Raw genomic sequence first — 57,671 nt, forward strand, 5'->3', positions numbered from 1 at the left:
CGCGGCGACGATGAAGAGGAAGCACAGATACGCGAGGACGATGCCGACGATCGGTGTCTGCGACTGCCACGTCACGCGGCGTCCTCACCCCGGGATCGATGGGAGGCCCACACCAGCACGCCGACGATGGCTGCCCACACAGCGAAGAGGTAGAGCACCAGCGCGGGGGCGCCGGCGATCAGCACCAGTCGGTTCGGGATACTCAGGAGCGGCCAGACGAGGAGCGCGCCGAAGAGGACGAAGCAGGTGGCGAGCAGCTCCTTGGCCGTCACGGTCTAGCGCGAAGCCCCTCCACCGGTCGCGCCGCGCGACTTGCGCCGGGCGACGCCGGTCCGGATGGCCGCTTCCGAGACGGCGGCGGCCACGGCGGGCACGACCCGGCTGTCGAACATCGAGGGCGTGATGTATTCCACGCCGAGCTCCTCGCGCGTCACGATCGCCGCCAGCGCCTGCGCGGCCGCGAGCTTCATCTCGTCGTTCACCCGCCGCGCGCGTACGTCGAGCAACCCGCGGAAGAGTCCGGGGAAGCAGCACGAGTTGTTGATCTGGTTCGGATAGTCCGACCGCCCGGTGGCCATGACCCGTACGTACGGGCCGGCCTCCTCGGGCTGGATCTCCGGAACCGGGTTGGCCATGGCGAAGACGATCGGGTCACGGTTCATGGCCTTGATGTCCTTGAGGGCGACGACGCCCGGGCCCGAGAGGCCGACGAAGACATCGGCGTCCTGGAGCGCGTCGCCCGCGGTTCCGCGGACCTTCTTCTCGTTGGTGTGCTTCGCGAACCACTCTTTCATCGGGTTCATGTTGTCCACGCGACCCCGGTAGAGCGCGCCCGCGCGGTCGCAGGCGATGATGTGCTTGGCACCCGCGCGCATGAGGAGCTTCGCGGTCGCGATGCCGGACGCGCCGGCGCCGGTGAACACGATGCGCGCATCGGTCAGGCGCTTCTTCACGATCTTGAGCGCGTTCAGGAGCGCGGCGAGGACCACGACCGCGGTGCCGTGCTGGTCGTCGTGGAACACGGGGATGTCGAGGTCGCGCTGGAGCTTTTCCTCGATGTCGAAGCACCGCGGCGCGGAGATATCCTCCAGGTTGATCCCACCAAAGACCGGCGAGATGGCCTTCACGATCGCGACGATCTCGTCCACGTCCTTGGTCGCCAGACAGATCGGGAAGGCGTCCACGCCGGCGAACTCCTTGAAGATGAGCGCCTTTCCCTCCATCACCGGCTGGGCGGCGCTCGGGCCGATGTCGCCGAGGCCGAGCACGGCGGTGCCGTCGGTGACGACGGCCACGGTGTTCTGCTTGATCGTCAGCGCGTACGCCTTCTCCGGGTCGTGGTGGATGGCCATGCAGACCCGCGCCACGCCCGGCGTGTAGGCCATGGAGAGGTCGTCGCGGGTCTTGACGCTCATCTTGCCCCGCACCTCGATCTTCCCGCCCAGGTGCATGAGGAACGTGCGGTCCGAGACGTTGACGACCTTCGCCCCCTCGACCGCCCGGATCCCGTCGACGACCTGCTGGCCGTGCGACTCGTCGCTCGCCTTGAAGGTGATGTCGCGCGTGATCGTCGACTTGCCGACGACGACCAGGTCGATGGCGCCGATGTCGCCGCCCGCCTTGCCGATCGCCGAGGTGACCCGGCCGAGCATCCCGGGCTTGTTCACGATCTCGAGCCGGACCGTGATGCTGTAGCTGGCGCTTGGAGCCTGCATGCGGAGCCTCCCCGACCGGGTGCCCTCATCCCTTCCCGGTCTTGACGCGGCGGGCAACACCCGCCACGAGTGCGCGGTATTCTACAACAGTCGGGTCCGCGAGGCCGGTCGGAGCCGTGGGCGGCGGGCAGCGAGGTGCATTGCGGCTCTGTACAGGCGGTAGTAGGCTCGGACGCGGAGGCTACCCATGATCGACGTCAAGACCGCCGACCGGGAGCTGCAGTTCTACATCCGGCCCCAGACGTTCCCCGTAGCGATCCGGATGCTCAAGCCCGGTGAGGAGATCCCCGAGAAAGCGAAGCGGCCCGCGCGCGACTTCAAGAAGCTCAGCATGAACTGCCAGGTCATCGACATGGCCCGGCGGTACGGCTGGATGATCGCGCTCACCCGCGAGGATCACATCTGCTCCCTCGGCATCGCGGCCCTCGGCTTCGAGAAGCCGACGCATCTCCACAGCTCCGGGACGCTCTGCGAAGGCATGTACACGGCGACGAAGACGGCCGGGGAGCGCTCCGAAGCCGCCGTCGACCGGTTCGCACCCGGCGAATACGCCTGCCTCCTGGTCGCGCCGCTCGACCGCACGCCGTTCGAGCCGCACCTCGTCTGCATCTACGCCAACCCGGCTCAAGTCATGCGCCTCACCCAGGCGGCACTCTGGAAGCGCGGCGGGAAGCTCACCTCCTCCTTCGGCGGTCGCATCGATTGCTCGGAGATCATCGTGACGACGCTGCGCACCGACGCGCCGCAGCTCATCCTCCCGTGCTCGGGCGACCGGATCTTCGGCCAGACTCAGGATCACGAGATGGCGTTCACCATTCCCTGGGGCCAGATGGAGGAGATCATCGAGGGCCTGAAAGGCACGCACGCGGGCGGGATCCGGTACCCGATCACGCAGTTCATGGAGTACGAGGCCAAGCTCCCGTCCCGGTACATGGAGGCCAACCGCGTCTGGGACGTGGAGCACGGCCGCGCCCACTACACGCCCCGCGAGCGCGTCGTCGCCGCGTACAAGCGCTCGTTCGCCGACCGCGTGCCGGTCTACCCGATCGTCGCCTCGTTCGCCGGCACCCTCGACGGCCTCTCGATCGAGGAGTACTGCACGAACGTCCCGAAGGCGATCACGGCGATGCTGAACTACTACGAGCGCTATGAACCCGATGTCGTGCTGGCCTACAACGATCTGGCCAAAGAAGCCGAAGCCTTCGGATGCCACGTGAAGTACTCGGACTATGTCGTGCCGTCCATCGACCGGCACGTCCTCCAGGACGACAAGGCCCTGCTCGCGAAGCTCGCGATGCCCGATCCGTCCAAGACGGCGCGCCTCCCCGGATTCCTCGAGCAGTGCGAGGCGCTCGTGAAGGCGAAGCCCCCGACGGCGATCGGCGCGGTGGCCGTGGGACCGTGGACGATCGCGATGCTGCTCCGGAACCCCGAGACAATGCTCCTCGACACGTTCGAGGACCCGAAGTTCATCCATGACCTGATGCGGGTCACGACCGACTTCTGCAAGCTCTGGGGTGACGCGATCGCGAAGACGGGCATCGGGCTCAGCTTCTCGGAGCCCACCGCCTCGATCAGCCTGATCTCGCCCGACAATTACCGGGACTTCGTCGCGCCCTACCACAAAGAGCTGGTCGAGTACTTCAAGGCCAAGAAGGTCGGCGTGACGACGCACATCTGTGGGACGACGTATCCGATTTACGAGGATCTGATCGCCTGCGGCTTCACGACGGTCTCGTTCGACCTCGACCAGCAGGCCGACCCGAAGCTCTACGTGGACCAGCTCCGGCGGTTCACGGAGGTGTCACGCGGGCGTGCCGTCGCGATCGGCAACGTGGACGCGACGAAGTTCGAGAAGACGACCAAGGAGGCGATGGAGGCCGACGTCCGGCGCTGTATCGATACGGCGGCGAGGTCCTCGGCGTTCATCCTGTCCACATCGTGCGAGATCCCACCGCGCTCGGATCCCGACGCCGTGCGATGGTTCATGGACACGGCGCGCGAGCACGGACGTTACGACCGGATCTTCTAAGTCGGAGGGGGCGGACGTTACGGCCCCCTCCGAAACCTCCCCCAGGATCGGTTGCGGCGGCAAAGCCGCCGCTCGAACCGGGATCAATCAGGCGATCGGCACTACCACTTGACGGGTTTCGACGGCCGGTGGGCGTAGCCGCTGTCGCGCCCGCCGCCCGGGCCCCGACCCCCGCCCGGACCACGTCCGCCGCCCGGGCCCTTGCCGCCAGGCCGTGGCCCGCCGCCGCTGCGCTGGCCCTGTGGGTTGGAGATCTCGACCGTGATCTTCCGGCCGTCGAACTCCCGCCCGTTGAGCTGACTGATCGCGTTCTGCGCCTCTTCCGCCGTCGCCATCTCGACGAAGCCGAAGCCACGCGATTGCCCCGAGAAGCGGTCGGTGATCACGGTGGCTGACAGAACGTTCCCAGACTGGCTGAAGAACTCACGAAGTCCGTCGCTCGTCGTCGAGTACGCAAGACCGCCGATATACAGTTTGGACGCCATGTGAACCCCCTCGAACTTCTTCCGCTGGTCGTACACGCCCCGCGAACCGGAAGATACGTTGCGTCGGAGGCGAGATTCGGCCGATCCGGCCGACAGGTCCCAGTGTACACGCGCAGCCGGAGCGCGCAAGAGACGAAGCACGGGAGCGGTCGCGCGCGACGTCCCTGTCCCGCCCGGACCAAATGTCCGCGAGCGCCACGATCAGGCCGAGGGCCCGGGCGGGCTCGAGGTTCGATGACGGCGTGGGGCGTGTTCCCTCGCGATTCCCCGAGCCCATGCTCGTCCGAATCGGCCGAGCCAGTCGTCGAGCTCGGGCGGCTCCGAATTCACGCCGATCCACTTTCGGGCGGTCACCGTCGTGCCCCGGCCCAGCACGGAGCTGATCTCGAACTCGTCCATGATCCGTCGGACGCCCGGCAGGCCCAGCCCGAGGCCGCCGGAGGTGGAGAATCCCTCCCGCATGGCCAGCGCGACGTCGGGGATCCCGGGCCCGGCGTCGGCGGCCAGGACCTCGACGCCCCGCTTGCCGCTGTCGTCGACCAGCCTGAGCACGATCTCGCCGCGCGTCGCGTAGCGGACGATATTCCGCGCCAGCTCCGAGATCGCCGTCGCGACGACGGCGACGTCGGTGGAGCGGAAGCCACACTGGGAAGCCACGTCGCGCCCGTTCTGACGGACCGCGACGATATCCGTGTCGGAGCCGATGGGCACCCGCACCTCACCGGCGATGAGCGCGTCCTTCATGTCCCGGTAACCTCCCGTCTCGCACGGCAGCCGCATGAGCTTAGCTCGAACCGACGGATTTTCCTAACGAAATTCCTCCGGCTTGATCCCGTACGCGATCAGCTTTCGGTAGAGCGTCTTCGGGTCGATGGCGAGCAGCGCCGCAGCCTTGCCCCGGTGACCGCCGACCTCGCGCAGCGTCGCGACGATGTGCTGGCGCTCCATCGCCTGGAGGCTCGCCGCTGACGACACGGCCGGGGTCGACGGCGTGCCAAGGAGCTCCGGCGGCAGGTCCTCGGGCTGGATCTCCTCGGCCTTCGAGAGGATCGCGGCCCGCTCGATCGCGTGGAGCAGCTCGCGGACGTTCCCGGGCCACGCGTACTCCTCGAGCACGGCGAGGGTGCGAGGACCGAGCTGCCTGGCACCGTAGGTCGCGTGGGCCGCGACGAAGTGACCGGCCAGGAGCGCGATATCCTCGCGGCGCTCCCGGAGGGGCGGCAGCCTGATCGTGATCGTGTTGATCCGGTAGTACAGATCCTGGCGGAACTCACCCGCCTTCATCGCCTCGGCGAGGTCGCGGTTGGTCGCCGCCACGAGCCGGACGTCCACCCGCCGCGGTCGGATCGCGCCCACGCGGAAGAAGGTGCCGGCCTCGAGGGCGCGCAGAAGCTTCACCTGGCTGTCCGGTTCCAGCTCGCCGATCTCGTCGAGCAGGAGCGTGCCGCCGTCGGCCAGCTCGACGAGTCCGGGCTTGGCACCGACCGCGCCGGTGAACGCCCCCTTCTCGTGGCCGAAGAGCTCCGACTCGAGGAGCGTCTCCGGCAGCGCCGCGCAATTGAGCCCCACGAAGGGACCGCCGGATCGCGGCGAGCCCCGGTGGATGAACCGGGCCACGACCTCCTTACCGGTCCCGGACTCGCCGGTGAGCAGGACGGTCGTCTCGGTCGGCGCCACCTTGGCCGCCTGGGTCAGGGCGCTCTTCCAGGGCTTGGAGTCGCCGATGACGCGGTGATAGCCGAGAGTCGTGTCCAGCTGCGCCTTCAGCGCCTGCACCCGCTCTTCGAGGTGGGTGGCGCGCTCCCGCGCCTCCGTCGCACGCTTCTCCTCTTCGGCGAGGCGCTGGTGGGAGAGCGCCAGGCTCACGTGGTCGGCCACCCGGCGCGCCACGACCACGTCCTCCTCCGAATACCGGCCCGGGGAGCGCGACAGGAAGAGCAGCCATCCGCGGCCGCCGTCGACCCGCAGAGGAATCTTGAGGAGGGATCGAATGCCGAGCTGCCGGCAGCCGGGACGGGGGCCGGCGCACTTCTCCGACTGCGCCTCGACGTCCGGGATGAGGACGTATTCCGCTCCCTGGGGGCAGTCCGGCGCGTCCGACGCCGGCATCCGGGTCGGCAGGCCCGGGATCGGCTCGCCGGAGATCGCATCGACGGTGATCTCGCTCTGGTCGGCGCTGAGGGAAGTCAGCACGAGGCGGTCGTGTGGCAGGACCGGCTGCACGGTCTCCGAGACCCGGTTGAAGATGCCGCGCACGTCCAGCGTCCCGGCCAGCATCGGCAAAAGCGAATCGATCGCGTCCAGGCGGCGCCGGCGATCCGCCTCCAGGCTCCAGAGGCGCTCGTGCTCCAGGGCCAGGCCGAGCAGGTCGGCGATCGGCTGGATCGCCGTCTCGTGATCGGCGGTGAACGCCCCCGGGCGCTCCGAGGTGAACCAGACGCTGCCGATGAATTCCCCGCCCCGGGTCAGGGGCGCCCTGAGGATCGATCGGACCCCGCGCTCCAGGATGCTGCGGTCCATGGGGAAGGTGGGGTCGAGCAGCAGGGCCGCGTCGTCGATCCGGCCCGCGGACCCCGGACCCGACCGCATCAGCGGGGAAAAATCCTGGAGCCGCACGACCGGCGCGTGCCCCTCGTGGTTCATGGTCCCCGCCTTGGCATAGAGCCGCATGGTCTCCGGCGTCTCGAGCCGCGACACTCCCATGTTGTCGAAGGGGAGGACCGTGGCGGCGGCCTCGGCCACGCGCTCGAAGACCTCCTTCAGCTCCAGCGTCTCCGAGACGATCCGCGCGATGCGGCTCAACGCCCCGGCCAGGGGACCGGGCTCCACCGGAGCGGCGCCGGCAGGCTGCAGGACCTGGGTGTGGCTCCGCAAGTCGTTATCGATGCCGGGAGGGCCGTTCCCCACGATCGCAACTCCTTCCACTTCGTGGCGGGATGGACGGTGCATTTTACCACGCCGGCGGAAGAAGGGCCCGGGCGCGTTCCGGCCCCTGAGCCTGCCCGCGTCCTGGGCCGCACTCCTAGGGCGTCCGGGACGTGGCTGCGGGCCGCAGCTCGGACTGCGCGCGCACCTTGCCGTTCCTGACGACGCTGCGGATCTGGCGGACGTTCTTGATGTCCCGGGTCGGATCGGCCCCCAGGACCAGAAGATCCGCCCGCTTTCCCTTCTCGACCGTGCCGATCTGATCCTGCCGGTGCATCGCCATCGCCCCCGAGCGCGTCGAGGCGACCAGCACCTCCATCGGAGTCATCCCGGCCGCCTGCATCGCCTCCATCTCGGCATAGATCGACGCGCCGTGCAGGGTCAACGGGTTGCCGGCGTCGGTCCCCATGGCGATCGTGATGCCGGCGTCGCGCACCGCCTTGAGGTTGGCCGGACCGACCCTGGCGAAGGTCTCGATGTTCTTCCGGCGCCTCTCGGCAGCCTGCGGGTCGTCCCCCTCCATCATGATCCGGGCGCTCTCGGCGACCCGGGCCAGGGTGTCGGGGTCGACGCAGCCGTTCGGATCGTCGACCGCGGGCGCCTTCCTGCCGACGGCCGCCTCGCGCAGCCGCCGGTAGCCGTCCACGACGGTCAGGGTCGGGCAGTAGATCGTCTGCTTCTCCTTCGCGAGGCGCAGGAACTCCGGGTCGACCGGGACGTCCCCGACGCTGTGCACCAGGAGCGACGCCCCGGCGCGCAGCGCCACCGTCGCCTCCTTGAGCCCCGTGGCGTGGACGATGAGCGGGATCTTCCGGGCGCGGGCCTCCTCCCCCGCCGCCAGGACCGCCTTCGCCATGTCGTCGAAGTTCCGCGCGGCGACCGGGATGAACCAAACCTTGACCGCGTCGGCCCCGTGGGCCGCGAGGTAGCGCACGCCGGCCCGCGCGTCCTCCTCGGTGCCGAGGTAGATGAACTGCCTCTCGGCCGGCAGGTTCAGCCAGAAATCGAGCGTGGACAGGAGCGGCCCCGCTGCGGCCACGCGCGGCGCCAGAGGGTCGGCGGCGGCCCGCGTCCTCAGCTCCCACGTCCAGGGGTAGCCGCCGACGTCGAAGACCGACGTCACTCCCGAGCAGAGATACGACCGCAGGAAGCGCTCCGGGTGGGCGTGCAGCCCCGCCTGGACCTCTTCGTAGGGATAGCGATCGCGGACGTCGATGAAATCGGGCCGCCCGTCGGCCCAGCCAGTCTGCGAGAAATGCACGTGCGCGTCGACGATTCCCGGCGTGATCCAGGTCCCCTTCAAGTCCAGGACGTCGACCCCCTTCGGCGGAGGGCACTGGGCCCGCGTGCCGGCGCAATCGATCTTCCCCCCGCGCAGGATCACGACCGCGTCGGGAACCGGCGGGGCGCCGGTCCCGTCGACCAGGGTCGCTCCGACCAGCGCCCGCGGTGGAGGAGGGACGCCCGGGGGGGCCGAGAAGGCGGTGCTGACTGCGATCTTCCAGCCGGCTCCGGGGTCCTTGACGAACAAGCGCTCGGAGATGCCCGAATCCTCCTGCGCCCCATAGCGCACCCGGTAGCGGTACGTCCCGTACACCATCCCGGGACGGATCGGCACGAGCTGCAGGTCGAGCCCCTCGAAGAGGTCGGGCCACTCCTCCCCCGCCTCCTTGGCCAGCGCGTCGTACCCCAGCTGGGCCCCCTCGAACCCGGTCCGGGCCAGCGTGTCGGCGTTGAGGTAGCACGCCAGGTAGGCCTCCCGGTCGCGCTTCCGGATCGCGTCCAGGTTGTTCTGGAACAGTGCCCGCGCCGCCTCGATGTCGCCCGTCGCCGCGCGGTCGCTGATTGCCACTTTCTCGCCGGTCGCCGCCTGCTCGCCGACCGGTGCGGCCGCCCGGGCGATGGGTGTCAGAAGCGCGAGGAGACCGAGGGCCGGAAGCGCTGGACGAAGCAGGTTGAAGTGGCGCATGATCCCCCCATCCTGATTGAGGCGCGCTATCGTAGCATCACCCCGGAGCGGGGGAGCTGGCGAGCCGGAGGCTGGCGCATGAAATCGAGCCATGCGGTCCTATCGCGGCTGCGGAAGATCTGCCTGGCCCTGCCCGACACCAGGGAGACTCTCACCTGGGGCGAGCCCCATTTCCGCGTCGGCGAGAAGATCTTCTGCGGCTACGGCAGGGAGAAGGGAACCCCCACGATCGGGTTCAAGCTCGAGCGGGACCATGCCGAGATGATCGTGACCGACGAGCGCTTCTGGCCGGCCCCCTACGTCGGCCGGCATGGCTGGGTCTCGATGGACGCGTCCCGTATCGACGATTGGAAGCGGGTGCGGGGGTTGATTCACGAGAGCTACGGCCTCATCGCAAAGAACCGCCCCAAGCCCCGAGCCAGGGCCCGGAGAAAAGCCCGATGACCCCACGAAACGACGACGAGAAGATGCTGACCGGCTCCTGCCTGTGTGGCGGGGTCCGCTTCGAAATCCGCGGCCCGTTCCTGCGCGCCAGCCACTGCCATTGCTCGCGCTGCCGCAAGCATTCGGGGGCCGGCGCCTCGACCCAGGGGCGGGTCCTTCGGGAAAACCTCCGCGTCGTGGCCGGCGAGGATCTGGTGCGCACCTTCAAGGCGGCCCCGGACGCCGCCGTCAAGGCGTTCTGCTCGGTCTGCGGATCGAGCCTGTTCGGCGGGGCCTATCCGGGAGGCCCCGAGGTCGCCATCCGGTTCGGCGCGCTCGACGGCGACCCGGGCATGCGCCCCCAGTTCCGCATGTGGGTCGACTCGATGGCGTCCTGGGACGCGATCACCGACGACCTGCCGCAGTATGCCGAGGGCTGGTCCCCCGCGGCGACACCCAAGCCGCGCCGGTAGCCCGGCGCGCCGGATGAGGACGGACTCGTGTCGATCCTGAAGTTCCTCGGGTTCGGAGAGGCGGGGGCTGGCGGCCCGGCCGTGCCGCCGTCGGCCGAGACCGAGAGCGTGCGCGCGATCATCCGGGCCCTGGATCTCCTGGAACCGGACCGGGCGCGGTTTCTGGCCGCGTTTGCCTACATCCTCGGGCGCGTGGCCCGCGCCGACCTGGTGATCAGCGAGACGGAGGGGGCCGAGATGGAGCGGCTCCTGGTGGATCAGGGGAGCCTGACGCCGGAGCAGGCGATCCTCGTGGTGCAGATGGCCAAGACGCAGCACGCGCTGTTCGGCGGCACCGAGAACTACCTGGTGACCCGGGAGTTCAACCGGATCGCCAGCCACGACCAGAAGCTGGCGCTCCTGCAATGCCTGTTCAGCGTCTCCGCCTCGGACGAATCGATCAGCGTCGTCGAGGACAACGAAATCCGCCGCATCGCCAGCGAGCTGCGCCTCACGCACGAGGACTTCATCAAGTCCCGCTCCGCCTGGCGGGACTACCTCGCCGTCCTCAAGAAGCGGAGCTGAGCGGCGCCTAGGGGGGCGTCGGGCAGCGGGAAAGATTCGGCAGCTCGGCCGACGACGAGTCGAACCCCAGCGTCCCCTCGCCGCAGATCCCCTCCCCGCTCGCCAGGTAGTAGAACGCCGTCCCGTAATACGGGTCGGCCAGGTCGATCGAGCGCGTCGGGCCGTTGGCCATGAAGTCGGCGTTCTCGAAGCAGACATGGTCGTAGCGCAGAGCGGCGGGACGGCTGCCGAGTCCGCCCAGGCGCGGGATGGTGCCGCGGTAGCTGTTCCAGTGGGTCGCCGCCGGCGTGGCGATCCACTCGAGGGTTACCGGCTGGGTGAACCCGAGGTCGGGCACCTCGGCCAGGGCCACCGGGACGTGCAGGCAGCCACCGGTCGCCGGCTCGCAGTGGTCGGCCGTGCAGGGGTCGCCGTCGTCGCAGCCGACCGGATCGTTGCGGCAGAGCCCGGTGGCCGGGTCGCAGGTGTCGCTCGTGCAGGGATTCCGATCGTCGCAGTCGGCCGGGCCGGCGGGGATGCAGGTCCCCGCGAAGCAGGTGTCCTCCTCGGTGCAATAGTTGCCGTCGTCGCACGCCATGCCGTTGGGCTCGTTGGCGTGGACGCAGCCGCCCAGCCGCCCGTCGCAGGAGTCGCGGGTGCAGGGGTTGCCGTCGTCGCACCCCAAGGACACGCTCAGGCAGGCGCCGGTCGCCGGATCGCAGCCATCGAGGGTGCACGGGTTCCGGTCGTCGCAGCTGACCAGCGGAACCCCGGCGCACAAGCCTCTCTGGCAGGCATCGAACTCCGTGCAGATGCTCTCGTCGTCGCAGGGAAGGCCGTCGGGCTCGGAGAGATGGCGGCAGCTGCCGGTCTGGGCGTCGCAGAAGTCCCGGGTGCAGACGTTCCCGTCGTCGCACGGCAAGGGGGAGAAGATGCACTGGCCGGTCTCATCGTCGCACAGGTCCACCGTGCAGGGGTCCCCGTCGTCGCAGGTCCGCTGCACGCTTTGGCAGGACCCGCTCTCCGGCTCGCAGTAGTCGTGGGTGCACGGCTGGCCGTCGTCGCAGGGGGTCGGGCCGCATCCCTGGTCCACCGCCTGGAACCCCGAGGGGCCCGGCGGCCGATCGAGCATCCCCTCGGCGAGGAGGGAGTCTGCGGAATCCACGATCCGGTTCCCGTCCAGGTCGGCCGCACCGCAGCGGCGCGCCAGATCGAGGAGGACCGGGCTGGGCGGAAAGCGATCGCCGCCGCCGATGGTCCTGGGCTCGGTGAGGGGAAAGGTCAGTGACAGGTCGGCCCGGTCGCAGTCATTCACCGCGGCGACGTCGAAGGGGGTCACCAGCAGGTCGCCGTCCAGATCGGCGTCGCAGGCGTTGCCGAAGCCGTCGCCGTCGGCGTCGGTCTGATCCGGGTTGGCGATCTCCGTGCAGTTGTCCGCGAAGTCGGGCAGCGTGTCGCGATCCAGATCGGCGAGTGGTGTGGTGGGCGGTCCCGGTTTTACCCACGTGGCCCCGAGGTCGAGCGTCAGCCCCCCTGTGCCGTCCGACACGGGGGCCAGCTCGAGAAGCTGGCCGTGGGTCGTTTCGCGCGCATGGACCTGCGAAGCGTCGTACTCGGCCACGATCGCGACCAGCTGGTTGGTCCGGCGCGACCGGATCTCCAGCCGCACCGGATCGCCGAGCCTCTGGAGCCGCGCTCCGCCGGTCGCTGTCGCCCCAGCGCCCGCCCCCACTCCCTCTCCGGGCTCCGCGACGCCGGTCGCGTTCACCGCCGCGAAGTCCCCCTGCAGCGCCAGGGCCGACTGCGAGATGGCGAACCCGGCCAGCGGCTGGATGTACAGCTTGCGGTTGACGATCTCGAACGAGTCGAACCGGATGCGCTCCTGGGGATTGACCAGGCTCACCAGATCCAGGAAGAACTCCTCGCACCCCCCGCCGAGACAGACCATCCAGATCGGCGGGCAGGGCATCGGCGCCCCGAACGGAACGCAGATCGTCCCGGGCTCGATGGGACACGGATCGAAGCCGTTGACCCCCGGCTGGCAGCCCCCCGGGGGAATGCCGATCGCCCCCTTCTGGCCCGGCAGGTACGGCCCCCCCTGATCGCAGATTCCGTCGTTGTCGTCGTCCACGTCCGAGCAGTTCCGCGCGCCGTCGCCGTCCGAGTCGTCCCCCTCGAAGCCGTAGGTCGGCTCGGTGCCGGTCCCGCACCCCGACTCGAAGTGGCTGCCGACGACCACCTCCCCCTGCGACGGGTGCTGGTCCTTGATGTTCTTGCAGCCGTCGCCGTCCTTGTCGTCGTCGCACAGGTCCCCCTTGCCGTCCTTGTCGAGGTCCCCGGTCGGCAGCGGAATGTCGGGGCACAGATCGCACGCGTCCCCCTGGCCGTCGTGGTCCCTGTCGGCCTGCGAGGTGTTGGCGTGCTTCGGGCAGTTGTCGTCGATCTGGCAGATGCCGTCCTGGTCGGGGTCGCCGCCCCGCGGCGCGCACACGTCCGGCAGGTTCTGGCGCTCGGGGAGCCCATTCTTGCAGGTCGTGAACACGTCGAGCGAGTCGCTCGAGAACGGCTCGTAGGTGACGCCGTTGATCGTGTACGGCCCGGAGCACGGCCAGCCGTAGTAGGACATCGTCTGGAACGGCTCGGTGCCAACGTTCAGCGGGTTGTTGGAGCCGTTCTGCCGCTGCACGCAGGAGACCGAGCAGAACCTCCGGTGCGCGCTTCCCGAGTCCACCAGGAGCGGGCCGAGCGCCACCTCCGTGGCGGCGCACCACTCGTGGCCGTTGCGCAGGCTGCCATTCGAGCTCACGTCGGAGACGGCCGGGAAGTCCGGGTCGTACTTGTCTTCGAGCACTCCCGGGTCGGGGGCCGTGTCGTTGACGCCGCAGCAGTCGTCCAGGTCGTAGTCCGGCGGGTTCGGCGCGGTCTCCAGCGAGTCCTGCCAGGTGAACGTGTGCACCAGGCACCAGTGGTGCCCCATCTCGTGCGCCCAGACCTGACCCATGTACTCGGAGCCGCGGTCCTTGTTCGCGTCGCAGAGAATGCCGTACGTGTTCGGGAACGCGTCCTCCGCCGGATCGCCGCCGATCGGACCCTGCGGGATGTGCGAGCAGCACATGTTCGGACCCTGGGTGATCAGCATGTTGATCGAGAGCGGGAACGCTGTCGCCACCATCGTCCGCCACTGCTGCCGCCGGTTCTCGATCACCTCGGAAACGCCCGGCGCGCACCCCTCCGTCTCGTTGTAATACCCGTCCACCTTCACCGAGAAGAGGATCGGCCGGAACGAGATCCCCGACTTCCGCCACACCAGGTTCGTCTCCTGCACGGCATCGAAGACGAACGTGCGGAAGTCCTGCACCGAGTCGTGCCCGCAGGCCGAGTCGAAGCAGTACGGCCAGAGGTACAGGTCGTAGGTGACCGCCTTCGCGGCCCCGCTCCCCGCCAGGACGATCGCGACCGCCAGGACCAGCCTGCCGACCCGCCTGCCGATGTTCCGGTTCATCGTGTGCCCCCCCGCCACGCCCGGATCGGTCCCGCCCCACCGGGCGGATGTCCGGCGCCTGGTCCCTTCTCCAGGGATTACGCAAAAGGTCCGCCGGCCGGAGCAGAAATCAACCAGAACCCGGGCTATTTCCCCGGATGGCGCATGTTTTTCGGTGGATGCAACGCGGCTATCGGTCCGTCGTGCCCGGGGAGGTGTCCCGCCCCCGCTCTCCCCCTATCGCCCGCGGGTCCCCAGGGTGATCGTCTTGCCGATCGTGATCGACATCAGATCGTGCCCGACCGCCAGGCGTCCCCGGTATTCCCTGCGGGTCGCCGGCACGAGGTCGGCGGCGGTCGCCACCGAGGGGACGATGTGCGTGTAGACGGCCAGCCGCGGCCGGGCCAGGGCGAAGATCCGGCCGGCCTCCTCGGGAGTGGTGTGGCGGGCGATGATCCCCTCGAGCGCCGCGGGATCGGCGATCAGGGCGCGGCGCCTCTCGAGCGCCGGGCTGACGACCTCGTGCACCAGGACGTCGGCCCGGTGCGCCTGCACGATGAGACCCGGCGTCGGCCGGCAGTCGCCGGAGAAGACCGCCGAGCGCCCTTCGTACTCGAAGCGGTACCCGAAGGCGGGTGTGTGGGGCCCGTGGTCCACCGGGAACGCCAGGATCCTCAGCCCGTCGCGGGCGAAGATCACCCGTGCCCCGGCCCCCTCCTGCTCGATGGCGATGTCCGTGCCCGGCAGGCCGGATCCTTCGGCCGGCAGCCTTTCCCCTTCGTCCCGCCGGTTGGCGACATCGAACTCGTAGGCGCGCACGAGATGCTTCGCCATGGACTCGGTTCCCGGCGGGCCGAAGACCGGCAGCGGCCGCTCCCGTCCGAAGAGCCAGCCGGTCAGCCACACGTCCGGCAGCCCGACCGTGTGGTCCGAGTGGAGGTGCGTCAGCAGGACCAGGTCGATGCCGCTCAGCAGCTCGCGCCCTCCCGCCTGAAACAGCCGGATTGTCGCCCCCCGCCCCGCGTCCACCAGCACCCGGTGCCGCCCCGCCTCGACCAGGCTGCTCGGCCCGAACCTCTCCGCCGTCGGCCGGGGGTTCCCCGTCCCCAGGAGGGTGATCCGGAAGGGGCCGTCGCTCGATTTCGCCATCGACGCGCTCTGACCCGGCGGCGCCGCGTGCCCCGGGGCAGCGACCCGTCCAAGCGCTGCGAGCATCGAGATGAAGGTCACGCCGGCGAGCGTCAGCCGTCGCATTGCGAGCGATCTTCCAGGCTCACCCATCGGGTCCCTCCTCGAACTGCGTGCCGCGGCCCGCGTGCCCCGAAGTGGCCTCGGAGACCCGCGTCGCAGCGCCTATCATAGGCTCGGTAGCATGTCCCGCCTCGATCGACGCATGGAATCGCCTGACTGGCCCGAGCGGATCGCGCGGGCTCACGCCGCATGAATATCCGGGTTGTGCAGGCGGGACCGGGGGCTGTCCGAGAGGGAGGCCCGAGGCCGCCACGAGAACCGTTCTCCTCGTGGCGGCTCGGTGAATTCGCTACCGGGGACTCAGTGGCGCCGGAAGCCCCTGCCTCTCCAGGCATGACTGCCACGGGAGGTCGAGTCGGATCCGCCCGCCGGTGGCGCGGACGCGTTCGAGAAGACGGGGCGGGCGACCGGTGCCGGCTGCCTGGCCGGAGCAACCGGACCAATCGACCTGACCGGAGCACCCGGGTTCATCGGCCTGGCCGGGCCGGCTGCACCCATGTGCCGGGCCGAGCCGACGGATCCCATGTGGCGGGGATGAGCCCCTGCGCCCTTGGGCCTGGAGTGACCGCTGACGGGTCGGGCCCACGCCGGCGCCCCCTGGCCGATCGGCCGGGAGGCGGCCTTGGTTTCCGCGAATCCCTGCACGACGCGGCGTTCGATCTTGGCGCCGATCAGGGTCTCGATCCCGCGCACGTGCGGGTGATCTTCCGGAGACACCAGCGACAACGCATCGCCGGAGGCTCCGGCGCGCGCCGTCCTCCCGATCCGGTGCACGTAGTCCTCGGGAACATTGGGCAAATCGTAATTGACGACGTGGGCGATCCCTTCGACGTCGATGCCGCGGCCGGCGATGTCGGTCGCGACCATCACGCGCGCCCGCTTTCCTTTGAAGGCCGCGAGGGCCTGGTTGCGCTGCGACTGGCTGCGGTTGCCGTGCAGGAGCGCCACGGAATGGCCGCGCCCTTCGAGGTGTCGGGCCAGCTTGTTGGCGCCGTGCTTGGTGCGCGTGAACACGAGGGTCAGGCCGCGCGCCTCGGTCTCGAGCAGGTGGGCCATCAGCTCGCGCTTGCGGCTGGTGTCGACCGGCAGGAGCGTCTGGCGGACGCCTGCGGCCGGGGCCGAGCGGCGCGGGGCCACCTCGACGTTCAAGGGCTCGCGCAGGATCTCGCGCGACAGCTTCCGGATCTCGTCCGGCATGGTCGCCGAGAACATCAGGGTCTGCCGGCGCGCCGGCAGGGCCGCGATAATGCGGCGCACGTCGCGGATGAAGCCCATGTCGAGCATCCGGTCCGCTTCGTCCAGGACCAGCACTTCGAGCCCGCGGAAATCGACGTAGCCGCGCCCCATGTGGTCGAGCAGCCTCCCGGGTGTCGCCACCAGGATGTCGACGCCGCGCCTGAGCTTCGCTTCCTGCGGCTGGTGCCCGACGCCGCCGTGCACGACCGCGGTTTCGAGCCGCACGTGGCGGCCGTAGGCCTTGAGCGAATCGGCGATCTGCAGCGCGAGCTCGCGCGTCGGGGTCAGGATCAGCGCCCGCAGCCTGCCGCGCGTTCCGGCGCGCAGGCGATGCAGGATCGGCAGGGTGAATGCTGCGGTCTTGCCGGTGCCCGTCTGGGCGCAGCCGATCAGGTCCTTGCCGCTGAGGACGCCGGGGATGGTGCCCGCCTGGATCGGCGTCGGAGCCTCGTACCCTTTTTCGAGCACGGCGCGGGCGATTTCGGGCGCGAGGCCCAGTTCTGAAAATGTCACGATTGTGACTCTCCTTCTTTCGCCGGCCATGGTGGCGCGGCGGTCTGGCATTCTGCGACGGCGGCACAATGCGGCCGTCGGACTCTGTACGTGAACCTTGGGGAAACGTTGTGGTTCTAGCGGTTTAGGCTGGAACCCGCTCCTGAGCGGGTCGACTCCGGTAGGCGAAGACTGCCTGCTCGTGGTTCAGTAACGGGGGAATGATACATGCGCAGCAGCCCAATGTCCAGCTTTAAGTTGGGCATGAACCCGGATAGGCCCTACTTGGGCGCGGGCGCACTGGGCACGGGCGCCCTGTTCGCCGGCGTGGCGGTGGCGGGCGCGCCGGTCACAACGGCGGCGGTCAGCGACGCGTCGTCGATCCAGGCTCGTCCTTTCCCGACGAGAAGGACGCCGAAATTCAACGCCACGGCGTCCCCGGCGATCTCCCCGGCTATTTCGTACTCCTGCCAATCCGGCGAAACGATCGGCCTGTTCATCATGTTGTCGAAGAAACCTATCGCACCGTCGGGCCGATCGACCCGGAGCCAGAGCTGGGCCTGGTTTCCCCCTCCCTCGACTTCGGCGCGCACGGCCGCACGGAAGCGAACCAGCCGGCCTCGATAGGGAGCGGCGTCGATGCTCTGCATCAGATTGCCGAACGGGACCGCATTCCGTCTCTCGCCTTCACGGTCGAGACGGGCGGCGCGGGTGCCTTGCCGGGGACCCTCCTCGGTCAGCAGCACGCGATAGCCCCCCTCCTCGCAGGACTTGGGAACGGTCCAGCCCTCGGGGGCTTTTCCGACCTCGCCCATTTCGAGATCGAGGTTGCGTGCCACGGGCGCCGGATCCGCTGCGCGGACAGTCTGCCCGCTCCCTGAGTAACGGATCGGAGTGTTGGGTTTCGCGGACGTGGTCTTGTCCACGAACAGGATGGCATCGTAATTGGCCATCACGTCCGTTTCGCCGAGGTAGCTCGAGGATTCACCCTCGCTGAAGACGGCCCCGATCGATCGCATCGGGCGGGACGTTTCGAACCACTCCTTCACCGGACCCGACCCCGGCAGGCGCCTCAGATCCAGCGCCAGCAGCGGCATGCCCGCCGTGGCGAGAGCCGCATCGAGGCTCTCCACCGGGGCGGGCCCCACGGTGAAGGGATGAAGCCCTTTGCCAGTGTCCATCGCCCGAAACGACCCCTGATTGAACGAAAAGCCGATGACCACCATGGAGGAGCCGTAGGCCTGCCTCAGGTGCGAGCCCATCGGGACCCAGTCCGCCGAAGCCGGATCGGCGGCGACGTGGCCGTTGTGGGCCCAGAGGACGACTTTCGTTCCCCGGGGCTCGTGGTCCAGGATCCAGGTCACGTTTTCTGCCATGGAGCGATCGCGCGCTCGAATCATTTCGGCTGGGGAGCCGAACGTCTCTTCCGCCTGGTGGATCAGCCGGGCGTGATGCTGCGCGAGAGCCCACTCTCGCATGGAGGACTTCGCAACATAGTCGTCCTTCCGCTCGGAGAAGCGCAGAAGCGTGGCGTCGATCCAGTCCGCGGTCATTTTTCGAGCCTCCGCGGGCACCTTCGCGTAGTCCCCCGCATAAGGCCTTCCGACGAGCGGGTCCAGCCGCTCGATCGCCGGCCCCGCCTGCTCCGGATCGACCCTCTTCAAATAGCTGATCAGGCGCACCACGGAGGCCGCCGGGTTCTGCATGTCGAAACCGAGGAACTTGAGTTTCGTGTTGTGAGCGGAGTCCTCGTTGTACGTCCGCATCCAGCGGATCATCTCGAGGACCTCCTCGGTGTCCCAGGTCCAGAACCCGAGACCCGCCAGCGCCTGGGCTGGGTCTCCCTTCCCCTCGAGCACGTAGTCGTTCACCGCGAGGGCGTCGGGGAAGCTCGCCTCGATGGCGAAGACCGTGAAGCCCATCTCGGTCGCGAGAAACTCGAGCATCCGGTGCTTGAGCTGAAAGAACTCGCGGGTGCCGTGCGTCGCCTCACCCAGGGCGACGATGCGCGCCTGGCCGACCATCTTTCGGAGCGGCTGCAGGTCGGCGAAGCCGTGACCGGCCTCGGGTGTCGCGATCGGGACTGCGTTTCGCTTCAGCCACGCCGACACCGCCCGCGGAGCCGGGCCGGTGGCGGCCGGACGCAGCACGAGATCCATCGTGGCGTCCTCCTTGATGCCTCCCGGCGTCCACTTCGAGCGCAATTCTCCTGACTGGGCAAGGAGGCTGTAGGTCCCCTCCGGAAGCGTGATCTCGAACCTGCCGTCCTGGGTGGCGGCGACCTGGAAGATGTCCCCCTTCTGGTCGCTGTACCGCCACGCGAGGACATCACCTCCGCGGATTGGATTCCCCGCGGGGTCCCGCAGCCGCCCCGACAGGGTGATCCCTCCCGTTCCGAGCGACAGCTCGACGTCCCCGGTCACCTGCTCCGCCTTGATGTCGATGCCGCCGAGATAGGCCGCGGCACGCCCCGGGGAGGTCACGGTGAGACCGTACGTCCCGGCGGGCAGATTCTCGATCCGGAAGCGGCCGCCGTCCCCGGACCGCGCATGGCCCGCGGTCCGTTCGGCCCCGTACAGGATCGCGGCAACCAGCGCCTCGCTCACGACGCCGCCGTCGGCCCCACGGACAAGACCCTGCACGGCTCCGGGCACGGCCGGGGCGTCCCGCACGCCGGTCACGGGCACGGTCGGGTCGTCCCCCGCCCCGACGGTCGTGCCAAAAGACAGCAGAAGAGATGCGGCCACTGCCCACGATTTCATTCGCTCATCCTGCCTGGGCCCTGAATCACCACGATCGGACGACGAGGCGGTTGAACGCCCCCTCGACGTCGACGCGGTAACCGGGGCTCCCGGACGGCGGCCGCCTGTTCCGGCGCCGTCCGTTCGTCAGGTTCAGGAACCCGTCGCTCGACACCCGCACCGGCGTCGTGGCGGGCACCTCGATGACGAAATGGTTGAAGGCCCCCTTGAAATCCAGGTTGACATCCTCGGTCGGCTCGCCGAGGCGCAGCGTCATGTCGTTGAACGCCCCATCGACGCGGGACCTCTTCACGGGGCCGGCGGCCGCGTCGATCCGTGTCGTGGTGAACGCCAGGTCGAAATCGATGCTGACCGGCGCGGCCGCCGTGACCCCCAGCTCGCAGCGCGCGCCATGCCCCGGGAAGGCCAGGTTCACCCCGTCGTGCCACTGGTTGGTGAGTCGCACCCGGCCGGCCTCGCGGTCCTCTTCCACCCGCACCGACTGGCGGCCCGATTCGGTCGCCCGCCCCTCGGCGAGCACGCCGCGCGCCAGGCGACGCGACGTGACGTCCACCTTCGCCATGGCGAGCTCCCCCTCGAGGGTGAGGTCCGAAACGCCGGACGGCCCTTCGGCTCGGACCGGCACCCAGTCGCTCGCGTCGTCGTCGCGCCCCGGCTCGCGCATCGCCACGTACATGAGCGTTCCCAGGACCAGCACCGGTCCGAGGAGGACGAGCCCGGGCGCGGGGCTGTGCTGGAACAGGAGCCTGATGCCGATGGCGACCAGGAGGACCGGCCAGTACGCCAGCACGCTTCCCCAGAACGACACCGGCAGGATGCCCTGGGTCGTGAGGAGCAGGAACGTCCCGAATCCGAGGAGGTAGAACCCCCGGGAGACACGCGTCCAACGGACGCCGCGATCGCGCCCGGTGTCTTCCGCTGCGCCGTCCCTGTCGCTCACGATGACTTCCCGCCCCGCCCGCGGGCCGCCTCGAAGATGAGGGACGCGCCGACGGCGATCAGAATGATCGGCCAGAGATTCGAGAACCGGGCCCAGTACGGCCAGTGCCACCAGGACATACGGTCCAGGAGGAAAATCGTTCCAAGAACGATGAGCACCCCGCCGGCGATGGCGCTTCCCCGACGCTTCTCATCGGGGATCCGCTGGAACCCGTCCGCCACCTTCTCGCCGGCCTGCCGGACCGACTCGACGATCCGCCCGGCCGGGTCCGTGACCGGCGGCGCGCCCGGAGCTCCGGACGCCGTGGACGACGCGGAGCCGTCGCCCCGCTCGGCGCGCGGCATGATCACCCAGCCGACGACATAGGCCACGAGCCCGAATCCGTTCAGGACCACCAGCAGGATGAACGCCAGCCGAATCAGCACGGGATCGACGCTGAAATAGCTCGCGAACCCGGCGCACACACCCCCCAGGACGGCGTTCTTCGTGTCACGCGTCAGGCGTCGAGTCATGCCTCACCTCCCCAAAGCACCCGGCCGCCGGCCTGGGCGGCGAGGCGGCAGCCTCACATCGTCCGGCCCGGTTCCCGCTCGCTCAAGCAAATGCGCACGAAGTTGTCGAGCAGGCGCCGCGCCGGCCTGGGATCGAACCCCTCGAGCCTGCCGAGCAGCGCCTCGACATAGCCGGCCCCCGCGCGGCCGCGGTCCCGCGCGCCTGCCTCGAGCGCGTCGCGCCGCAGCAGGATGAGCTCGCGCAGGATCGCGGTCGTCGCCTCCGGATGGAACTGCACGCCCCAGACGCTCTCGCCGATGCGGAACGCCTGGATGGGGGCGCTGTCGTTCCCCGCGAGAAGGACCGCCCCCTGGGGCAGCGACTCGACCCGGTCCTCGTGGGTCGCCAGGACCGGAAGCGGCCACGGCAGCCCCTCGAAGAGCCGATCGAGCCGGCCCTCCCCCGTCAGGTCCACCTCGGCGGCGCCGATCTCCCATCCCGACGGGCTCCGCACGACCCGCCCGCCGCGCGCCGAGGCCAATGCCTGGCACCCGAAGCAGACGGCGAGGACCGGCACCCCCGCGTGCTCGGCCCGCCGCAGGAACGTCGCGAGCCCTTCCATCCACGGCTCGGGGCTCACGACCGATTTCACCGACCCGGTGACGATGACCCCGACGTGGGCCGACGTGTCCGGTATGGCGGCGCGCGTGGCGTCGCAGAGATCGAACGCCAGGTCGTGCTCCGCCAGGGCGTCGCGAAACCAGCGGTCGTAATCGCCGTGGCGCCTCTGCACGTCGATGGCCGTCGAGCCGGTCCGGACGATCAGGAGGCGCGGCAGCGACTGCAGGAAGGGGGGAGGGCTGCCGCGCGCCGCCATTGGTCGCGGGCCGGTCGTTCCGGCCGGCGGCGAGCTCCGCGCCCGGCTCCGGCGGGAACCGCCGGCCCCGACAGCGCGCACGCTCCCGGCGCCGCCCCTCCTCATGGACCGTACTCTACCAGATTCGGACCTCACTCCGGGGGCACCGGACGCCCCCGTGTCTGCTACCATCCCTCGTCGTGCGCCCCGCGCTCTCAAGGGGACCGCTTCGTTCGAAGGATGTCCGCTTCCAGGTCGACCGCTTCAAGGAGGTCCGCGATGCGCCATCACGTCCGCTCGAACCGCTCCGGCCTTTTGGGATTCAGCCTGACGCTCCCGCTCGTGGCGCTGTTCGTGACCGCCTGCGCCGACAAGACGCCGGCGAAGATCACCTTCAACGCCCCGCCGCCCGTGATCGTGAGCGGCAATACGGTCGAGCTCAGGGCCGCGGTTGTGAACAAGAAAGACCAGCCGATCGCCGGGAAGGGCGTGACCTACTCGGCATCCCCCGCCGACGTGCTGGAGGTCTCGCCGACCGGCACGCTCCGCTGCCTGAAAACCGGCGACGCCGCGCTGACCCTCGCCCCCGAGGGTCAGGCCGGGACCGCGGCCGTCGGCGGCGCGGCCGGCGGAGGGGGTGTCGCCCAGACGCTGGCCATCAAGTGCCGCCTGCCGACCGAGATCGCCTTGCCGCAGGACCTCCGGCTCGTGCTCGGCAGCAAGCCGGAGCGGCTCCAGGCGCGCGTCCTCGGCAATGGCGTCGAGATGCAGGACGTGCCGCTCGACATCACCTCGTCCGATCCGTCCGTCGTCGTCATCGAGGGGGGCGTCGCGAAGCCGGTGGCGGTCGGACGCGCCAGCCTGCGCGCGGCGGCCGATCAGGTTTTCGGTGTCGCCCCGGTGGAGGTCGTCGAGCGCATCGTCTCCGAGCCGCTGGCGCTGGCCGACGGCGCGCGCCGCGCCTTCAAGCTCGAGCCGGGCGAGTACGAGGTGACGGTCGACATGAAATCGGCCGCCCGCATCACCCAGGGCGTGACGGTCGCCTGGGAGGGGACCGCCTGCGATCCGCAGCCCGAGAAGCCGTTGCACCACTTCCGCTGCCGGGTCAACGAGTCGGCCACGATGACCGTCGCCAACCCGGCGCAGATGGGGCTCGGCGCCCGGATGACCGGCACGGTGGCCATCTACCGCGTCCCGCCGGCTTGACCAGGCCGCTCAAGCTCACGCTCCTGCTCGCCTCCCTGCCGCTGCCGTTCCTGATCCCGGGCGTGCCGGGACTGTTCGGCGGCCAGGGGGCCTACCGCGCGGCGATGACCTGGGGCCTTCCGGTGGCGGCGGCCCTGCTCGCCTCGTTCGTGTTCTTGCGGTCCCCCGGTGTCTCCGGGCCCCGCGGCGCGCCGGGCGGCCGGCGCCGGGGCGCGTGGGCCGTGCTCCGCCTCGCTCCGTGGTTCCTCCTGGCCCTGCTGGCCGACCTCTCCTTTCTCGGCGTCGGACACCTGCTCGGCTGGCTCACCTTCACGTTCGGCGACCAGGGGTTCAGCGGCCATCCCGCCCGGACGCTCCTCTGGAGCCTGCCGCTCTGCCTTCTCGTCGCGACGCTCGGCTGGGAGTGGACGCTGCGGGGAACGCTCCTCAGCGCCTGGGCGGAAGCGGTCCCGCGGCCGGTGGCCCTGCTCTTGTCCTGCGCGTCGGGAGTCCTGCTCGCCGCGCCGCTCATCGTGCCCGGCCTCGAGGTCCCCGATCCGCACTACGTCCTCGCCGCCTTTCTGACGACCGCCAGCCGGGAGGTCTCCTTCGCGCTGATCTTCATGTCGGGCGCCGGAATCGCCGCGGCCGGGATCTATCGCGGCCTGCTCCTGTACTTCGAGGCCTTCGTCCTCAACGACTGGTACAGCGTCCACTTCCCGGCGGCCAATTTCACCTCCAGCGAGCCGGCGTTCTACCTGCTCCGCAGCATGAGCGCGGTCCTGGCCGCGGGGGTCGTCTCCGTCGGCGCCCATCTGACGCAGCGGCGTGGTCGCCGCGCGTGAGCCGCGCCCGCCCGGGGGACTCCGGCATGATGAGCGCCCGCCGTGTGGCCTCCTCATGACGCGCCCGGGCGCCGCGGACGGCTGGGTGACGCCCGCCGTGTTCGGCCTCGTCGTCATGGTGACCTGGACGCTGGTCATCAAGTACCTGGCGCCGGCCCTTTACTTCGTCTCCGAGCGCGCCGCCGGCCGGCCGCTCGAGCGGGTGCCGGTCATGTGGGACTTCTGGTGGGTGGCGCACCTGGCTCTCGCCTGGCTCCTGTGGCGCCGCCACCCTCTCGCCCGGAACGCAGGCCTGGGGGTGGCGGCCATCGAGGTCGTCATCGTCGCCGCCAAGCTGGCGCTCTTCTTCAGGCATCCCGACCTTTCCTTCTGGCGGCTGCTGTGGTTCACTAACAAGCTGTACGTCCTGGTGTACTTCCTGTTTCTGCTGGCCTGCCTTTCGAGGAGAAGACGTTGGCCGGATCGGGATTCAGCCGTCGCCGGTTTCTGAAGCAGACCACGGCCGCCGGCGGGGCGCTGGTCGCCGGCGCGATCGCGGCCGCGCCCTCGAGCGTCCCGGCTCCGGCCGGAACGCCGGCCCCCGCCGCTGGAACATCGACGTCGCCCGCCCCGCCCGCCGCCCCGACACCCGACGACGCGATGGGATATCGCACGCTGGGCCGCACCGGCCTGAAGGTCTCCGAGATCGGCTTCGGCGGCTACCCGATCGACGACCCGGCGGTCATCGGCCACGCCATCGACCGCGGCATCAACTACTTCGACACGGCGCACTGCTACCGCGGCGGCCGGAGCGAGACGACGGTCGGCGCGGGGCTCAAGGGGCGCCGCGACCGCGTCATCCTGACGACCAAGTGGTGCCCGCACCATATCGGCCAGCCGGCGAAGAAGCAGGTCTTCCTGGACATGCTCGACCAGAGCCTGAAGCGGCTGCAGACCGACCACGTCGACATCGTCCTCAACCACGAAGTCGGGAAGAACTCGGACGGCATCGGCCTCGAGCGCCTGAAGAACCCGGAGATGCTCGAGGCCTGGGAGACCGCCCGCAAGGCCGGCAAGGCGCGCTTCCTCGGGGCCAGTGGCCACGACCCGGACCTGATGGGGGTGATGCACTACGCCGTCGACTCGGGGCTCTTCGACGTCCTCCTGTGCCGTTATTCCTTCCTGGACTACCCCGAGCAGGACCGGCTGATCGACAAGGCGCACGCGAAGGGGGTCGGCTTCATCGCCATGAAGACGCTGGCGGGCGCCAAGGGGGCGGACCTCGACCGGTTCAAGGACCGCTACACGACGTTCAAGCAGGCGGCGCTCAAGTGGGTGCTGTCGAACGCCAGGGTCTCGAACCTGATCATCTCGATCAACAGCGCGCGCCAGATCGACGAGTACGTGCCCGCCTCGCGCCAGCCGCTGCGGCGGGCCGATCGCGACATCCTGCAGGAGTACGAAGCCGCCTTCTCCACCGAGGTCTGCCGGTACGACGGCGCCTGCCTGCCGGAGTGTCCCGAAAGAGTCCGCATCGCCGACATCCTGCGCTTCTCCATGTACTACCACGAATACAAGCAGGAGAACCGCGGACTCGAGTCGTACGCCCGCCTCGTGGAGTCCGAGCGCGCCGCCCACTGCCTCCACTGCAGCGGCTTCTGCGAGCAGGCCTGCGACTACGACCTGCCGATCCGGACGCTCCTGCTGCGGGCGCACGACAGGCTGGCCCCCCGCGGCTGATCCCGATGCCCCGGGCCCGCACCGAGTTTCGTCCGCTGACTCCCGCGCGCTGGAACGATCTCGAAAGGCTGTTCGGCGAGCGGGGCGCCTGCGGCGGCTGCTGGTGCATGTACTGGCGGCTGACGCGCTCGGAATTCCAGAAGAAGAAGGGGGCGGGAAACCGGAGGGCCTTCAAACGGCTGGCCGGCTCCGGCGTGCCGCCCGGCATCCTCGCCTACCGCGACGGGCGTCCGGTCGGCTGGTGCGCCGTCGGGCCGCGCGAGTCGTACCCGGTCCTGGAACGGTCGCGGACCCTGGCGCGCGTCGACGACCGGCCGGTCTGGTCGGTGACCTGCCTGTTCGTCCTCAGGCCGGAGAGGCGGCGGGGACTCTCGGTCGAGCTGCTGCGCGCCGCCGCGTCGCACGCCAGGCGCCTCGGGGCAAGCATCCTCGAGGGCTACCCGGTCGAGGCGCGCAGCGGGCGCCTGCCGGACGCCTTCGCCTGGACCGGACTTCCGGCCGCGTTTCGTCGGGCCGGGTTCACCGAGGTGGCGCGCCGCTCTCCGACGCGTCCGTTCATGCGCCGCAGCCTGGGCTGACCCTCACGGCGAACCTCGGACGAGCGCTCCGGCGCGTGACAGGGAGTCGCGTTCCGCCGGTTCGATCCGGACGCCATGCGCCTCCCACTCCGCGCTGGCGTGCGTGAGATGGATCCCGAAGACCCTCAGCACGTAGACCGAGCCGAATATCTCGTAGCCCATCCGCGTGACCGAGTTGAGCGAGCTGAAGTTGTTGGACTCGACGTACGAAACGAGCCCCTTGTAACCCCTGGCCAGGTAATGCTGCAGGGCCATGGTCATGCCGATCGCATGCAGTCGCCGTCCGCGATGCCGGGGATGCGTGAACCCCCTGTACATGTAGATGTATCGGTCGCCGGGGTCCAGCACGAGGTCCGGCGGATCGATCCGGGTGGGCCTTCTGGAGTACCAGCCGTAGGCGGCCAGGGTTTCACCGGCGAGGAAGCCGAAGCATTCGTGTCGTTCCGAGAGGGCCTCCGCGAGGAAGCTCTCGGGCAAGCCGTTTTCCGGATCCCGGCCAAACGCCCGGAGCATTTTTTCGTCGAGGAACATCGGGCGGTAGGGCTCGGGACAGGTCACGTACGAGCGCTCGACGCGCTCGGCCGTCATCCCCTTGAGGATCTTCAACACCACGATCCTGTTGGCGGCCCTCAGGGCCAGGTCGTGCAGGGTGTGAGCGGGCCCGATCGTCGCGACGCTGTGGCGGATTTTTTCGACAGCGGTTCCCACGCTCATGACACGAGGTTATAGGTCGTTCATCCGGTTCCGGCAATCAGGGGAATCCATGCATCCTCGGCCGGAACAATCCCGAGACCTGTGGCAAACGTACGACTCCCCTCGGCGGCTGGTCCGGTTGCATGGACCAGCCGCGAGGGGAGCTTGATGTCCCGACAGAGTGCTAGCGGATTTCGTGCAGCTCGACTCTCCGGTTTTCCTGCCTGCCTTCCGGGGTGTCGTTGTTCGCGATGAATCGTGTCTGTCCGTAACCGTTGGCCACGAGGCGGGATGCGTCGATGCCCTCCGCGACGAAGTAGGCCATCACGGCTGCCGCCCTGCGCTGGGACAGCTCCATGTTGTGAATCGCGGTGCCGGGCTCGGAGGTGTGGCCCTGGATCTCGACCATGACGTCGGGCCAGTTCTTCAGGGACGCGGCGACCTGGTCGAGGGTGGTCCGCGACTCCGGTCTCAGCGTCGCCTTGTCGATGTCGAATTCGACCCCCGTCAAGATCAGCGGCTTGTTCTCGACGAACAGCATTTCCGAGGTCGGCCTGTAGATCGTGGCCGGCATATAGGTGTAGGTCGGGCTCGTCACGAAGGAAGTCGCGATGGCTGACTGCGGGGCGATGCGGTGCGACCACAGCTCGGCCGTCGTGTCGAAGTTGAGCAGGCCGGTCTGGCTCAGCGTGTGGGCAGCCTGGAAACGGCTGATCGCGCTGATGGTCGGCTGGTCCAGTTCACCCTTGTCGTAGCTGCCGGGCGCGAGGTACCGATTCTGCTCCAGAATGGCCTGAGCATCCTCGATCGTGGCTGCCGAGGACCACCTTGCGTCGCTGCGGGTGTCGAGGGACCCCGTGCCGGTTGCCAGAATCGATCCTGTGAGGGCGAGCGCGACGAGCATGGCCATGAAGAGCGTTGATGCCTTGAGTATTCGTGACATGTGTGTCACCTCCAGCTGCCACGCTAACAGAGGCATCCTTCGAGATCTGTGCAAGATTGCTCAGAGTCGCCGAATTTCAGTCGTGCAGGACGACATTCAGCAGCGAGCTGTGAACCTCCAGCCCGGCGCCGTAGTCGATGAGGCCCAGCTTGCGGAATTTGTTCATGAAGAAGCTGACTCTCGAGCGCGTGGTGCCGACGATCTTCGCCAGCGTCTCCTGGCTGATCTTCGGAATGACCGGCTCCGTCTTGCTTTCCTTCCCGAAGTTGGCCAGCAGGAGCAGAACCCGGGCCAGCCGCTTCTCGCTTGAGTTGAACAGCTGATCCACCAGGTCTTCCTCGAGCCGGATGTTCCGGGAGAGCAGGTAAGCGAGGAACAGCTCGGAAAAGATCGGCTCGTCGTGGAGCACACGGATCGTGCCCGCTTTCTCCAGCCGCACGATCGAGCACTCGGAAATGGTGGTGGAGGTCGCCATGCGCAGGCGCTGGCCCCCAAGGCATCCTTCTCCAAAGAAGTCGCCGGCGCCAAGGATGGCGATGACCGCCTCCTTGCCGTGCTCGGAGACGACCGTGAGCTTGACCCTGCCCTTCTGGATATGGAAGACGGCGTCCGCCGCGTCCCCCTGCGAGAACACCACCTGGTTCCTGTGGTAGGCGCTGATCGTCTTTCCGTCGCCGACCTTGGCCAGAAACACCTTGGGATCGAATGGCAGCGCTGCGCTCGGTTTCATCTGCGCCCTCCAACCGGCTGACCATTAGAACCGATCAGACTCGCCTGCGCAGTCAGGACCCTCCTGATCTTCGGCTCAGGGGCCTTCCGACCTGTCAGGGATTCTCACCACCTGATTCAGTTGCTGCCGGATAGAGCGCCTCCGCTTCTTATGGGAGGGTATCACGGTGATTTCGAACCTCCGCCACGCCCGGCGTTTCACCTGGACCGCGACTCTGCTTCTCGCGCTCCTCTCCACCGGTGCGCTGACGGGGTGCGCCGTGTTCAGGAAGCTCAACCTGGCCGAGATCCACCAGCCGTCGGCCGCCCGTCCGCAGCGCAACCCGGTCATCCTGATCCACGGGTTCCTCGGATCGAAGCTGCGAAACGCCCGTACGGACGAGGTGGTCTGGGGCGGCTACCTGAATTCCATCAGACGGGGCAGGACCGATGGCCTCGATCTGCCGATCGACAGCCCGGATCTCTCCCGGAACCGCGACGACCTTGTCCCCTTTGCCATCGTGGAAAGCGTCGTGGGCGTCAAGTTCTACGGCGCCATCCTGAATGCCCTGCGGGACGTCGGAGGATACCGGCAGGGGGACATCGACAACCCGGGTCCGCACGATACGCTGTTCGTCTACAACTATGACTGGCGCCGGGACATCGTCGAGTCGGCCGCCGGTCTCGGGCGGGCCATCGAACGCATCAAGGACCGGCTGCACGCCCCCGACATCCGCTTCGACATCGTGGCGCACAGCATGGGGGGCCTGGTGGCGCAGTACTACCTCGGATTCGGCACGACGGACGTGCTCGGCCGGGGCGGGCCCTACACGGCGATGGATGCAGGGGCGCCGAACATCGGCCGCATGATCCTGATCGGTACTCCGCTGCGGGGCACGATGGTGGCCTTCCGGACCCTGAACTTCGGCTTCTCGAGAACCATGTCGCCCGCGGTCGTCTTCACGCTGCCTTCGCTCTACCAGCTCCTGCCGAGCGACCGCCGGGTGCATATCGTCGACCCGGACGGCGACCCCGTGGACCTCGACCTCTACGACGCCAACAACTGGGTGCGCAATGGCTGGTCGGTCTTCAGGTCGCCGCCAGAAGGATCCTCCGAGGCACCGCGAAGGCGCTTCCTGCAGGCGGCCCTCGATCGGGCCCGCGCCCTCCATGAGGCGCTCGCGTCGGCCGCCGAGGGCCCAGCGGCGGTCCCGGTCCACCTGTTCGGATCGGACTGTATCCCGACCCTCGACCGGGCGATCTTGAAGCGGACGGAGACCGGCTCCCTGATCCTGTTCGACGACGAGAGGACCCCCGATCCCGAGGCCCCGCAGCTCGCTAAGTCGATGCTGGTCCCCGGGGACGGAACGGTCACGGTGGGGTCGCTCCTGGGAATCGACGCCGGAGACTACGGCGCCGCCGACTGGAGCGCCGGCAGCAGGCCATTCGCCTCGACCTTCTTCTTCTGCGAAACCCACGGATTCCTCCCGGGAGATCACGCATTCCAGCACAATCTCTTCTACGTGCTGTTTCACAGCCCGGAGCGGCCGGCTTCTCTGGCGCGCGACAGCCGCGGCCGATAAGCGTACCGTCACCCGCAATTGCCGTCAGGGATTCCGACCCACCGATTCAGCCGTGGCCGGATGGCAGGCCTTCTTGTCCTGTGCGAGTCTGTCAAGCGAAACGTGGAGGCGTGCCCCGTGCGGGCATCGCCTGGGGTCGACCCTCTCCCAGAGCCGGGGGTCCCATGAACAGTCGCAGGAACCCCGTTCTGGCCGGGGCTCTGGAGAAACCGAGGGAACACCATGTCCTTGATCAGAAACCGTAACGTGATGCTCGCCATAGGTCTGTGCCTCGCCGGGGCCGCGGCTGTCGCGACCCTCGCCACCGCCGACCCTTCCGCCTCCAACAGTCAGATCTACAGCTCCTCACAGGACATCTCGGAGGCGCAGGCGATCCTGCAGCATGCGGGATACCTTAAGGCGGGAGCGTTCCGTAACGGCCAAGCTGACGATTCGACCGTCGAGGCGCTCCAAGCCTTCCAGTCAGCCCATGCCCTTCTGCCGACGGGCTCGATCGACTTCGAAACGAGGACCCAGCTCCTGAGCCACAGGAAGGGCGATGGGGACGGAGGGCTGCGCTCGTCGTTGTTCGAGGGCAGAAAGAGCCTGGTTCTGGAAGGGGTCAGGTTCGACAATGATACGGCGCGCCTGAAACCCAGCTCTCGCGTGGTCCTGGACCGTGTGGCCAAGTCGCTGAACGCCTGGCCGGACGCCCGGGTCGAGATCGACGGACACACCGACTCCAACAACACCGACGCGTACAACCTGAAGCTCTCGAGGGCGCGATCCGCGGCGGTGTGTGAGTACCTGGTGGACAAGGGCGTGGCCTCGTCGCGGCTGGAGGAAAAAGGCTACGGCGAGTCCCGTCCCATCGCCAACAACGTGACCGCCGACGGACGCGCGACGAACCGTCGCGTCGAGCTGACGCGAATCGACTGAGGGGCCTACAGGTGGCCGCCGCGCGCGACGGGCCGGGCAACTCGACCGTTCCGTGGCGCGGCGGCTGCCGCCCTCTCATGGGAAACACTGGATCCCCGATGCCGGTTCTCAATCATGCGCCGATGCCCCTCGCGAAGCGGCTCGTCGATCGTCCGGCGCACACCGGCCTGCTCCCTCACTATGGGATCGGCGCGACCGTTTCACGCCTGCGGGCCACCGGCGCCTTCGTGGCCGGTCGTCTTCGCTCTGCCTGGTCGCACCGCGCGGTCCGCCTCGCGGCCCCGCCTCTGGCGCTGCTCGCGATTCTCGCGGCGGGACCCCTGTACCACGTCTATTTCGACCGGAGCGGCCTCCCCGACCTCGATTCCTTCCTCCGATTCGAGCCCCCCGGGATCGGCGAGATTTACGACGACCGTGGCAAGGTCCTGATCCAGCTGGCGCGGGAATACCGCCGGGTGGTCTCCTACGATGAAGTGCCTCTCATCCTGCGGCAGGCCATCCTGGCCGCCGAGGACAGGAACTTCTTCTCCCATTCCGGCGTGGAATACCGCTCCCTGCCGCGGGTGGTTCAGAAATCAGCCCAGCACTCGCTGGCCGCTTGGTGGAGCGGCGACGGGCTCCGGCCGCGCTTCCCCCAGGGTGGCTCGACGCTCACTCAACAGCTCGTCCGCAGCTATTTCCTTCATGATCTGACGATCCGCGAGAACGGCGACACCCTGATCGGCGCCGGGCTGACCCCGCGGGTCCTCTCCGCCGGCCTGGGCGTCCGGCCCATGAACAAGCTTCTCCGGAAGATGGAGGAGGTCCGCCTGACTCTCTGGCTCGAGGAGGAGATGCGACGGCGCTACGGATCGCAGCAGCAGGCCAAGCGTGAGATCTTCGCCCGCTATGCCAGCTTCATCTACCTGGGCAATGGCCGCTACGGCTTCGCCGCCGCCTCGGAGTACTACTTCGGCAAGCCTCTGTCGAGCTACACGCCGGAGGACGCTGGAACCGCGGCGCTGCTGGCGGGGATCAGCAAGTCGCCCAAGGAGTACGCCCCGAGGCCCGGCGATCCGCGGCCCTTGCGCCGCCGCAACGCGATCCTGGCCCTCATGGCGCGCAATGGATACATCTCCGAGAGCCTGGCGAAGCGCTGCCAGGCGGAGCCGGTGCGAATCGCGACCCCCAGCCTGGTCAAGACCGACGCCCCAGGCGCGATCGGGAACGTCCTCGAGGAGCTGAAGCAGCTCGGCGGGACCCGATTCGGGATCGAGGACCTGTTCCAGGGGCGGATCTCAATCCGCTCCACGGTGGACGACCGGGTGCAGTCCGTCGTGAACGAAGCGCTGGAGAACGGCCTGGCCTTCTATGAGAAGCGGCACCGCAGGTCGAAAGGGCTCATCCAGGGATCGGTGGTCGTGCTGCGCAACACGGACGCGGCAATCCTGGCCGAAGCGGGCGGGCGACAGGTCTTCAAGGACCGCTCCACGCTTTACTCCGACCTGAACCGCGTCACGGGCTCGCTACGGCAGCCGGGCTCCGCATGGAAGCCGATGGTCTACCTGGCCGCATTCCGCCAGGGACTCGACCTCGACACGGACGTGCCCGACGAGCCCATCGAGGTGCCCCTGGGCTCCGAACCCGGGGTCAAGTGGATCGCCAATTACGACAACCAGTTCAAGGGCTCGATCCCCGTCCGACAAGCCCTGGCCGAGTCCCGCAACGCCGTGGCCGTGTGGATCGCCCGTGAGGTCGGCGTGGACGAGGTGAACCGGACCGCCCGGGACCTGGGAATCCACACTCCGCTGAACCCTTACATCAGCACCGCGCTGGGGGCCTCTGAGGTGCGGCTGTTGGAGCTGGCGGGCGCCTATCGAGCCATGGCTTCGGGGAGCCTCGCGGAGCCCCACGTCATTGCTCGCGTGACCGACGCCGCCGGAGGGATCGTGCTCTACGAGGCGGCCCGGACTGCACCGGACATCGGCCCGGACGGGCCAAGCCCCGACGAGCTGAGCCTGATCCAGGAGGGGCTGCGCGGCGTGGTCCGCCTGCCGGAAGGCACGGCCCACGCGCTCGACGGCATCGACTTCCCGATCCAGGTGATGGGCAAGACCGGGACGACGACCAATTTCCGCGACGCGCTGTTCGTCGGCTCCACCTACGGGCGGCAGGGCATCACCGTGGCGGTCCGCATCGGCTTCGACGACAACCGCACGCTGGGCGACAAGGAGACCGGGTCGCGCGCCGCATTGCCGATCTTCCGCGAGATCATGCTCCGCCTGTACCACGACCAGCTGGTGGGTCCTCCTCCGCGGTTCCCCTGCGACCTCGAGGTGCGGATCGACGAGTACCTGGCGATGCAGGCCGAGCGGACGGCGGGGATGGACGAGTGGCCGCAGGACCCCGTACACGGGCTGACCTCCTTTTCGGCCTTGCGGAGGGCCCCCTGAGAAAAGCTTGACTTGAGGTGAACTGTTGCAATCCGATCGACACACTGAACTGAAGAAGAGGCTCCCATGCACAAGACACTCTCGCTGAAGCATGCACTGCTCGCCGCGGTCATCCTGTCCCTGCCGATTGCCGCCCAGGCGGGCTCGCGGCCCGATGCCTGGATCACGATGAAGGCGAAGACCGCCCTGTACCTCGCGAAGGACGTCACAGGCACGGCCATCAACGTGGACACGATCAACGGACGCGTGACGCTTCACGGCACGGTGCGCGACGGGAAGGAGAAGGCGCGCGCGGTCGAGGTCGTGAACGCGATCGAGGGCGTGAGCGATGTGAAGGATCTTCTGCACGTCGCGTCGCATACCCAGAACGCGACGATGATGAAGCGCTCCGACGACCTCATCAAGTCGGACGTCCAGAAACGCCTGAAAGCCGCCCGCTCGCTCGACGACAGCAGCATTTCGGTCAAGTCGGTCGACGACGGCGTCGTCCTCCTGACCGGCAGGGCGGCGTCCTACGACGACCACCAGCGTGCCCTGTACTACGCAGCCGGCCAGCCCGGCGTGCTCCGCGTTGCCTCCGAGATCGACGTCCCCGACACGCTCCCTGACGTGGACTTCCGGGCGGAGGAAGAGATGATGCCCGAGACCGGGAAGCGCAACATCGGCGGCGTCACGAGCGACCTCTGGATCACGTCCGCCACCAAGATGAGACTCGCCGCGGATTCCCGCACGCCAGCGACCGAAATCAACGTCGACAGCCATGACGGGATCGTGACGCTGTTCGGCATGGTCCCCTCTCAGGAGTCGAAGTCCGCGGCTGCCGAGATCGCCCGCGGCGTATCCGGGGTGAAGCGCGTGGAGAACCGGCTCGAAGTGGTGGCTTCCACGAACCATGATCTGGTCCAGGCGCGCGATGAGGAAATCCAGCAGGGTGTGGAGAAATCCCTGAACGACCGTGGCGCGCAGGAGAACGCCGACATCGACGTCGAGGTGACGAACGGCGTCGTGCGACTGACCGGCACGGTCTCCACCTGGCAGAGCAACCTCTCGGCCGTCTACCTTGCACGCTCCGTGACCGGGGTCCGATCGGTCCTCAGCGAGCTGAAGGTGGAGACCCGGAACGCCTCCAGGTCATAGAACCCACACAGTGAACCACGACGGCGCTGCTGCTCATTCCGGAATCGACAAACCCGAGACCGTCTCACGGAAACCCGTCGACATCCGATCCCTTTCTGAGGCTGTGATCGCCGGCATCGGCGTGGTGCTGTTCCTGCGATTCGCTCAGGAGGTGTTCGTCCCCCTCGCCGTCGGCGTGCTGATCAGCTATGCGCTCGAGCCGATCGTCGCCTGGCTCAAGAAATGCTCCATCCCTCGGGCCCTCGGAGCCGCCGTCCTGCTTGCCGCTCTGGTCGGCGGCGCCGGTTTCGCGGCATTCCGGCTGCTCGATGATGCCGTGGCCGTCGTCGAGAAGCTGCCGGCAGCAGCGAAGAAGCTCGGCGAGTCCGTGAAACTGACCCGGGGCGATGGACAGGGCCTGATGCAGAAGATGCAGGACGTCGCGACCGAGATGGAGAACACGACCACGGAGGCGGTCGGCCCCGACGCGATCCGGAAGGGCGTCACGCGCGTGCAGGTGGAGGACAAGCCGATTAATGTGGGTGACTATCTCTGGCAGGGCGGCTCGGGGATCATTTCTGTGGGCAGCGAGATCGTCCTGGTCCTGTTCCTCGTTTATTTCATCCTGATCACCGGCGATCTCTTCACGCGGAAGATGATGAAGATCGCGGGTCCATCCGTCCTGAGCCGGAAGGTCACGGCACAGATCCTCGACGAGATCGACACGCAGATCGCGCGGTACATGCTCATCCAGGTGATGACGTCGCTTATCGTCGGCGTCGTTTCGGGCATCGCGTTCTGGATGATGGGCCTCGAGCAGGCCCCCATCTGGGGGATCGCCGTGGGGCTGCTCGACACGATCCCTTACTTCGGTCCCGCGATCGCCATGGCAGGCCTCTTCACGATCGGCTTCCTCCAGTTCGGCACGATCCTGATGGGCCTCTATCTCGCGGGACTGGCATTTCTCATCATGAGCCTCGAAGGGCTCCTCCTGACACCCTGGCTCACCATGCGGGCGGTGCGCATGAATGGCGTCGCTCTGTTCCTGGGGCTGATGTTCTGGGGGTGGATGTGGGGAGTGTGGGGCCTGCTGCTCGCCGTGCCGATGATGGTCATGATCAAGTCGATCAGCGATCGCATCGAGGACCTGAAGCCTGTCGGCGAGCTGCTCGGCACTTGAACAGGGCTCAATTTGCAACACCGTAAGGAAACAAGGAGAACACGATGAACAAGCGGCTTCCGGCTCTGGTCCTCTTCGCCTGCATGCTGGTCATGCTCGGGACCGCCCCGTCGACGGCGTTTGAGAAGATCGATCCGGGAATCTACCGGGTCGATTGGAAGACGATCGACGACCTCCTGACCATCCGCAGCCAGGCCGACCTGAACATCCTCGTCCTCGAGGACAACAACACGAAAAACATCTCCGATGCGCACATGAAACTGCTGCGGCAGTGGGTGGAATCCGGAGGCTTTCTCTGGGTGGCAGGAGACGGCCTCAAGAGCTCTCTGGCGCAGACCGTCGCACCGTTCCGATCCGAGGCCTTCGACTTCGTCAGGTCCTCCAGCGGCAATCGCGGCGGCGAGCTCATCGTCAAGGGACTCTCGCCCCGCATGACGATCGCGGACCACGCACTCACCGCAGGAGTGAGCCAGCTTTACCTCTTCGCCCGAAGCAGGTTTGACGGCACCGAGCGGGCCGACCCGCTCGTTCAGATGGGCGACAGCGCCGGGAACAGCGGCTGGGTCCTGGTGGCGGTCCCGGTCGGGCGGGGCTTCATGATTCTGGACGGGACGGCGCGCAAGGGACATTGGCTCTTCCGGAGGTTGAAGGGGTTCAACGAGGATCATCCCAACAGCCTCAAGCAGGAATCGGTCTGGAACAGTTACGACTGGGAGAGATTGCGGCTCAACGCGCTGGACCACGCCCGCCAGGCGCTGGCCACGGGCGAAGGGGGCATGCCGACCGGCTTCTGAGGACTGCGGCCGCTCGTCAGGGATTCTCACCCGCAGATTCAGGCGGGCTCCGATATCCGGCCGCCCTGCCACGTGCGAAGGTGTGACGGGCATCGACCAGGCGGGGCCTGGGTCGCCTCAGGAGCAGGCGCCACCGCCCGCCTTGCGGTCTTTGTCCAGTCAGCAGGCAGGATCGTCGTAGTGGGAAGCTTCAATGATCAGAGGAGGTATCCAATGAAGGTGATTCATCTGATGGCAGGTGTCGTTGCGGTGGTCCTGTTGGCCGGGTGTGCGGGAGTGGACCACGCGCAGGATGCGTCCAACCAGCCCGGCACGACCGGGAATCGTCCTTCGTCGGGAACGACGCAGACGCACATGGTCGGCATCCCGGCCGGCACCGAGCTGACGTTGGCGCTCGACTCGACGCTGAGCTCCGAGACCAGCCAGGCCGGAGATACTTTCACTGCGACGGTGGTGGAGCCGATCGTGGTGGAGAACCGCGAAGTGATCCCCGCAGGCAGCACGATCGAAGGGAAGATCACGGATGCGACCCCGGCCAAGAGAGGAGCCGGCCAGGCGACTCTTGGATTGTCATTCAGCACCCTCAGGCTCGCAAGCGGGTACCGCACCGACATCGTGGGCAGCTTCCAGGAAATCAGCGCGTCCAAGAAGGGCCGCAACGCGGCGGTCATCGGAGGGTCCGCGGCCGGCGGGGCGTTGCTCGGGCGCATCCTGGGCAAGGACACGCGCAGCACGGTGATCGGCGCCATCATCGGCGGCGGCATCGGAACGGCCGTGCTGGTCGGCAAGGAGCGGGAGCAGGCGTCCCTTCCGTCCGACACACCGTTCGGGATCCGGCTCGAACAGGCGATTCAGGTCCCTCACACGGGTTCCCGCGCGTAGTCACTCATACATCGATCGGAGGAATGCCATGAAACAAGCTGCTGCCGTCTCTCTGTTGGTGTTCTCCTTCGTTCTGCTCTCGGCCGGGGCTCCTACCTCCCCGCTCGCCGCGAAGAAGCAGAAGCAGGAGCACAACAACAACGACAAGCTCGTGGAGTGCACGATGAACTTCGACCTGAAGAGCTGGTCCGCCTTCTACAAGTCATCGAAGGGGGATGGGACCATCCACTGCGACAATGGACAGACTGCGAAGGTGTCGATAAAGGCCAAAGGCGGCGGCATCACCTTCGGCAAATCCGACGTCATCAACGGCACCGGAAACTTCACGGGCGTTCGCAGGATCAACGAGCTTTTCGGGTCGTACGCCCAGTCCGAGGTCCACGCCGGTGCGGGCAAGTCGGCCGCCGCGCAGGCTCTCACGAAGGGGGAGATCTCCCTGGCGCTCAGCGGGACGGGCCATGGCGTCGACGTCGGCTTCGCCTTCGGGAAATTCACCATCACGCCGGCGAAGTGAGCGGATCGGCCTGACACTGTCGCTTTGACTGAGCGGGAGGTCGCCCGGGCCGGGCGGTCTCCCGCTCAGTTCGATTTCCCCAGTTATTCAAGAAGCGTGCTGAGATCCTCCGCGTGCTCCCCCTCCATGGCGAGGATCAATCTCATCGACTCTTTGGGGGGAGGGGCACCCGCACGTCGATCTGGGTGCCATGTCCCGCCCGGGACTTCACCTGAAAGGTGCCATGAACCAGCCTCACCCTCTCGTTCATGCTGAGGAGGCCTAACCCCTCTCCCGTCCGGCTCGGGCGGGCATCGAACCCTTTGCCGCGATCATGGATCGAGAGGTGCAGGATACCGCCGGCCGTCTTGAGATTGACACCGACGGATTTGGCGCCGGAATGCCTGGCCACATTGCGAAGGCTTTCCTGTGTCACACGGTACAGGCACAGGGCGACCTCCTCCTGCAGCGAGGGGGGCTCCTTCTGGGCGCTGAACTTGACATCGATCCCTTCCCTCCCCGAAAACTCGACGCAGAACGATTGCAGGGCCGCCCTCAGCCCGAGGTGGGTGAGGATCGCAGGATGAAGGTCGTAGGCCAGGCGCCTGACCTCCTCGACAATCTCCCCGAGGTGCTCCTGGTGTGCCTCGAATCCTGCCCTTGCGGGTGCGCCTGCCGGAGCCAGCTTGGCGAGACCCGCCGATCCGAGCTGAAGAGCCGACAGCCTCTGGCTCAAATCATCGTGCAGCTCCCTGGCCACGCGCTTCCGCTCGTCTTCCTGGGCCCTGATCAGGCGCCCTGCGAGGATTCTCAGCTCGGCGCGGCTCGAACGGAGATCCTGCTTGCTCTCCCGGAGCGACGACTCGGCCCGCAGGCGACCCTTCTGCACGGAGTCGTGAGCCGCGACCAGGCGCCGCTCGGTGAGCCTGAACCTTGTGATGTCCTTCATGGTGAGCAGGACGATCTTTCCATGGTCCTCGTGGAGATCGAACTGCCGGGCGTCGACCGCCATGATCGTGGGCGTCGAGCCGCGGATCTCGAACTCGATTTCGAAGTCCCTGGTCCGCGCCTGGCCCGCGACGGTGTCCTCCAGCATGCTCTTGAAAGCCGGGGAGCGAAACCCGCTCGGCTCCAGCTCGTAGACGAGCCGATTCTCTATCGCCGCGCGCGACATATGGAAGGTCTTGAGGAACGAGTCGTTCGCGATCAGCACGCGCCGGTCTCCGCCCAGAACCATCAAGGGCTCCTGCACGGCTTCCACGATCGTCCTGCTGAAATTCCTGGAGCGCTCCACCTCCTGGAGGCTTCGCTTTATCCTGTCGATTTCGAACAGCACCAGGACGAGCCCATCGATCCGGTCGTCCTCGGTCCGGTAAGGACGCAGCCGCATCGAATACCAGACATCCGACCGATCCTGAACCTCGATCTCTTTGGCCGCCAGGCTCTTGAGCACTTCGGCGGCCACACCATCCAGATTGGGGAGCCTGAGGGTGTGCCGGATCTCGGAGATGTGCCGCCCGATATCCGCGGCCGTCAGGCCCAGCACCTTGTCGGCCGCGACGGTGGATCGCCGCAACAGCAGATCGCCGGTCAGCATCAGGATCGGCACGTTGACGCTCGTGACCAGGTTGGTCAAATCGTTGCTGAGATCCGTCAGGTCTCGATTTCGAATCGCGAGCTGGTCGTTGACCGTCGTCAGCTCTTCGTTGGTCGACTCCAGCTCTTCATGCGAGGTCTGGAGCTCTTCGTTGGCGCTCTGGAGCTCCTCCATGCTCGACATGAGCTCTTCGTTCGCCGACTTGAGCTCCTCCTCGGCGGTCTGCCGGCTGTCCATCAGCAAGCGCAGGTGCTCCTGACTGTCGGCCAGCTCGTTCCTCAGCCGGATCACGTCGCGTCCGTTCCCCCGTTCTCCCGACCTGACCCTCATGCCCGCCGCCCCGCTCGAGTCCTGAGCGTCGGCGGCCGGAGGGACGACTGTCCCGAAGAGGACCAGGAGGCGATCGTTCTGCTCCGAACGGGCGGTCATGGGAATGATCTCGAGTGTGGGCCCCATGGGCTCTTCGTGGCCACGCCTGACCGGCCGCCCCTGCTTCCGGACAGGAGCGCCTGTCCTCCTGGCCAGATCGATCGCCGCGGACAGCTGGGGGGCGAGGTCTCGCCTGACCAGCCGGAGGAGGTTGAGGTTGGCCGTTCCAGAGGCGAGCCGCACGTACGGGTGGGTGTCTCCCAGGATCTCGAGGATATCCATCTTGTCGTTGATGACGACGCCCGCGGGAGCGTACCTCTCCATGATGAGTCGATTCGCCTCCTCCCGGACGCTCATCTCGCTCCGGGCCTGATGCTGTTCCCTGCCGGCCGCCCGGGCCGCAGGGCTCGGGGCAGGTCCCGCCAGCCGGGCGGCGAATCCAGTCCCTTGCATGGCGGGAAACGGCTTCTTGCTGTAGATCCTGTGCTTCATGTCCATCGGGGCGAACAGGTCGGAAGTACTCTCGAGCGTTTCGGCCTTCCCTAGAAGCAGGCAGCCGTCCGACCTGAGGGCGTAATGGAAAATCGGCAGGATCGCGTCCTGCTGGGTCTTCCCCATGTAGATCAGGACATTGCGGCAGCTCACAAGGTCGACCTTGGAGAAGGGCGGATCCTTGGTGATGTCCTGCCTGGCGAACACGCAGGCCTCCCGGACTCGCTGGCCGATCTTGTACTCTTCACCCATCTTGACGAAGAAGCGCCGCAGGCGTGAAGGCGACACCGAGCTCGCGATGCCCGCCGGGTAGATCCCCTTGCGGGCCACGGCGATGGCCCTCTCGCTCAGGTCGGTCGCGAAGATCTGGATCGGGTTGCGGACGCGCAGTCGGCCCGTGATCTCGAAGAGGAGCATGGCGATCGAGTACACCTCCTCGCCGGTGGAGCAGCCGGGCACCCACACGCGGAACGGCTCCTTGGGCGGTTTTCTCTTCACCATCGCGGGGAGGATCGTGGTCCTCAATCTCTCGAAGGTCTTCGTGTCCCGGAAGAATTCGGTGACTTTGATCAGCAGGTCCTCGTACAGGGCATCCACTTCAGAGGAATCCTGGCGCAGGAGTCTGGCGTAGTCGACGACATTCCGGATCTTGCTGAGGGCCATGCGGCGGAGGAGGCGGCGCTGGACGGTGGCCTCCTTGTAGGTGGAGAAATCGGCTCCGGTTCTTTCGCGCAGGAGGGCGAAGATTTCCGCCAGCCCTCCTTCCGATGTTTTCGGGGTCGGCAGACGCTCGGCAGCGCGGGCGATCGACTCGGGACTCCGGGCGATCCGCGCCAGCATGGCGGCGATCTCGTGCGGCGGAAGGACAAAGTCCGCGACCTTGGCTTTGATCGCGTTGCGGGGCATGCCGTCGTACTTGGCCGTGCCGGGATCCTGGGCGAGGGTGATGCCCCCTTCCCTTTTGATCGCCGCAAGCCCAACCGTCCCGTCCGAAGCGGTCCCGGAGAGGATCACTCCGATCGCCCTGTGCTTCCGATCCCGTGCCAGCGACTCCATAAAATGATCGATGGGGAGATTTTCGGCCGGCGCCTGCAGACGGCGAGAGAGCGACAGGACGCATTTGTCGACGGTCATCCTGGCATTACGCGGGATCACGTAGACATGATCCGGCTCGAGGAGCATCCGGTGCTTCGCCTCCAGGACTGGCATGGAAGTCACCCGGGCAAGTAGGGAGGTCAGGATGCTCTCGTGCTTTGGATCCAGGTGCGAGACAAACACGAAGGACATCCCGGTATCGGCCGGGAGGTTCTCCAGTACCGCCGAAAAAGCCTCCAGACCGCCTGCGGAGGCTCCGACCCCGACGACGGCGCAGTTCACATGATGGTCCGCCGGCTTGCGGGGCGTCCGTGACCTGACCGCGAGGTCGGAAGAGGCCCTTCCTGCGGCTCCGCGGGTCCGTCTCCGGTTCGGCGTTCTAGCCTTTCTAACCAATGATCCGCCCGCTCCCGAGGGTGAGTCCGCTAGCCTACCACCAAGTGGTGAAAATCCGTTGTCAGGACGCTCCTGACGTCGTGTCGGAAACCCCGTGCCGCGCATTCAGGGGCTGCCGAATTGTTCCGATTTGCCGGCCGGAGTAAAACCATCACGTCGAGCACCACCGTCCTGTCCGTGAACCAACCACCCTGGTCGTTCCGCCCCGGGAGTCGAGGCGGGGACGAAGGGGGCGAAGCCCGCCGCGAGTGCGGCGATTTCAGGAGGTGGAGGCCTTTCTCATGTCGAACACCCTGGCCCCGGATGCGGGCGCCCGCTGGCACGTCCTGTGGACGCGCAGTCACTGCGAGCAGCTGGTGCACGACCAGCTTGCCGGGAAGCAATTCGAGCTCTTTCTTCCCAAGTTCGAGGCCTGGGCAAAGCGTGCCGGGTCGCGGAGTCTCTCCGCCGCGCCGCTGTTCCCCGGCTACCTGTTCCTGCGTCATGCGCTGGACAAAGAGAGCTACCTCGAGGTGCGCAGGGCGCGTGGGTTGGTGACGATCCTGGGAGACAGCTGGGACCGGCCGGCGGTGCTCCCCGACTCCGAGATCGAAGCCATTCGCCGGATGACAGGGGCCAAGGTCCCTGCTGCGGCGCATCCGTACCTGAGAGAGGGCCGGCGGGTCCGCATCATGCGCGGTTCCCTTGCCGGCCTCGAAGGGATTCTCGTGCAGCTCAAGATGAACCAGGGCCTGCTGGTGCTGTCGGTGGACCTGCTGCGGCGCAGCGTGGCCGTGGAGGTCGACTGCACCATGGTCGAGCCGGTGCCGGCGCCCTGGCGAAAGACTGGCGCTGTCCCCTGGCGGGCCGCGCCGGCCATGACGGGCCTGACGGCCCTCTGAGGGATGACCATGTCCGAAGCGACGAAGAAACGGGGAGGGCCCGATGTCTTCATGTCCGTCTGGCGCAGGCGGAAGTGGCTCGCCCTGTCGACGCTCGCGGTGATCGTCTGTGCAGCGGCGAGCGTGGCCGTCTTTCTTCCGGACCTCTACCGCGGCACGGCCACGGTCCTCGTCGAGCGCCCGGACGTGACGGAATCCCTGGTGCGGCCCGGGGAAGCCGACGAGCTCGAGACACGCCTGCAGACCATCGAGGAGAAGCTCCTCAGCCGCGCGCGGCTCGAGGATCTCATTCAGCGGTTCAATCTCTACCGCGGGCAGAGGACGAAGGGAGCCTCCACGGAGGCCATCATCGAGCAGATGCGCCGGGACATCCGCCTGGAGCCGAGGGGCGTCGACCCGACGGTCGGGCATGGCGCGACGGTCTCCTTCGCTCTGAGCTACTGGGGCGATAATCCGCGGACCGCCGCCGAGGTCGCCAACACGCTCGCGGCCAGCTACGTCGAGGACAATCTCAAGAGCCGCGAGCACCAGGCCGCGTCCTCGGCCAGGTTCCTGAAGGCCGAGCTCGACGAGGCGAAGGCGCGCCTGGACGAGAGTAGCGAGGCGCAGGCACGACTGGTCGGACGCCGCGACGGCCTGGTCAAGCGCCTGGCGTCGATGGAGCCTGCCGGCGGCCCCAGGGCGGCCGGCGTTGCGCGCCTGGCAAAACTCAGAGAGGAGCTGACCGAGCTGCGCACGCGGTACAAGGACAGCCATCCACTGATCACCCAGGCGCAGAGCGAAATCCAGGCGATCGAGTCGCAAATCGCGGGCTCCGCACCGAAAGACAGGTCCGGCCCCGCCGATAGCGGGGCCGTGCAGAGGATCAGGGAGGAACTGGCCCAGGCGGATGCCGGCCTCATGTCGAGCGATTACGCGACGGCCAAGGACCGTTATCTGTCCCTGGTGAAGTGGTACGAGGAGGCCCGGCTCAATGAAAGCATGGAGCAGGAGCAGCAGGGCGTTCAATTCGCCATTCTGGATCCGGCGGTCGTGCCGGACAAGCCGGCATCACCCAACCGATTTCGTATCCTGCTTGGCGGCCTGGCGATCTCGGTCGGGCTGGCGCTCGGGGCCATCGTGCTGGCGGAGCGGATGGACACGTCGTTCCATGCGCTGGACGATCTGAAGGAGTTCACGCGGGTGCCTGTCCTGGCGAGCATCCCACGCATCGTCACGAAGAAGGGGAAACGGCAGCGCCGGTACCGTGTGTTTCTGGGCGTTTCCCTGGCCTTGCTGGGCCTCCCGTTCGTCGTCGGGGTTTCCTACTTCATCGCCCGCTGGGGCGGATCGTATTTGCTCATGATCATCGGAGGTCGCGCCTGATGGAATCGATCCTCAATGTCTTCGAGCAGCAGGAGCGCCGTGAGCCGGCGAGAGAGCCGGCCGTCCTGCCGGTCAGCATCATCCGACGCGCTCCGGAGGAACAGCTCGTCAGTCTCCTAACCTCGGAGTCGTTCGAGGCCAACAAGTACAGGGTCCTGAGGCACCGCATCGAGGAAACGCGCGCCAACGGCGGGCGTGGTGTGATTGCCGTGACCAGCCCGGGGGCTGGCGAAGGGAAGACCACGACCGCCATCAATCTCGCAGGCACCCTGGCGCAGTCGAAGGGAGCGCGGGTGCTGCTGGTGGACGCCGACCTGCGCCTTCCGGACGTGGCGGCGCAGCTCGGGATTCACGACACCGGGCAGCCGGGCCTGGCCGACGCGATCGTCGATGCGCGGCTCCCGTTTGAGTCGGTGGTGCGCCGCCGCCCGCCCTTCAGCCTGTCGCTTCTGACCTCGGGTCGCCATCTCGCCGAGCCCTACGAAGCCCTCCGGTCGCCGCGCCTGGGGGAGATCCTCGAACAGGCGCGCCGGACGTACGACTACGTCATCGTCGACACGCCGCCGGTGCTGCCGGTGCCTGACTGCCGCGTCATCGCGCGCTGGGCGGACAGTCTTCTCCTGGTCGTGGCCGCGCACCGGACGCCGCGCAGGTTCCTGGAGGAGGCTTTGAACGCCCTCGATCCGGAGAAGGTCGCCGGGCTGGTCTTCAACTACGTCGATCCGCCGCGGCCGGGGCCCTACGCTTACTACCGCGGTTACGGCGCGCCCCCGGCGCGCTGAAGAGCAGCCGCACCCGCACCTCACCACCTGAGAGATCGGAAACCACCGGCCATGCATTCGCTGTGGGCTGTCATCGAGTCCAATCTCGCTCTGTCGACGGTGTTCGCCGTCATGGGGATGGGGCTGTTCGCCCTCCTGACATTGAGGACCCGGCGCTCCGCCGCAGGCACAGAGGTGCGCGACCCCGGCTCGGGCGAGCGCGTGCTCATCCTGGGATCCGGGCCTCTCGCCCGCGAGCTGATCCACGAGATGGGGTCCCGCGGCTCGCGCTGGACGATTGTCGGCGTCATTCCCGAGGTGCGCTCCCTAGGGCCGGCGCCTCCCTATCCGGTCATGGGGTCGCTCGAGGATCTCGACGTCATCGTCGGGAAGGTGCGTCCGCATCGGATCGTCGTCGCGCTCGACGAGCGCCGCGGTCGGCTGCCGGTCGGACCGCTGCTGGAATCGCGGGTGCGGGGTGTGGCGGTCGAGGAGGGTGTGGAGTTCTACGAACGCCTGACGAGGAGGCTGGCCATCGACGCGCTCACCCCGAGCGCCCTCATTTTCTCCGGAGGGTTCCAGCGGCGGCGCGTCGCGGCGTTCGTCGGACGGGGCATGAGCCTCTTCCTCTCGGCGGTCGCGGTCGCGGTGACGGCCCCGCTCTGGCCGCTGATTGCCCTCGCGATCCGCCTCGATTCGCGCGGGCCGGCGGTCTTCACGCAGGAGCGCGTGGGGCGGGGAGGACGGAAATTCGGGCTGCTGAAGTTCCGGACCATGCACGCCGAGGGAGCGAACGGCTCGTCGTGGGTCCGCGACAACAGTGACCGAATCACCCGCGCCGGCCGTTTCCTCCGCTGGTCGCATCTGGACGAGCTCCCTCAGTTCATCAATGTCCTCCGGGGCGACATGAACCTGGTCGGTCCCCGGCCGCACCCGGTCTCCAACTTCGAGCTGTTCAGCGATCGCATCCCGTACTACGCCCTGCGCGCCGCAATTCGCCCAGGCGTCACCGGCTGGGCGCAGGTCCGGTACCGTTACGCCAACACCCTCCAGGAGGAGTCGGAGAAGATGCGTTACGACCTCTATTACATCAAGCACCGGTCGCTGTGGCTCGACCTGCGCATTCTCGCCCGCACGGCGCGCGTCCTCCTGCTGGGGCTCGGCCCCGAGAGGAAAGTGGCCGAAGCGACCTCCGTGCCTCCGCACACGAGCGGCGCCCGGGCGGCATGAAGTCATCGGCCTTGAGGGTTTTCGTCTGCCCCGCCTGCAAGGGCAGCCTCGATTTGCGCGAGAGAACCGGCCGCGGCGGCGAGGTTCTGGAAGGTGATCTCGACTGTCGCGGCTGCTCCGCCGTCTATCCCGTCCGGCGGGGTGTGCCGAGGTTCGTTTCCGCCGGCGGTTACGCCGGGTCCTTTGCCTACCAGTGGAGGCACTTCCGGAGCGTTCAGCTCGATTCGCTCAACGGGCGGGACGAGTCCAGTCGAAGCTTCCTGGAAACGACCGGGTGGACTGCCGAGAGCCTGCGTGGCAGACGGGTGCTCGACGCGGGCGTCGGCGCCGGCAGGTACGCCGAGGTCGCCGCGATGGCGGGTGCGGAGGTCTTCGGCATCGATCTCACCGAAGCGGTGGACGCCGCCTACGACAACATCGGCGAGCGCCCCGCCATCCACCTGGCCCAGGCGGACATCTTCGCGCTGCCATTTTGCCAGGGGACGTTCGATCGAGCCTACTCGATCGGGGTCCTGCACCACACTCCCGACCCGCGCGCCGCGTTCGCCTGCGTCGCGGCCTGCGTGAAGCCGGGCGGGAGCATGGCGGTTTATCTGTATCCGAACCCCGGCCCGGCCTGTTACGGTTCCGATCTGATCCGCAGGGTCACGACGCGGCTGCCACTCCGCGTGATGCGGGCGCTGTCATCCGTGGCTGTTCCCCTGTACTACCCGTACCGCCTGCCTTGGCTCGGCAAAGTGCTGCAGTTCGTCAGCCCGATCTCCATGCACCCTCACTGGCGCGCGCGCTGGCTCGATACCTTCGACTGGTACACGCCGAAATACCAGTGGAAGCACTCGCACCCCGAAGTCTACGCCTGGTTTCGCGAGAACGGATGTGCCGACATCGAGATCGCGAAGGAGCCGATCCGGATGCGCGGCGTCAGGGCCGGGGCTTTGGCTCCCGCGCCGAGTCCATGATCCGGACTGGGGGAGAGGCGACGACTTTCGTGCCGGTGCCGGCCGGCGCCGCCCGGCCTGGCCCAGAGTGGTGGAGGCCCGCCCCGCCGCCGGGTGCCCGCGGGGAGGTGCGGATCTCCGGATCGATCGACCTTGGCGTGACGAGCGGCGCGGCCCCCTTCGTGGCACTCCTGGCCTTCCTGATCATCCTGCTCCTCGCGCCGCAGGCGCTGTTTCCGGCCCTGTCCCCGTTCCGCCTGGCGCTCGTGGCCGCGATCAGCGGGATTGCGGCGCACGCGCTCGACCGCTTCCTGGCGCGCCGGCCGATCTCCATCGTCACGCGCGAGATCGTGCTCGCCGCCTGCCTCGCCGCCTGGGCCGTCCTGGGCGTGCCCTTTTCGTATTGGCCGGGAGGGAGCCTGTCCCTGCTGCTGGACCTTTTCATCAAGTCTCTCGCGGTTTTCTGGCTGATCGCGAACCTGGTCGGCACGCCGGCGCGCTTCCGGGCAGTGGCCCTGACCCTGGTGTTCGCCAGCGTTCCGCTCGCCTCGGTCGCCATCACGAATTTTCTCTCGGGCGACATCGCGCCCGGAGGCGACTATCAGAGTTTCAAGAGGATCTCCGGGTACAACGCGCCGCTCACGCAGAACCCCAACGACCTCGCACTGACGCTCAACCTGATCCTGCCGTTCTCGGTGGCGCTCCTGATCCGGGCCCGCGGCGCTCTCGCGCGGGCGTTCCTGCTGGGCATCGTCGTCCTGGGCGCGGCGGCAGTTGTCCTGACCTTCTCGCGGGCCGGGTTCCTGACGCTCGCGACAATGCTCGCGCTGTATCTCTGGAAGCTCTCCAGGAGCACCCGGAGAGCCTGGGCGGTGGCCGTGGTCCTGCTTGCGCTCGTGGCCCTGCCGCTTTTGCCCGGATCGTATCTCGATCACATGGGGACGATCACGGACATGCGCTCGGACCAGACCGGCTCGGCCCAGGCACGCTGGGGCGGCATGGTGGCGGCCACGGGTCTGGCGCTCCAGCATCCGTTCCTCGGTGTGGGCGCAGGGATGAACATCCTGGCGCTCAACGAGGCGCAGGGTCCGTCCTGGAAGGAAGTGCACAACGTCTACCTGGAATACGCCGCCGACCTCGGGCTGCCCGGGCTGGTCCTGTTCCTGGCGTTGTTCTGCTCCTGTGTCCTGCGGGCGCGGCGGGCACAGCGCGCCGCGGCGGGGGTTTCGGGGCTCGAGAACCTCTTTCATTACGGCGTGGCGGTGGAGGTCAGCCTCGTCGCCTTCGGGGTGGCCGGGATGTTCCATCCGGTCGGGTACCACTTCTATTTCTTCATCATCGCCGGACTTGCGGTGGCAATCGGCAGGCTTGCGACCATGGAGGTGCTTCCTGTCAAGGATTAAGGTCCTCCAGTTCATCACGGGCTTCCATGTCGGCGGGACCGAGCGGCAGGTGGCCCACTTGGCCGCCAGCCTGGATCCCTCCCGCTTCGACGTTCACGTCGCCAGTCTGCAACGGGAAGGGCCGCTGTACGCCGAGATGGCGTCGTGCGGGCTCCCCTTGAGCTCGTACCCGATCAAGGGATTCCTGCGTCCTGGAACCCTGCGGCAGCAGTTGCGGTTCGCGGCCTATCTGAAGCGCCAGGCCATCGACATCGTTCATGCCTACGGTTTCTACCCCATCGTGTTCGCCGTGCCGGTCGCCCGGCTCGCCGGCTCTCCGGTCGTGCTGGCGTCCATCCGCGACAGCGGCGATCCCTGGACGCGCGCGCAGAGGCTGGTCCAGATGTGCGCCAGCCGGCTGGCCCACTGTGTCCTGGTGAACGCCTCCGCCGTCCGGGATCGCCTCACGGAGGGGGGCCATGCGCGTCGCGCGATCGCCGTGATCCGGAACGGCGTGGACGTCGACCGGTTCGTGCCCCGTCCGCCCGATGAGGCGCTCCGGTCGGCCCTGGGCCTGCCGCCGCGCGCTCCCCTGGTCGTGGCCGTGTCCCGGTTGAACCCGATGAAGGGAATCGACGACCTTCTTAAGGCCGCGGCGCTATTGGGGAGCCGGTTCGCGGAGGTGCGCTTCGTGATCGTGGGAGACGGGGCCAGCCGGCGGGATCTCGAGGAGCAGGCCTGCCTGCTCGGGCTCGCGGGACGCGTCGTGTTCACGGGGACGAGACTGGACGTCGCGGCGATCCTGTCGCAGGCCGCCGTCTCGGTCGCCCCCTCGCTGAGCGAGGGGCTGTCCAACGTCGTGCTCGAGTCGATGGCGGCCGGCGTGCCGGTCGTGGCGACGCGCGTCGGCGGGACGCCCGAAATCCTCGAGGACGGCGTGACTGGCCTCCTGCTGCCGCCGTGTGACGCACCGGCGCTGGCCGAGGCCATCGGTCGTCTCCTGGAGAACGAGTCACTGGCCCGGCGCCTGGGCGAAGCGGCCCGGACGCAGGCGGTCGATCGCTTCTCGATGCATCACATGGTGCGCCAGACCGAGGGCCTCTACCGGGCGCTTCTTCGAGGAGAGCGTAGCCCAACCATGGACGAGGACGGAGCGTCCGGGGCGCCCCTCATCCTCTCGCCTCCGGCGGGCGTCCTCGCCCGCTGTCGAAGGGAAATGCGAGCTCCCGCCCGTCAGCAGGCACCGCTTTGAGCCCGATGCCCCTGGCCCTCGCCGCGCCCGAGCAGCGGCCGACGGCGGCGACCGAGCTCCGGGTCGAGACGATCACGGACTGGCAGGGGCTGCTCGATCTGCAGCCGGCCTGGGACGCGCTGCTCGAGGAGTCGGGCGTGGACCATCCGTTCCTGAGTCACGAGTGGGTGAAGACCTGGTGGGAGTGCTTCGGCGCCGCCCACGAATTGCATGTCCTGATGGTGAGGGACGGAGATGGGCCCGTTGCCATCGTCCCGCTGATGCGCAGCAAAGGACGGTTCTACGGGCTGCCGGTGCGCCGGCTGGAGACCATCGGAAACGTCCATACCCAGCGCTTCGACGTGGTCTCGGGACGTCGGCGCCCCGAGGCGTACAGGGCAATCTGGAGGACCCTGTTGGAGCAGGAAGCGCTCTGGGACGTCCTGGTCCTCAGCCACTTGCCGGCCGATTCACCGACCCTTGCGACACTCACGTCCCTGGCGCTGGGGGACGGTTATCTCACGGGGCTGTGGCGATCGGCGGAGGCCCCCTACATTCCGATCGAGGGAAGCTGGGACGAGTACTTCAATCGGCTGTCGCCCAAGCTCCGAGCCAACCTCCGCCGCCGGGAGAGGCGCCTGCAGCAGTTCGGGGACATCCGGATGGAGGTCGTCGGCTCCGGGCCGGACGTTTGGGACGCGCTCGAGGACGGGCTGTGGATCGAGTCGGCCGGCTGGAAGGGACGCGCCGGCACGGCCATCGCCGCCGATGAGGCGACGCACCGCTTCTACTCGCTGCTCGCGCTTCGGGCGGCCCGGCGCGGCTGGCTGCGCCTGCACTTTCTCACGGTCGGCGAACGGAGGATCGCATTCGATTTCTCGCTGTTTTACGCCGGCAAGGCCTTTCTGTTGAAGCCGGCCTACGACCCGGCGTTTGCCGCCTGCTCCCCGTACAGCCAGCTGCTGGCCCGGATCCTGCAGGACCATTTCGATCGGGGGGTGAAGGAATTCGATTTCCTGGGCCAGGAAGATGCCTGGAAATTCGACTGGGCCACCCGCACTCGGTCCCAGGAGTGGCTCTACGTGATGCCGGACTCCCCGCGCATGCGGCTGCTGCACTTCACGAAGTTCCGGATCGTCCCGCGCCTCCGGCGGCATCGCGCGCTCGTCGTCACGCGCGACGCGGCCCGGGTGCTGGCCGCGACCTGGACCTCGCGCGGCCGCGGAGCGCGGGCATGAGCACCCTCATGCCGCAGCCGTCGCAGTCACCGGCCCTTCCGATGTCCGTGCCGGCCCGGGGCCCGGCGCCGGAGAAGCAGCGCGTCTGCCTGCCGGCGTGGCAGGGGCTGGGTTTCGAGGTGCTGGGGAAGCCGCTCCGCCCGAAGGAGACGCCATTCCCGTTCGGCATGCCGAACGGGACCTACTTCTACCGGGCGCGGCACGCGATCTACCACCTGTTCCGGGCACTCGGCTTCGGCCCGAAGGACACTGTCCTCGCGCCCGATTATCACAGCGGCAACGAGGTGGGGGCGATGCGAGCGTCGGGCGCGCACCTTCGCTTCTACCGGATCAACCGACGGCTGGAGCCGGACCTGGATCAGGTGGACCGGCTGATCCGCTCGGGAGCGCGCGCCCTTTTCGTGATCCATTACCTCGGCTGGCCCCAGCCGATGCGGGAGCTCATCGAGCTGTGCCGGAATCGCGGCATCCTCCTGATCGAAGATTGCGCTCTGGCGCTCCTGAGCGGGAGCGAGGGGCGGCCGCTCGGCACGTTCGGCGATTTCGCCATCTTCTGCCTGTACAAGACGCTCCCCGTTCCCAATGGCGGCTTGCTGGTGCAGAACACCGGGCCGTTGCACGGCCTCGACCGGCTCGGATGGGAGGGTTGCGGCATGGCCTCGGTCGCCGGCATGACCGCCGAGCTCGTCTTGCGGCGGATCCGCGGGCGCTGGGCGGCGGTGGGCGGGGCGCTCTCGGCCGCCAAGGGCGGGTTCGGCCGGGCGCTGCGGGTCTTGCCGGCGAAACGGGTCACCGTGGGCGACATCGGGTTCAACCTATCCGACGTCAACACGCGCATCTCGAGCCTGTCTCGGCTTCTCCTGAAGCGCTTCGACTACGAGGGGATCCGGGCGCGCCGCCGGGCGAACTTCCTGAGGATGCGCGACCGGCTCCAGGGAGGCGTCACCATGCTTCGTGAAGACCTGGATCCCGGCGTGTGCCCGCTGTTCTTCCCGATTCTGGTGAGCGACAAGGAGGCGGCGGCCGCCGCCCTGTGGCGTCGCGGCATTGAGGCGGTGCAGTTCTGGAACTACGGCGATCCCCAGGCCGCCCCCGAGGAAGGCCCGGACGCGAAGTACCTGCGTCACCACGTCCTGGAGATCCCGATCCACCAGGACATCGGCTCCGACCAGATCGATTATGCCGCCCGTCAGATTCTCGATCTCGACTTGCAGTGAACCCCGTCGCTCTATAAAGGAGGAACGCACATGCTCGAAACATTGATCGTGCTCTTCGTCATCCTGTGGCTGCTCGGGTTGGTCTCCTCGTACACCATGGGGGGATTGATCCACGTGCTTCTCGTGCTCGCCGTCGTGATGTTGGTGCTTCGCCTCTTCCGAGGCCGTAGCTGCGCCTGAGCAGGAGGACACGGCATGAATCCAATCAAGACCCTGGCTATCGTGCTGATCGTGGCCGGCATTCTCGGACTGGCCTACGGCGGCTTCAGCTACACCAGCGAGAGCCACGACCTCAAGCTGGGGAACCTGGAGCTGTCGGTCAAGGACAAGGAAACGGTCAACATCCCCGTCTGGGTCGGCACCGGCGCCATCGTGGCCGGCGTATTGCTGTTTTTCGTGCGCCAGAAAACACTTTAGAACCGCCCGGATCACAATCGAAAGAGGTGAATGACATGAAGGCAAGACGCGTTCGAATCGCCGTCGTGATAGGCAGTCTCCTGGCAGTGGCATCCGTGGCCGGAGGGTCGTCCTTCGCCCAGACCAAGATCAAGCCGGGGTTCAATCTTTTCTCCGTGGAGCAGGACAAGGAAATCGGCCTGAAATCCGCGGCCGAGGCGGAGCGTCAGCTGCCGATCCTCCATGACCGCCAGATCGATGCGTTCGTCACTGCGGTCGGCAAGCGTCTCGCGGCCTCGGCCCCCGGGGCGAAATACCCGTACCAGTTCAAGGTCGTGAACGCCTCCGACATCAATGCGTTCGCGCTGCCCGGCGGATACCTGTACTTCAACCGCGGCCTCCTCGAGGCGGCCAAGACCGAGGGACAGCTCGCGGGCGTCATGGCGCACGAGATCGCCCACGTGGCTCTGCGGCACGGGACCAATCAGGCGTCGAAGGCCTACCTCAGCCAGATGGGGCTCGGAGTGATGGGAGGCCTCATCGGCAAGGACGGCGGCTCGACCGCAAAAACGGTCAATGCCATCGGGGGATTCGGGCTGAACGCGATGTTCCTGAAGTTCAGCCGCACGGACGAGGAGCAGGCAGACATCGTGGGCGCGCAGACGATGGCCAGGGCCGGCTACAATCCGCAGGACATGGTGGATTTCTTCGAGCTGCTGCGAAGCACGCAGGCGCGCGATCCGGGGAAGGTTGAGCAGTTCTTCAGCAGCCACCCCGCCCCCAAGGATCGCGCCAGCCGCATCAGGACCGAGATGCGGGCGCTGAACATCAAGCCGACGCAGCCGGTCGGCGGCATGACGAAGGTGAAATCCACGCTCAAGGCGCTGTCCCCGGCGCAGTCGACCCAGCAGATCGCCCAGGCGACGACCGGCACGACGGGATCGACTGCGCTCACCGCCGGCGGCGGCCGCGTGGCCGAAGTCAACGTCGACCGTCCGTCCACGAGCTTCCGATCGTTTCAGCAGCGAGGCGGGTTCTTCCGCGTCGACTACCCGACGAACTGGAGCGTCTACGAGCCGACGAACGGGTACGGGGCCACCCTCGCTCCGCCGGGCGGTTACGTCGACACGGGAGGCGACGAAAGGAACCTCGTCTACGGCGTGATCATCAACCATTACGATCCGATCGATCGCGAAGCCAGCGAACGGTTCGGGAGCGGCGGGTCCGTGAACTACAGCACCGGCTTCGTCGACGGCAGCGGCCGCTCCATCAGTCGCACGAACCTTGCCCAGGCCACGAACGACCTGATCGCCCAGATCCTCCGGTCCAATCCCAATCTGAAAATTTCTCCCAATTCACAGCGAACCGACACGGTCAGCGGGGCCGCGGCTCTCTCCCTGGTCCTGTCCGGCCGCTCGGACGTGACGGAACAGGAGGAGCGTGTCACCCTGTTCACTCGCGAGCTTCCCGATGACGACGTCATCTACGCGCTGTTCATCGCCCCCGGGCAGGACTATGGCGAGCTGGGCAAGACGTTCGACCGCATGATCTCCAGCCTGGAGGTCAACGACCGCGCGGTGCACGACTAATCGCATCCTCCGGAACATTCCTCCAAAGCAGCATGCTCACCCCATCCTCTTCCCTGGTGGCCGGCCGGCCCCTCCCCTGCGCGATCGAGACGATCGCGGAGGTGGAGGGGTTCCGGCGGCTCCGACGCGAGTGGAACGAGCTTCTCTCGACGAGCCCGTCCGCCTCCGTCTTTCTGACGTGGGAGTGGATGTTCACCTGGTGGAAGCACCTGGGCGGCCGGCGGCGGCTGTCGATCCTCGCGGTCCGTTCCGCGGGCGAGCTGGTCGCCATCGCACCCCTGGCGGTCCGTCCCCCCGACTACGGCCGGCTGGCGCCGTTCCCCTCGCTGGAGTTCCTCGGCACGGGATTCGTCGGATCCGACTACCTGGACCTGATCGTCCGCACAGGCCGGGAGCACGTCGCCCTTCCAGCCCTGGCCGATCATCTGGGGCGGGGGAAGGTCATGCTCGAGATGGCGCAGGTCAGGACGGGATTCTCCCAGGCTCTCGATCTCTCGGAGTGGCTCGAGGGGAGCGGCTGGGGCGTGTCCGCCTCCACGACCGCCGTGTGCCCCTATATCGATCTTTCGGGCCAGACGTGGGGATCGTATCTCGCCGGACTCGGCCCGGCGCACCGGGCCAATCTGCAGCGTCGCCTGCGGAACCTGACCCGGTCGTCCGAGCCGCTCTTCACCGAGGCAGCGAGCGAGGAGGAGCGGCGCGAGTTCCTCGGCCACCTGATCGACCTGCACAATCTGCGAAGGCGGGATCTGGGGGGATCGGAGGCCTTCCACACGCCGGGTCTGCTGGCCTTTCACCAGGAGTTCAGCGCGCTGGCCCTGCAACGCGGCTGGCTGCGTCTGTGCCTCCTGCGTCTTGACCGCAAGCCGGCCGCGGCGCTCTACGGGTTCCGCTACGGTCGCACCTTCTACTTCTACCAGTCGGGCTTCGACCCGGCGTACCGCAAGCAGAGCGTCGGCCTCGTCGCCATGGGGCTGACCATCCGCAAGGCCCTGGAGGAAGGGGCGGCGGAATTCGACCTTTTGCACGGCGACGAAGGGTACAAGTCGCTTTGGGCGCGGCAGCACCGGGAGATCGGGCGGCTGGAGGCCTACCCGCCCCGCACGCGCGGCGCCATCCAGCGGACCGTGATCGATTTCGGCCGCGGCGCCCGGCGGCTGGCGCGCAGGGCCATCCCCCGCGTCCTGGCCGACCGGATCGCCGCCGCCCTGAACAGCAGGTCGAGAAAGACAGGCACGTGCTTAGAAATCTCGTGAAGTCGGGTCTGGCGCTGGGGCTGACCAAGTCCGGCGCCGCGGGGCTTCTGGGGTCCGGCCGGAGATCGAGGGAAACGCCCCTCGTCGTCGGGTACCACAGGGTGGTCCAGGACTTCGACCGGAGCGCCACGACCTCCATACCGTCGATGCTGATCAGCGCGCGGATGCTGGAGCAGCACCTCGACTGGCTGGGCGGACACTACCGACTGGTCTCCCTGGAGGACATGGGGAAGCGCCTGGAGGAGGGAGCCTCCACCGCCGGGACCGCCGCCGTCACGTTCGACGACGGCTACGCGGACGTGTACGAGAACGCCTTCTCGATTCTCAAGCGCAAGGGGTTCCCCGCGACCATCTTCGTCGTGACCGGGATGATCGGCACGTCGCAGTCGATGATCCACGACAGGTTGTACGCCCTCCTTGGACGGGCCCTGTCGGGCGCGGCGGCCCCCGCCGGCGTGCTCGCCGGCCTGTACGGCGACTGCGGTCTGCGCATGCCCGAGCCTCGAGCCCTGGCGCGCGCGGGCCGGACGACATTCACGGCGCTGCGCCTGTTCCTCGATACTCTCGCGCAGCCCGCCATCCTGGCCGTGATCGCGAAGCTCGAGACCCGCTTCGGCCCGAACGGGACCGACGGCGGTCTGGCGCTCACCTGGGAGATGATCGACGAGATGCGCTCTGCCGGCGTGACGATCGGCTCTCACAGCCGGACGCACGCCCTGCTGACCCATGAGAGCCCGCAGCGAAAGCGCAACGAGATTTCCGGATCACGCCAGACGCTGGAAGCGCGCCTGAAGACGCAGGTGGACCATTTCGCCTACCCCGACGGCCGGTTCGACTCCCAGACCCTGATCGCCACGGCCGGGGCGGGCTACCGGTTCGGATACACCGCCTGCGGGCACCGCGATCCGAGATTCCCGCTCCTGACGCTGTCGCGCCGGGTCCTCTGGGAACGCGCCTGCGTCGACTCCCGCGGGGCCTTCTCCGGGGCGGTCCTGGCCTGCCTGGTCGGGGGCGTCTTCGACGTCCTGTCTCCGTGCCGCCTGACTCACGGGCCCGGGATTGATGGCAGGCCGCACCTGTGCGCGGCTTGGAGCGGCACGACATCGTGATCCAGCCCGCCAAGTCCGCCGGAATCCCGTTCGGGCCCGAGCTCGTGCTGACGCTCGGCCGCAGCGTCGGCTTCGCAGCGACGTTCTTCATCCCGGTGGTGCTGGTGCGTGTGTTCGACCAGACCACGTTCGGCACCTACAAGCAGCTCTTCCTGGTCTTCGCCACCCTGTATTTCATAGCGCAGGTGGGCCTGGCCGAGAGCTTGTTCTACTTCGTCCCGCAGGCGCAGGGGCGCCGCGGGACTTATGTCGCGAACGCAGCGATCGGCCTCGGGGCCCTGGGTCTCGCGACCGGCGCGCTGCTGTGGGCCCGAGCGCCGGCCCTCGCCGCCTGGTTGAACAACGCCGCGCTGGCTCCGTATCTCCCGTGGATCGGCGCGTTCCTGCTTCTGATGCTCGTCTCGGCGGGCCTCGAGATCGTCCTGATCGCGCGTGGGCGTTTTGTCTGGGCGGCGGCGTCGTACGGACTGTCGGACCTGCTGCGCGCGGCGCTGTTCATCCTGCCCGCTCTGGTCACGCGCCGCCTGGAATGGGTGCTGCTGGGCGCGGTGGCGTTCGCGGCCCTGCGCATGGTCGTGACGCTCGGTTACTTCATCGGGGAGTTCAGGGGCGCATTGCGTCCGGGCAGCGGAGCGCTGGGCGAGCAGCTTTCGTACGCGCTGCCGTTCGGGGCGGCGGTCCTGATCGAGACGATCCAGGGGAACCTGCACCAGTACGTGGTGTCCGCACGCTTTGATGCGGCCACCTTCGCCATCTATGCAGTCGGCTGTTTGCAGGTCCCGTTCGTGGATTTCGTGGCGGGCCCGGCAGGGAGCGTGATGATGGTCCGCATGAGCGAGAGGCTCGGCGATAACGACCGGGGATCCGTCCTGGAGCTCTGGCACCAGACGACGCTGCGTCTCGCGATGATCTTCTTCCCTCTGACGGCGATGCTTCTGGTTCTGGGGCGCGACCTGATCCTCGTCCTGTTCACGCCGGCGTACGC

48 protein-coding genes and 1 pseudogene (1 of these 49 running past the window's edge) are annotated in these 57,671 nt (G+C 67.9%); 32 read left to right on the plus strand and 17 right to left on the minus strand.

The window, feature by feature from the left end; all coding sequences use genetic code 11:
- Positions 1-71: 71 nt before the first annotated feature.
- The gene (locus VGV60_17325; protein HEV8703035.1) at positions 72-272 is read right to left on the minus strand and encodes a hypothetical protein; all 201 of its coding nucleotides are present in this window, start codon (positions 270-272) and stop codon (positions 72-74) included.
- A 3-nt stretch (positions 273-275) separates the two neighbouring features.
- Entirely contained in the window at positions 276-1,715 is a 1,440-nt protein-coding gene (locus VGV60_17330; GenBank protein HEV8703036.1) for an NAD-dependent malic enzyme, read from the minus strand.
- 187 nt (positions 1,716-1,902) lie between these two features.
- Between VGV60_17330 and VGV60_17335 the strand changes: the two genes are divergently transcribed.
- Entirely contained in the window at positions 1,903-3,747 is a 1,845-nt protein-coding gene (locus VGV60_17335; GenBank protein ID HEV8703037.1) for a uroporphyrinogen decarboxylase family protein, read from the plus strand.
- 101 nt (positions 3,748-3,848) lie between these two features.
- Here VGV60_17335 and VGV60_17340 read toward each other — a convergent pair whose 3' ends face one another.
- The 4 genes and pseudogenes from VGV60_17340 to VGV60_17355 all read right to left on the minus strand — a co-directional run bounded on the left by VGV60_17340 (position 3,849) and on the right by VGV60_17355 (position 9,126).
- Positions 3,849-4,232, minus strand: coding sequence for an RNA-binding protein (locus VGV60_17340; GenBank protein HEV8703038.1), 384 nt, complete (start codon positions 4,230-4,232; stop codon positions 3,849-3,851).
- A 333-nt stretch (positions 4,233-4,565) separates the two neighbouring features.
- Positions 4,566-4,976, minus strand: a pseudogene (locus VGV60_17345) (anti-sigma regulatory factor).
- Between the two features lie 63 nt (positions 4,977-5,039).
- On the minus strand, positions 5,040-7,139 hold the full coding sequence (locus VGV60_17350; protein ID HEV8703039.1) for a sigma 54-interacting transcriptional regulator: 2,100 nt from the start codon (positions 7,137-7,139) through the stop codon (positions 5,040-5,042).
- A 115-nt stretch (positions 7,140-7,254) separates the two neighbouring features.
- Positions 7,255-9,126 (minus strand): amidohydrolase family protein, encoded by a 1,872-nt coding sequence (locus VGV60_17355; protein HEV8703040.1) that lies wholly within the window; start codon positions 9,124-9,126, stop codon positions 7,255-7,257.
- 78 nt (positions 9,127-9,204) lie between these two features.
- Here VGV60_17355 and VGV60_17360 point away from each other — a divergent pair, with 78 nt between their 5' ends.
- The 3 genes from VGV60_17360 to VGV60_17370 are packed head-to-tail and all read left to right on the plus strand — an operon-like array spanning position 9,205 to position 10,586.
- On the plus strand, positions 9,205-9,570 hold the full coding sequence (locus VGV60_17360; protein ID HEV8703041.1) for an MmcQ/YjbR family DNA-binding protein: 366 nt from the start codon (positions 9,205-9,207) through the stop codon (positions 9,568-9,570).
- The gene (locus tag VGV60_17365) at positions 9,567-10,022 is read left to right on the plus strand and encodes a GFA family protein (protein HEV8703042.1); all 456 of its coding nucleotides are present in this window, start codon (positions 9,567-9,569) and stop codon (positions 10,020-10,022) included. Before VGV60_17360 ends, VGV60_17365 begins: the two co-directional genes overlap by 4 nt.
- A 27-nt stretch (positions 10,023-10,049) precedes the next feature.
- The gene (locus VGV60_17370; protein HEV8703043.1) at positions 10,050-10,586 is read left to right on the plus strand and encodes a TerB family tellurite resistance protein; all 537 of its coding nucleotides are present in this window, start codon (positions 10,050-10,052) and stop codon (positions 10,584-10,586) included.
- Positions 10,587-10,593: 7 nt separating this feature from the next.
- Here the strand turns inward: VGV60_17370 and VGV60_17375 are convergent, their stop codons facing one another.
- The 7 genes from VGV60_17375 to VGV60_17405 form a co-directional block, all read right to left on the minus strand.
- Positions 10,594-14,067 (minus strand): thrombospondin type 3 repeat-containing protein, encoded by a 3,474-nt coding sequence (locus VGV60_17375; GenBank protein HEV8703044.1) that lies wholly within the window; start codon positions 14,065-14,067, stop codon positions 10,594-10,596.
- Between the two features lie 216 nt (positions 14,068-14,283).
- Positions 14,284-15,327, minus strand: coding sequence for an MBL fold metallo-hydrolase (locus VGV60_17380; GenBank protein HEV8703045.1), 1,044 nt, complete (start codon positions 15,325-15,327; stop codon positions 14,284-14,286).
- Between the two features lie 270 nt (positions 15,328-15,597).
- Complete coding sequence (locus VGV60_17385) at positions 15,598-17,046, minus strand: DEAD/DEAH box helicase (GenBank protein HEV8703046.1); 1,449 nt, start codon at positions 17,044-17,046, stop codon at positions 15,598-15,600.
- Between the two features lie 260 nt (positions 17,047-17,306).
- Complete coding sequence (locus VGV60_17390; GenBank protein ID HEV8703047.1) at positions 17,307-19,787, minus strand: erythromycin esterase family protein; 2,481 nt, start codon at positions 19,785-19,787, stop codon at positions 17,307-17,309.
- Positions 19,788-19,812: 25 nt separating this feature from the next.
- Positions 19,813-20,727: a DUF5668 domain-containing protein gene (locus VGV60_17395; protein ID HEV8703048.1), complete on the minus strand. Its 915-nt coding sequence runs from the start codon at positions 20,725-20,727 to the stop codon at positions 19,813-19,815.
- Positions 20,724-21,239: a PspC domain-containing protein gene (locus tag VGV60_17400; protein ID HEV8703049.1), complete on the minus strand. Its 516-nt coding sequence runs from the start codon at positions 21,237-21,239 to the stop codon at positions 20,724-20,726. The genes VGV60_17395 and VGV60_17400 overlap by 4 nt, the downstream gene beginning before the upstream one ends.
- Before the next feature lie 53 nt (positions 21,240-21,292).
- Positions 21,293-22,096 carry a gamma-glutamyl-gamma-aminobutyrate hydrolase family protein gene (locus VGV60_17405; protein HEV8703050.1) on the minus strand — a complete coding sequence of 268 codons (804 nt, stop codon included), beginning with the start codon at positions 22,094-22,096 and terminating at the stop codon, positions 21,293-21,295.
- 258 nt (positions 22,097-22,354) lie between these two features.
- On the opposite strand from VGV60_17405, the gene VGV60_17410 reads away from it, so the two are divergent.
- The 5 genes from VGV60_17410 to VGV60_17430 are packed head-to-tail and all read left to right on the plus strand — an operon-like array spanning position 22,355 to position 26,402.
- Complete coding sequence (locus tag VGV60_17410; protein ID HEV8703051.1) at positions 22,355-23,281, plus strand: hypothetical protein; 927 nt, start codon at positions 22,355-22,357, stop codon at positions 23,279-23,281.
- Positions 23,278-24,105, plus strand: a complete 828-nt coding sequence (locus VGV60_17415; protein HEV8703052.1) for a hypothetical protein — start codon at positions 23,278-23,280, stop codon at positions 24,103-24,105. Before VGV60_17410 ends, VGV60_17415 begins: the two co-directional genes overlap by 4 nt.
- A gap of 55 nt (positions 24,106-24,160) precedes the next feature.
- The gene (locus tag VGV60_17420; protein HEV8703053.1) at positions 24,161-24,595 is read left to right on the plus strand and encodes a hypothetical protein; all 435 of its coding nucleotides are present in this window, start codon (positions 24,161-24,163) and stop codon (positions 24,593-24,595) included.
- Positions 24,559-25,824 carry an aldo/keto reductase gene (locus tag VGV60_17425; GenBank protein HEV8703054.1) on the plus strand — a complete coding sequence of 422 codons (1,266 nt, stop codon included), beginning with the start codon at positions 24,559-24,561 and terminating at the stop codon, positions 25,822-25,824. Before VGV60_17420 ends, VGV60_17425 begins: the two co-directional genes overlap by 37 nt.
- A 5-nt stretch (positions 25,825-25,829) precedes the next feature.
- Positions 25,830-26,402: a GNAT family N-acetyltransferase gene (locus VGV60_17430; protein HEV8703055.1), complete on the plus strand. Its 573-nt coding sequence runs from the start codon at positions 25,830-25,832 to the stop codon at positions 26,400-26,402.
- A gap of 3 nt (positions 26,403-26,405) precedes the next feature.
- Here the strand turns inward: VGV60_17430 and VGV60_17435 are convergent, their stop codons facing one another.
- From VGV60_17435 to VGV60_17445, 3 genes are all read right to left on the minus strand, one after another.
- A complete protein-coding gene (locus VGV60_17435) occupies positions 26,406-27,116 on the minus strand; it encodes a GNAT family N-acetyltransferase (protein ID HEV8703056.1) in 711 nt (236 codons plus the stop codon).
- A gap of 163 nt (positions 27,117-27,279) precedes the next feature.
- Positions 27,280-28,005: an OmpA family protein gene (locus VGV60_17440; GenBank protein HEV8703057.1), complete on the minus strand. Its 726-nt coding sequence runs from the start codon at positions 28,003-28,005 to the stop codon at positions 27,280-27,282.
- A 109-nt stretch (positions 28,006-28,114) separates the two neighbouring features.
- Positions 28,115-28,768: a Crp/Fnr family transcriptional regulator gene (locus VGV60_17445; protein HEV8703058.1), complete on the minus strand. Its 654-nt coding sequence runs from the start codon at positions 28,766-28,768 to the stop codon at positions 28,115-28,117.
- A 166-nt stretch (positions 28,769-28,934) separates the two neighbouring features.
- Between VGV60_17445 and VGV60_17450 the strand changes: the two genes are divergently transcribed.
- From VGV60_17450 to VGV60_17485, 8 genes are all read left to right on the plus strand, one after another.
- Positions 28,935-30,329, plus strand: coding sequence for a hypothetical protein (locus VGV60_17450; protein HEV8703059.1), 1,395 nt, complete (start codon positions 28,935-28,937; stop codon positions 30,327-30,329).
- 222 nt (positions 30,330-30,551) lie between these two features.
- Entirely contained in the window at positions 30,552-31,247 is a 696-nt protein-coding gene (locus tag VGV60_17455; GenBank protein HEV8703060.1) for an OmpA family protein, read from the plus strand.
- Between the two features lie 98 nt (positions 31,248-31,345).
- Positions 31,346-33,679 (plus strand): transglycosylase domain-containing protein, encoded by a 2,334-nt coding sequence (locus VGV60_17460; GenBank protein HEV8703061.1) that lies wholly within the window; start codon positions 31,346-31,348, stop codon positions 33,677-33,679.
- 66 nt (positions 33,680-33,745) lie between these two features.
- A complete protein-coding gene (locus tag VGV60_17465) occupies positions 33,746-34,816 on the plus strand; it encodes a BON domain-containing protein (GenBank protein ID HEV8703062.1) in 1,071 nt (356 codons plus the stop codon).
- A gap of 103 nt (positions 34,817-34,919) precedes the next feature.
- Positions 34,920-35,975 carry an AI-2E family transporter gene (locus VGV60_17470; protein HEV8703063.1) on the plus strand — a complete coding sequence of 352 codons (1,056 nt, stop codon included), beginning with the start codon at positions 34,920-34,922 and terminating at the stop codon, positions 35,973-35,975.
- Positions 35,976-36,019: 44 nt separating this feature from the next.
- Positions 36,020-36,769 carry a hypothetical protein gene (locus VGV60_17475; protein ID HEV8703064.1) on the plus strand — a complete coding sequence of 250 codons (750 nt, stop codon included), beginning with the start codon at positions 36,020-36,022 and terminating at the stop codon, positions 36,767-36,769.
- Positions 36,770-36,982: 213 nt separating this feature from the next.
- Positions 36,983-37,651 (plus strand): hypothetical protein, encoded by a 669-nt coding sequence (locus tag VGV60_17480; GenBank protein HEV8703065.1) that lies wholly within the window; start codon positions 36,983-36,985, stop codon positions 37,649-37,651.
- A gap of 28 nt (positions 37,652-37,679) precedes the next feature.
- Positions 37,680-38,165, plus strand: a complete 486-nt coding sequence (locus VGV60_17485; GenBank protein ID HEV8703066.1) for a hypothetical protein — start codon at positions 37,680-37,682, stop codon at positions 38,163-38,165.
- 142 nt (positions 38,166-38,307) lie between these two features.
- Here the strand turns inward: VGV60_17485 and VGV60_17490 are convergent, their stop codons facing one another.
- A complete protein-coding gene (locus VGV60_17490; GenBank protein ID HEV8703067.1) occupies positions 38,308-42,198 on the minus strand; it encodes a chemotaxis protein CheB in 3,891 nt (1,296 codons plus the stop codon).
- Positions 42,199-42,374: 176 nt separating this feature from the next.
- On the opposite strand from VGV60_17490, the gene VGV60_17495 reads away from it, so the two are divergent.
- From VGV60_17495 to VGV60_17565, 15 genes are all read left to right on the plus strand, one after another.
- Positions 42,375-42,974 carry a transcription termination/antitermination NusG family protein gene (locus VGV60_17495; protein HEV8703068.1) on the plus strand — a complete coding sequence of 200 codons (600 nt, stop codon included), beginning with the start codon at positions 42,375-42,377 and terminating at the stop codon, positions 42,972-42,974.
- Between the two features lie 9 nt (positions 42,975-42,983).
- Entirely contained in the window at positions 42,984-44,339 is a 1,356-nt protein-coding gene (locus VGV60_17500) for a Wzz/FepE/Etk N-terminal domain-containing protein (protein ID HEV8703069.1), read from the plus strand.
- Positions 44,339-45,121, plus strand: a complete 783-nt coding sequence (locus tag VGV60_17505) for a CpsD/CapB family tyrosine-protein kinase (GenBank protein HEV8703070.1) — start codon at positions 44,339-44,341, stop codon at positions 45,119-45,121. The genes VGV60_17500 and VGV60_17505 overlap by 1 nt, the downstream gene beginning before the upstream one ends.
- A gap of 51 nt (positions 45,122-45,172) precedes the next feature.
- Positions 45,173-46,330 carry an exopolysaccharide biosynthesis polyprenyl glycosylphosphotransferase gene (locus tag VGV60_17510; GenBank protein ID HEV8703071.1) on the plus strand — a complete coding sequence of 386 codons (1,158 nt, stop codon included), beginning with the start codon at positions 45,173-45,175 and terminating at the stop codon, positions 46,328-46,330.
- A complete protein-coding gene (locus VGV60_17515) occupies positions 46,327-47,289 on the plus strand; it encodes a methyltransferase domain-containing protein (GenBank protein ID HEV8703072.1) in 963 nt (320 codons plus the stop codon). The genes VGV60_17510 and VGV60_17515 overlap by 4 nt, the downstream gene beginning before the upstream one ends.
- Positions 47,290-47,396: 107 nt before the next feature.
- Complete coding sequence (locus tag VGV60_17520; protein ID HEV8703073.1) at positions 47,397-48,671, plus strand: O-antigen ligase family protein; 1,275 nt, start codon at positions 47,397-47,399, stop codon at positions 48,669-48,671.
- Entirely contained in the window at positions 48,637-49,902 is a 1,266-nt protein-coding gene (locus tag VGV60_17525) for a glycosyltransferase (protein ID HEV8703074.1), read from the plus strand. The genes VGV60_17520 and VGV60_17525 overlap by 35 nt, the downstream gene beginning before the upstream one ends.
- A 5-nt stretch (positions 49,903-49,907) precedes the next feature.
- Entirely contained in the window at positions 49,908-51,119 is a 1,212-nt protein-coding gene (locus VGV60_17530; GenBank protein HEV8703075.1) for a GNAT family N-acetyltransferase, read from the plus strand.
- The gene (locus VGV60_17535) at positions 51,116-52,336 is read left to right on the plus strand and encodes a DegT/DnrJ/EryC1/StrS family aminotransferase (protein ID HEV8703076.1); all 1,221 of its coding nucleotides are present in this window, start codon (positions 51,116-51,118) and stop codon (positions 52,334-52,336) included. Before VGV60_17530 ends, VGV60_17535 begins: the two co-directional genes overlap by 4 nt.
- A 30-nt stretch (positions 52,337-52,366) precedes the next feature.
- Complete coding sequence (locus VGV60_17540) at positions 52,367-52,516, plus strand: lmo0937 family membrane protein (GenBank protein HEV8703077.1); 150 nt, start codon at positions 52,367-52,369, stop codon at positions 52,514-52,516.
- Positions 52,517-52,531: 15 nt separating this feature from the next.
- A complete protein-coding gene (locus VGV60_17545; GenBank protein ID HEV8703078.1) occupies positions 52,532-52,753 on the plus strand; it encodes a hypothetical protein in 222 nt (73 codons plus the stop codon).
- Positions 52,754-52,788: 35 nt separating this feature from the next.
- A complete protein-coding gene (locus VGV60_17550) occupies positions 52,789-54,321 on the plus strand; it encodes a M48 family metallopeptidase (GenBank protein HEV8703079.1) in 1,533 nt (510 codons plus the stop codon).
- Between the two features lie 32 nt (positions 54,322-54,353).
- Positions 54,354-55,577, plus strand: a complete 1,224-nt coding sequence (locus VGV60_17555; GenBank protein ID HEV8703080.1) for a GNAT family N-acetyltransferase — start codon at positions 54,354-54,356, stop codon at positions 55,575-55,577.
- A complete protein-coding gene (locus tag VGV60_17560) occupies positions 55,574-56,686 on the plus strand; it encodes a polysaccharide deacetylase family protein (protein ID HEV8703081.1) in 1,113 nt (370 codons plus the stop codon). Before VGV60_17555 ends, VGV60_17560 begins: the two co-directional genes overlap by 4 nt.
- On the plus strand, positions 56,656-57,671 hold the 5' portion of the coding sequence (locus tag VGV60_17565) for a lipopolysaccharide biosynthesis protein (protein HEV8703082.1). The gene runs 499 nt beyond the window's last position; 1,016 of the gene's 1,515 nt are visible here — the first part of the coding sequence; it begins with the start codon at positions 56,656-56,658; the stop codon falls past the right edge of the window. The genes VGV60_17560 and VGV60_17565 overlap by 31 nt, the downstream gene beginning before the upstream one ends.

The sequence above is a fragment of the Candidatus Polarisedimenticolia bacterium genome, assembly GCA_036001465.1.
GTDB lineage: Bacteria > Acidobacteriota > Polarisedimenticolia > Gp22-AA2 > Gp22-AA2 > Gp22-AA3.

Bases quoted from the DNA above. Each gene is read 5' to 3' on its own strand.
- VGV60_17330 (HEV8703036.1), bottom strand. From the start codon at position 1,715: ATGCAGGCTCCAAGCGCCAGCTACAGCATCACGGTCCGGCTCGAGATC.
- VGV60_17335 (HEV8703037.1), top strand. From the start codon at position 1,903: ATGATCGACGTCAAGACCGCCGACCGGGAGCTGCAGTTCTACATCCGG.
- VGV60_17340 (HEV8703038.1), bottom strand. From the start codon at position 4,232: ATGGCGTCCAAACTGTATATCGGCGGTCTTGCGTACTCGACGACGAGC.
- VGV60_17355 (HEV8703040.1), bottom strand. From the start codon at position 9,126: ATGCGCCACTTCAACCTGCTTCGTCCAGCGCTTCCGGCCCTCGGTCTC.
- VGV60_17360 (HEV8703041.1), top strand. From the start codon at position 9,205: ATGAAATCGAGCCATGCGGTCCTATCGCGGCTGCGGAAGATCTGCCTG.
- VGV60_17365 (HEV8703042.1), top strand. From the start codon at position 9,567: ATGACCCCACGAAACGACGACGAGAAGATGCTGACCGGCTCCTGCCTG.
- VGV60_17375 (HEV8703044.1), bottom strand. From the start codon at position 14,067: ATGAACCGGAACATCGGCAGGCGGGTCGGCAGGCTGGTCCTGGCGGTC.
- VGV60_17380 (HEV8703045.1), bottom strand. From the start codon at position 15,327: ATGGGTGAGCCTGGAAGATCGCTCGCAATGCGACGGCTGACGCTCGCC.
- VGV60_17390 (HEV8703047.1), bottom strand. From the start codon at position 19,787: ATGAAATCGTGGGCAGTGGCCGCATCTCTTCTGCTGTCTTTTGGCACG.
- VGV60_17400 (HEV8703049.1), bottom strand. From the start codon at position 21,239: ATGACTCGACGCCTGACGCGTGACACGAAGAACGCCGTCCTGGGGGGT.
- VGV60_17405 (HEV8703050.1), bottom strand. From the start codon at position 22,096: ATGGCGGCGCGCGGCAGCCCTCCCCCCTTCCTGCAGTCGCTGCCGCGC.
- VGV60_17410 (HEV8703051.1), top strand. From the start codon at position 22,355: ATGCGCCATCACGTCCGCTCGAACCGCTCCGGCCTTTTGGGATTCAGC.
- VGV60_17420 (HEV8703053.1), top strand. From the start codon at position 24,161: ATGACGCGCCCGGGCGCCGCGGACGGCTGGGTGACGCCCGCCGTGTTC.
- VGV60_17430 (HEV8703055.1), top strand. From the start codon at position 25,830: ATGCCCCGGGCCCGCACCGAGTTTCGTCCGCTGACTCCCGCGCGCTGG.
- VGV60_17435 (HEV8703056.1), bottom strand. From the start codon at position 27,116: ATGAGCGTGGGAACCGCTGTCGAAAAAATCCGCCACAGCGTCGCGACG.
- VGV60_17440 (HEV8703057.1), bottom strand. From the start codon at position 28,005: ATGGCCATGCTCGTCGCGCTCGCCCTCACAGGATCGATTCTGGCAACC.
- VGV60_17445 (HEV8703058.1), bottom strand. From the start codon at position 28,768: ATGAAACCGAGCGCAGCGCTGCCATTCGATCCCAAGGTGTTTCTGGCC.
- VGV60_17455 (HEV8703060.1), top strand. From the start codon at position 30,552: ATGTCCTTGATCAGAAACCGTAACGTGATGCTCGCCATAGGTCTGTGC.
- VGV60_17460 (HEV8703061.1), top strand. From the start codon at position 31,346: ATGCCGGTTCTCAATCATGCGCCGATGCCCCTCGCGAAGCGGCTCGTC.
- VGV60_17465 (HEV8703062.1), top strand. From the start codon at position 33,746: ATGCACAAGACACTCTCGCTGAAGCATGCACTGCTCGCCGCGGTCATC.
- VGV60_17475 (HEV8703064.1), top strand. From the start codon at position 36,020: ATGAACAAGCGGCTTCCGGCTCTGGTCCTCTTCGCCTGCATGCTGGTC.
- VGV60_17480 (HEV8703065.1), top strand. From the start codon at position 36,983: ATGAAGGTGATTCATCTGATGGCAGGTGTCGTTGCGGTGGTCCTGTTG.
- VGV60_17485 (HEV8703066.1), top strand. From the start codon at position 37,680: ATGAAACAAGCTGCTGCCGTCTCTCTGTTGGTGTTCTCCTTCGTTCTG.
- VGV60_17490 (HEV8703067.1), bottom strand. From the start codon at position 42,198: ATGCGCGGCACGGGGTTTCCGACACGACGTCAGGAGCGTCCTGACAAC.
- VGV60_17495 (HEV8703068.1), top strand. From the start codon at position 42,375: ATGTCGAACACCCTGGCCCCGGATGCGGGCGCCCGCTGGCACGTCCTG.
- VGV60_17500 (HEV8703069.1), top strand. From the start codon at position 42,984: ATGTCCGAAGCGACGAAGAAACGGGGAGGGCCCGATGTCTTCATGTCC.
- VGV60_17505 (HEV8703070.1), top strand. From the start codon at position 44,339: ATGGAATCGATCCTCAATGTCTTCGAGCAGCAGGAGCGCCGTGAGCCG.
- VGV60_17510 (HEV8703071.1), top strand. From the start codon at position 45,173: ATGCATTCGCTGTGGGCTGTCATCGAGTCCAATCTCGCTCTGTCGACG.
- VGV60_17515 (HEV8703072.1), top strand. From the start codon at position 46,327: ATGAAGTCATCGGCCTTGAGGGTTTTCGTCTGCCCCGCCTGCAAGGGC.
- VGV60_17530 (HEV8703075.1), top strand. From the start codon at position 49,908: ATGCCCCTGGCCCTCGCCGCGCCCGAGCAGCGGCCGACGGCGGCGACC.
- VGV60_17535 (HEV8703076.1), top strand. From the start codon at position 51,116: ATGAGCACCCTCATGCCGCAGCCGTCGCAGTCACCGGCCCTTCCGATG.
- VGV60_17540 (HEV8703077.1), top strand. From the start codon at position 52,367: ATGCTCGAAACATTGATCGTGCTCTTCGTCATCCTGTGGCTGCTCGGG.
- VGV60_17545 (HEV8703078.1), top strand. From the start codon at position 52,532: ATGAATCCAATCAAGACCCTGGCTATCGTGCTGATCGTGGCCGGCATT.
- VGV60_17550 (HEV8703079.1), top strand. From the start codon at position 52,789: ATGAAGGCAAGACGCGTTCGAATCGCCGTCGTGATAGGCAGTCTCCTG.
- VGV60_17555 (HEV8703080.1), top strand. From the start codon at position 54,354: ATGCTCACCCCATCCTCTTCCCTGGTGGCCGGCCGGCCCCTCCCCTGC.